The 41,650-nt window shown below is 40.0% G+C and carries 31 protein-coding genes and 4 pseudogenes; 8 read left to right on the forward strand and 27 right to left on the reverse strand.

Features of this window, described 5'->3' with window-relative positions; all coding sequences use genetic code 11:
* Positions 1-216 precede the first annotated feature (216 nt).
* The 4 genes and pseudogenes from RM368_RS29745 to RM368_RS29760 form a co-directional block, all read right to left on the reverse strand.
* Entirely contained in the window at positions 217-786 is a 570-nt protein-coding gene (locus tag RM368_RS29745) for a hypothetical protein (RefSeq protein ID WP_322697393.1), read from the reverse strand.
* A 146-nt stretch (positions 787-932) separates the two neighbouring features.
* Positions 933-1,139, reverse strand: coding sequence for a high light inducible protein (locus RM368_RS29750; RefSeq protein ID WP_322673011.1), 207 nt, complete (start codon positions 1,137-1,139; stop codon positions 933-935).
* A 263-nt stretch (positions 1,140-1,402) separates the two neighbouring features.
* Positions 1,403-3,103, reverse strand: a complete 1,701-nt coding sequence (crtO, locus tag RM368_RS29755) for a beta-carotene ketolase CrtO (protein ID WP_322697394.1) — start codon at positions 3,101-3,103, stop codon at positions 1,403-1,405.
* A gap of 259 nt (positions 3,104-3,362) precedes the next feature.
* Positions 3,363-3,764: pseudogene (locus tag RM368_RS29760) on the reverse strand (transposase); the annotation flags it as partial.
* Positions 3,765-4,619: 855 nt separating this feature from the next.
* Here RM368_RS29760 and RM368_RS29765 point away from each other — a divergent pair.
* Positions 4,620-6,083, forward strand: a complete 1,464-nt coding sequence (locus tag RM368_RS29765; RefSeq protein WP_322697395.1) for an MFS transporter — start codon at positions 4,620-4,622, stop codon at positions 6,081-6,083.
* Between the two features lie 114 nt (positions 6,084-6,197).
* Here RM368_RS29765 and RM368_RS29770 read toward each other — a convergent pair whose 3' ends face one another.
* The 7 genes and pseudogenes from RM368_RS29770 to glf form a co-directional block, all read right to left on the reverse strand.
* A complete protein-coding gene (locus RM368_RS29770) occupies positions 6,198-7,469 on the reverse strand; it encodes a carbamoylphosphate synthase large subunit (protein ID WP_322697396.1) in 1,272 nt (423 codons plus the stop codon).
* A gap of 93 nt (positions 7,470-7,562) precedes the next feature.
* Positions 7,563-8,459 (reverse strand): isoaspartyl peptidase/L-asparaginase family protein, encoded by an 897-nt coding sequence (locus RM368_RS29775; protein WP_322697397.1) that lies wholly within the window; start codon positions 8,457-8,459, stop codon positions 7,563-7,565.
* A gap of 14 nt (positions 8,460-8,473) precedes the next feature.
* Positions 8,474-8,836 (reverse strand): annotated as a pseudogene (locus RM368_RS29780) (GTPase HflX); the annotation flags it as partial.
* 348 nt (positions 8,837-9,184) lie between these two features.
* Complete coding sequence (gene uvsE, locus RM368_RS29785; protein WP_322697398.1) at positions 9,185-10,141, reverse strand: UV DNA damage repair endonuclease UvsE; 957 nt, start codon at positions 10,139-10,141, stop codon at positions 9,185-9,187.
* A 319-nt stretch (positions 10,142-10,460) separates the two neighbouring features.
* Positions 10,461-10,544, reverse strand: a pseudogene (locus RM368_RS29790) (NAD-dependent epimerase/dehydratase family protein); the annotation flags it as partial.
* 157 nt (positions 10,545-10,701) lie between these two features.
* Positions 10,702-12,966 carry a family 1 glycosylhydrolase gene (locus RM368_RS29795; protein WP_322697399.1) on the reverse strand — a complete coding sequence of 755 codons (2,265 nt, stop codon included), beginning with the start codon at positions 12,964-12,966 and terminating at the stop codon, positions 10,702-10,704.
* Between the two features lie 370 nt (positions 12,967-13,336).
* A complete protein-coding gene (glf, locus tag RM368_RS29800) occupies positions 13,337-15,772 on the reverse strand; it encodes a UDP-galactopyranose mutase (RefSeq protein WP_322697400.1) in 2,436 nt (811 codons plus the stop codon).
* 1,030 nt (positions 15,773-16,802) lie between these two features.
* Here glf and RM368_RS29805 point away from each other — a divergent pair.
* Positions 16,803-17,015: pseudogene (locus RM368_RS29805) on the forward strand (DUF4383 domain-containing protein); the annotation flags it as partial.
* On the opposite strand, the gene RM368_RS29810 reads toward RM368_RS29805, so the two are convergent.
* The 9 genes from RM368_RS29810 to RM368_RS29850 all read right to left on the reverse strand — a co-directional run bounded on the left by RM368_RS29810 (position 17,012) and on the right by RM368_RS29850 (position 24,885).
* Positions 17,012-18,028 carry a glycoside hydrolase family 43 protein gene (locus RM368_RS29810; RefSeq protein WP_322697401.1) on the reverse strand — a complete coding sequence of 339 codons (1,017 nt, stop codon included), beginning with the start codon at positions 18,026-18,028 and terminating at the stop codon, positions 17,012-17,014. The pseudogene RM368_RS29805 and the gene RM368_RS29810 overlap by 4 nt on opposite strands.
* Before the next feature lie 158 nt (positions 18,029-18,186).
* The gene (locus RM368_RS29815) at positions 18,187-18,996 is read right to left on the reverse strand and encodes a phytanoyl-CoA dioxygenase family protein (RefSeq protein WP_322697402.1); all 810 of its coding nucleotides are present in this window, start codon (positions 18,994-18,996) and stop codon (positions 18,187-18,189) included.
* 299 nt (positions 18,997-19,295) lie between these two features.
* Complete coding sequence (locus RM368_RS29820) at positions 19,296-19,424, reverse strand: hypothetical protein (protein ID WP_322697403.1); 129 nt, start codon at positions 19,422-19,424, stop codon at positions 19,296-19,298.
* Positions 19,425-19,430: 6 nt separating this feature from the next.
* The gene (locus tag RM368_RS29825; RefSeq protein ID WP_322697404.1) at positions 19,431-19,709 is read right to left on the reverse strand and encodes a hypothetical protein; all 279 of its coding nucleotides are present in this window, start codon (positions 19,707-19,709) and stop codon (positions 19,431-19,433) included.
* A 1,378-nt stretch (positions 19,710-21,087) separates the two neighbouring features.
* Positions 21,088-21,474 carry a signal peptidase I gene (locus tag RM368_RS29830; protein ID WP_322697405.1) on the reverse strand — a complete coding sequence of 129 codons (387 nt, stop codon included), beginning with the start codon at positions 21,472-21,474 and terminating at the stop codon, positions 21,088-21,090.
* Positions 21,464-22,567: a galactokinase gene (gene galK / locus RM368_RS29835; protein ID WP_322697406.1), complete on the reverse strand. Its 1,104-nt coding sequence runs from the start codon at positions 22,565-22,567 to the stop codon at positions 21,464-21,466. Before galK ends, RM368_RS29830 begins: the two co-directional genes overlap by 11 nt.
* A gap of 133 nt (positions 22,568-22,700) precedes the next feature.
* Positions 22,701-23,789: a M24 family metallopeptidase gene (locus RM368_RS29840; RefSeq protein ID WP_322697407.1), complete on the reverse strand. Its 1,089-nt coding sequence runs from the start codon at positions 23,787-23,789 to the stop codon at positions 22,701-22,703.
* A 341-nt stretch (positions 23,790-24,130) separates the two neighbouring features.
* Entirely contained in the window at positions 24,131-24,508 is a 378-nt protein-coding gene (locus RM368_RS29845) for a hypothetical protein (protein ID WP_322697408.1), read from the reverse strand.
* Positions 24,509-24,672: 164 nt separating this feature from the next.
* A complete protein-coding gene (locus RM368_RS29850; RefSeq protein WP_322697409.1) occupies positions 24,673-24,885 on the reverse strand; it encodes a hypothetical protein in 213 nt (70 codons plus the stop codon).
* Positions 24,886-25,322: 437 nt separating this feature from the next.
* Between RM368_RS29850 and RM368_RS29855 the strand changes: the two genes are divergently transcribed.
* Positions 25,323-26,153, forward strand: coding sequence for a peptidoglycan-binding domain-containing protein (locus RM368_RS29855; RefSeq protein ID WP_322697410.1), 831 nt, complete (start codon positions 25,323-25,325; stop codon positions 26,151-26,153).
* A gap of 373 nt (positions 26,154-26,526) precedes the next feature.
* Here the strand turns inward: RM368_RS29855 and cobO are convergent, their stop codons facing one another.
* The 4 genes from cobO to RM368_RS29875 form a co-directional block, all read right to left on the reverse strand.
* Complete coding sequence (gene cobO / locus RM368_RS29860; RefSeq protein ID WP_322697411.1) at positions 26,527-27,204, reverse strand: cob(I)yrinic acid a,c-diamide adenosyltransferase; 678 nt, start codon at positions 27,202-27,204, stop codon at positions 26,527-26,529.
* Positions 27,205-27,545: 341 nt separating this feature from the next.
* On the reverse strand, positions 27,546-28,001 hold the full coding sequence (locus RM368_RS29865) for a GFA family protein (RefSeq protein WP_322697412.1): 456 nt from the start codon (positions 27,999-28,001) through the stop codon (positions 27,546-27,548).
* A 142-nt stretch (positions 28,002-28,143) separates the two neighbouring features.
* Positions 28,144-28,776, reverse strand: a complete 633-nt coding sequence (locus RM368_RS29870) for a plasmid pRiA4b ORF-3 family protein (protein WP_322697413.1) — start codon at positions 28,774-28,776, stop codon at positions 28,144-28,146.
* Positions 28,777-29,397: a hypothetical protein gene (locus tag RM368_RS29875; RefSeq protein WP_322697414.1), complete on the reverse strand. Its 621-nt coding sequence runs from the start codon at positions 29,395-29,397 to the stop codon at positions 28,777-28,779.
* A 194-nt stretch (positions 29,398-29,591) separates the two neighbouring features.
* Here RM368_RS29875 and RM368_RS29880 point away from each other — a divergent pair, with 194 nt between their 5' ends.
* From RM368_RS29880 to RM368_RS29890, 3 genes are all read left to right on the forward strand, one after another.
* Positions 29,592-30,128: a nucleotidyltransferase family protein gene (locus RM368_RS29880; protein WP_322697415.1), complete on the forward strand. Its 537-nt coding sequence runs from the start codon at positions 29,592-29,594 to the stop codon at positions 30,126-30,128.
* Positions 30,129-30,313: 185 nt separating this feature from the next.
* A complete protein-coding gene (locus RM368_RS29885; protein ID WP_322697416.1) occupies positions 30,314-35,740 on the forward strand; it encodes an AAA family ATPase in 5,427 nt (1,808 codons plus the stop codon).
* Positions 35,741-36,182: 442 nt separating this feature from the next.
* Positions 36,183-36,842, forward strand: a complete 660-nt coding sequence (locus tag RM368_RS29890; protein ID WP_322697417.1) for a nuclear transport factor 2 family protein — start codon at positions 36,183-36,185, stop codon at positions 36,840-36,842.
* Between the two features lie 184 nt (positions 36,843-37,026).
* On the opposite strand, the gene RM368_RS29895 is transcribed toward RM368_RS29890, so the two are convergent.
* Positions 37,027-37,443, reverse strand: coding sequence for a (2Fe-2S) ferredoxin domain-containing protein (locus RM368_RS29895; RefSeq protein ID WP_322697418.1), 417 nt, complete (start codon positions 37,441-37,443; stop codon positions 37,027-37,029).
* A 222-nt stretch (positions 37,444-37,665) separates the two neighbouring features.
* On the opposite strand from RM368_RS29895, the gene RM368_RS29900 reads away from it, so the two are divergent.
* Positions 37,666-38,058: a carboxymuconolactone decarboxylase family protein gene (locus RM368_RS29900; protein ID WP_322697419.1), complete on the forward strand. Its 393-nt coding sequence runs from the start codon at positions 37,666-37,668 to the stop codon at positions 38,056-38,058.
* 54 nt (positions 38,059-38,112) lie between these two features.
* The gene (locus RM368_RS29905; RefSeq protein WP_322697420.1) at positions 38,113-38,928 is read left to right on the forward strand and encodes an alpha/beta hydrolase; all 816 of its coding nucleotides are present in this window, start codon (positions 38,113-38,115) and stop codon (positions 38,926-38,928) included.
* A 3-nt stretch (positions 38,929-38,931) separates the two neighbouring features.
* Here RM368_RS29905 and RM368_RS29910 read toward each other — a convergent pair whose 3' ends face one another.
* Together RM368_RS29910 and RM368_RS29915 are read right to left on the reverse strand one after the other, a co-directional pair.
* Positions 38,932-40,542: a hydantoinase B/oxoprolinase family protein gene (locus RM368_RS29910; protein WP_322697421.1), complete on the reverse strand. Its 1,611-nt coding sequence runs from the start codon at positions 40,540-40,542 to the stop codon at positions 38,932-38,934.
* A 116-nt stretch (positions 40,543-40,658) separates the two neighbouring features.
* Complete coding sequence (locus RM368_RS29915; RefSeq protein WP_322697422.1) at positions 40,659-41,474, reverse strand: RNA methyltransferase; 816 nt, start codon at positions 41,472-41,474, stop codon at positions 40,659-40,661.
* Positions 41,475-41,650: the final 176 nt, after the last annotated feature.

The raw sequence follows: 41,650 nt of genomic DNA on the forward strand, positions 1-41,650 counted from the left end.
TCTTGTTTCTTTTGTCAAGTTCATACTATACCAATTTAGATGAGCTTACCCTGCCTTTATAAGGGAGAATTAAGGGGAGTAATCATTCTATTAAAATCACAGCCAACCACTTTTAAAACATCCTCTCAAGCATCTTGCAAATTCCTTCTCACATCTGTTTTTCTTCGAGCCAATAGCTCGTACCTAAGAGGATGTTTGAAATATTTGAAAAAAGCGCTAATTTGCCCCACCATTTGAAGCCTGCGGGGAATCATAAACGCCCCAATATTCAATACCCCGATCGCGTAATATGGGTTCAACACGATGAATTTCTTCTTCTGAGCCTTCTAATATGAGCAAATAAGAACTCTGCTGGAGGCGATCGCTATAAACTCTGGCTCTCTCTTCAGGGATGCCTAAATCACCTAATGCTTTCAGTAAATTCTGATTTGCTGCGGCTCCCACAGCAACACCTGCGACGCTACTAACCAATGCTACACCTACGGAACCTGCTGCTAGCACAGCTCCTAAACCGGGAAGTGCCAAACTACTCAAACCAAGTAACGCGCTACCCCAAGTAGTTGCTGTCAGCGTGTCTCCTACAGCTCCAGTTGTATCGACATCTCGATCGCCAATGCGATCGCTTATCTGCGCCTCACCTAAGTTTTCACCTTGCTCTACATCTTTAGCAATAACAGAAACTTTTTCCAGAGAAAAATTTGCAGTTTTCAATTCATTAATTGCCTGCTCTATTCCTTGAGAATTCGCAAATACTCCTAATGCATGTATTGTGTTTTTAGTTATCATATTTTTCTCCTTTAGATTATTGTATTCGTGCGTCCATATATAACCTCGGCATTAGACTCTAATTCACGAGTAAGTTTATAACAACGCTCCTAAATTGTTATTTATTGAATTATTTACCCAAGGGGAGATAATTCATTAGTGAAGAATTAGCGAACCAAGTGGAGTACGTCACGCACTAAACTATAGCCAGCTAAATCCCAAAGTACGTAAGAAATAAAGCCAATCATCGCTAAACGCCCATTCCACAACTCTTGTTGCGGATTCCATCCAAAAATCCAAGCATTGCGATCGACACCGTTATAGGCTTTAGCTTCAGTAGATAATTCAACCACTTTGTTAGTTTCAGTTGCCATTGCAAATATTCCTGAATAACTCTACTACACCCACATCTTAGTTACTATTACGGTTACAGTTCTCTGTCTATTGGGGAATCTGAAAGCGTCACGGGAAGTATCTCAGGGCATTGTCTAGACTTTTGATAGTTTCGACTAAAAAGCATTAGCAACTTGCTCCAAAAAGCTTACCAAACCTCATTTTTAGCCGTTTAGCTACTTCAAACTCAACTTTCAAATGACGCAATCTCCTAATGCTATTTACTTTTTTTATAAACAGTCTCTTAGTCTGATTCATTCCTCAAGACAGATGCAAAAGCAGATTTGATTGAACCTCCGGCTTCCTTGATTTTCTGGGCGATGGGTTGCTCATTATGCAAAAATACACGCGCACAATTGCGTCCCGGCAAACCGGAAATTGAACCACCCGGATGAGTTCCAGCACCAGTAAGATACAAGTTATCAATTGGTGTTTTGTAGTTAGCTAATTCCGGCAACGGACGGAAGCAAAGCATTTGTTCTAAGGTCATATCGATGTGGTAATAATTACCTTTATAAGTCCCTAACCGTTCTCCCAACTCAGCCGGACTTTCTACATGACGGGCAATGATTGAATGTTGCAAATTGGGCGAATATTGCGCCAGTTTATTAATCACCTTGTCTGCAACTTTGTTTTTCAGTTTATCCGTCCAACCCGTACCTTTTAAACCTGTACCGTCTGCACCAGCAATTTGATAAGGTGCAAAAAACTCTATCCATAATGTATGCTTGCCTTCTGGTGCCATTGATGGGTCGAGTTCGGTAGGCATTACCACATACATTGATGGGTCTTCATCAGGAATTTTACCCAGAGTAATTAGACTATGAGCTTGTTCTACATGATTGACAGAATCAGCAATCAGAATAGAACCCATCAGATAATTATCTTGATGATTGTGGTGGACAAAGCGCAACGGTTCAGATAAAGCACAATCAATTTTGAGGATGGTTTCATTGTTGTTGACGATGCGGCGGTCTAACCTTTCGCGTAAGTTGTTATCGGCATTATCGACATCGCTACTATCCATTAGTTGCAAGAATAAGCGCTTGGCATCAATACTTGAAATTACACCTTTATTCGCACGATATTCTTTGCCACCAGCAACCCGCACACCAACTGCTTTACCATTATCTACCAATACTTTTTCTACCTTTTGGTCGGTGAGAATCGTACCACCTTCACTTTTTACCATTTTCACCAAAGCTTCCACAAGTCCGCCACTACCACCACGCGGTCTTGCCATACCGGGATTATGACGTAACATCATCATCATCGCCCCAAAGGACATAGCTTTTTGTGAGGGAGGGGAACTCAGTTCGGCTGAGAGTCTAGCCAGAGGTGCTTTGACAAACTCAGAATCGAAGTACTCGTTAATATTATCTGTGGCACTGCTGAGTAAGGTACGGAGTAAATCAAGGGTTGTGTTAGAGCCACCTAGAAGGGAAAATAAGTCTTGCAAACTATTGAGATTGTAATTGCCAGCAATATCAACAATTGATTTGGGTGGTGCATTGAAGAAAGGAGCAATCCCTGTGATAAAGCGCTGCCAAAAATCGGCATATTCAGCGTATTTTTGGGCATCACACTGACTGTAACGAGCAATTTCGGCACAAGTCTTTTCCACCGATTTGTGAGCTAAGAAATACTTCCCATCTGGATGGGGGCAAAAGGCAACTGGATCGCAGCTAAGATATTCCAAGCCGTACTTATGCAGTTCCAACTCTTGGATGACTGGCCCTAAGAAAATAAACAGATGGTTAATGGCGCAAGGACTAAATTTAAAACCAGGTGCTTCATCAGGCATAAGTTCTTCAGTTGTGCAACCACCACCAGGGAGCGATCGCCCTTCCAATAACAGAACGCTGTAACCAGCTTTTAGTAGGTAGCCAGCACAAACTAAGCCATTATGACCAGCGCCAATAATTACAACGTCATACGATTCCATGAGTACAATGGGGGGATTAAAGTATATTCCCTGATATTAGAAAGTGCTGAAGATATCTAAATCTTTCGTGGGTTATAGAATATTTATATATCTAGTAGTAGTGTTTTTATCCCCAAGAAGTAAATTTATTTTTAACCCACTTTATAGTACACAACCAAGAAATACTATAAATAAATCTAGATTTTATATTATTTATAGTTAGTAGCAGTTTTTACTTATATTTATGTAGTCATTTCTTCTAGCGGGACTTAAACAAAAATCAAGCCCAAATATAGCCCAAACTAGCTTTATAAGAAGCAAACAGGTGACGATTGAGAGTCAACCAATCAAAAAATCGGAAAGACATAGCTGTTCTAAAAGCATCCATTGCTTCAGTAAAAGTGTTTAAAGGAATGCTCGCCCACCTTCGCCTTAAACCACCAGTTATTTGATGCCAAAGAATAAAAGTATAGGCACAAAAAACTAAGATAAAGTGTCGAGTTAGGCTTCTTTTATCTCGGACTTGATATTCTTTTAGTCCTAACCATCCTTTAGCTTCCCTATAAAAAACTTCTACCCAATTTCTTTGTGAGTAGGTGTCAACTATCCATTGTGGTGTGACAATTGACGAAGAAATATTAGTAATGAAATAGTCAATATCAGTGGCTTGTGAGAAAGTAAGTATTAATAAGATGAGTAATATCGCGGGAGCTATCTACCGATATATCATTAATTTCTGTCTGTGTCATAAAAGAGTTTTTGATTCATGTTGCGATCGCCTCTATCGGGGCGTAGTCCATCCTGACACATTCAGTAGCATGAGCAATGATACCTTAAGATAGAAATTTTCAGTGAAATAATTTCCTCAAGACTTATGCAATTGGTTTTAGATTACTTATTTGGCATCGCTGAAATTAAAAGGTTAAATAGATAAACAGCGTATATAGTAAATTTTATCTCCACATTATCTCAAAAGACTACTTAAATAATTTGAATTTAACTTCAATCATAACTATTGGCTAGATAAATCAGCATTCTTTATGTCTATGTGTACTCGTAGAAGCTAAATTTTTATATTTTTCTGTAAAGGTATTAATCCTCAAGAATGATTTTGAAACAATCATATTATTTTCTCCTCATAAAATATTAATTAACTGCTAAATTTATTACACTAAAGCTTATAGGAAAATCGTATTAACTTTAGGCCAAAGAATTTACTTGTGAGATAGAAGCCTAACCACAGTTATATAGCAAAGTGCTGTTAGCGCAAGCGGGGCGTTTAGCCCGTGGTGAGTAAAAACCCAGTCAATTTAAGGCTTTGAGCAATTAACACTATCCTAACCTATATGACTACCGCTATATGTTAGTTATTTCTGTTCAAGCAGTTTATAGTCAACACTTACTATAGACTAGTTCTTCAGGATAAGTAAGCAATTGCAATGCTTTAGAACTTATTGATTAAATCTTATATAAATTTTACTAATTGTGGCTAATAGTAGCTATAACAAATTAATTCTTTAAATATTGACTAAATAATATGATTCAGCCCCAAGAAGATGACATTTCAGTAGAAGCTAGTTCTCTTCCCCCTGTCCCTATTCAAGAAATCTCAGAGGATAGGGCATTAACAGAGACGGTACTTTTCCCAACTCCAAAACTGTTTCTAAAAATTTCTAAGCCAGAAATTCGCCAAAGTCTCAAGGCGTTAACTTTTGAAAGTGTCTTTGCTGCGGTTCTTTATAGTATCATCGGCGGCGCGTTGCTCAGTAATTTCTTGTTAGAGTTAGGCGCTGGGGCAGCCGAAATTGGTCTACTCGCCGCTATCCCTCAGATGGTGAATCTGCTCCAACCACTAGGAGCGTATTTGGTAAATCGAAGTACCAGCTTCCGTTGGTATTTTATGTGTATTTTCATCCCGTCGCGGCTGCTATGGTTGATTCTTCTACCAGCGATTTGGTTGGTTACTTCATCTCGTATTACTGGATACCAAGTAGTACAGTTGACATTGGCAATTCTCTTAGTAGCTAATATCATCGAAGCTTTTGGTCGTGCGCCTTGGCTTGGGTGGTCAGCTGTGTTAGTACCTCAACGATTGCGGGGGCGATATTTCGGCTTTCGCAATAGTATTCTCGGTTTGACTAACCTTGTTGGTGTGCCTCTGCTAGGTTTAGCGGTATCAGCTTGGCCTGGTGGAACCCTTCAAGGTTATGGTGCAGTCTTGGTTATAGGAATCATCTTAGGGCTAATCAGTGTGGGCTGTCAGTTCTGGATGACTGATATAAACCCGCAGCTTTTAAAAGTTGGGGATTCAGACACATCACAGCCGCAGACCCAAGGAATAGATTTGAGCTTGTTTAAAGATGCTAATTTTTTGAAGTTTGTGCTTTACCTGAGCATCTGGTGCTTTGCTGTTAACATCAGCAATCCTTTCTTTAACCTCTATATGTTGGATAACCTGGATATAGATATTAGTGTAGTAACGATTTATCACGGCTTAGGAACTGGTGCGAATATGCTAATGCTGCTTTTGTGGGGTAAACTGGCCGACCGAATTGGGAATCGTCCACTACTACTATTAGTGGGAGTCTTAGTAGCGGTGACACCTCTGCTGTGGCTTTTGGTTGGAAGCGATCGCATTTCTTTTTGGATCTGGCTACCCTTATTGCACATACTAGCTGGCGCAACGTGGGCAGCAATTGATTTGTGTACCAACAATTTGATGATGGGAATAGCACCGTTGGGTCATCAGTCGAGTTATTTTGCGATCGCAGCTGCAATTGCTGGTATCACTGGAGCAATGGGTATTACTGTCGGTAGCTTTCTAGCAACTCTGTCCGGTGTTGCGGGTTTGCTGGGGTTGTTTGTTCTCTCAGGCTTACTACGCATGGCTGCACTTGTACCGTTAGTTTTTGTTCAGGAGCAACGCTCTATACCACTAGGCCAGCTAATGCGATTCTTATTCCCAATCAAGCAATCAACCGATCTGATAGAAGTGGAATAATAAGTTTTCAATTATGTATTTCAACAACATCCCAGCAAACTATAGTTTAAAGCTACTCCCAAATTTCTACGATCGATGAAACTTGATAATACCAGATATCAACAGTGGCGGTGTTTAAGGGAGCCATTGTAATCCCTTTTCCTGTAATTTCTGCTCGATATGCTGCATTTCCTGGATACTTTCTCCAGTCACGATCGCATAAATTTCGGTGTAGATTTTTCCGTATTTGACCTTCTCTAAAGCCGACAGGATAATTAAGTCTTTGCGGTCTAGTTCTGGTTTTAAAGTTACTAAAATTGAATCCAACGTACCTTCCATGCGGTAGCTACTAGAATATTTAGCAACTTCCTTTCCCAGTCCCAGTAGGGTGTGACGCTGCAAACACAACGGAGTGGAGCCATTGACTCGGAAATTGGCATCGATCGCATAAAATTGTCCGTCTCGATCTTCTAGCACATCAAAGCCAATCACGCCGAAATAACCATGTTTGTAAGCATACTGACCAATGGCGGCAATCATCTCAAAGAACTTGCTCGTGTCAGTGTTGCGGTAGTCAATTAGTCCGCCTAAATAATTACCTTCTGGAGTGACGAGTTGTCTGGTAGTGCCGATGAGGGTTATCTCTCCCGTTTTGTTGACATAAAACTGTACGCAATAATTCTGCACCTCATTCTTGACGAACTCCGAGACAATAATCCGATCGAGCGATTTAATATTGAGATATTTTCTGATTTCCTCAAAGCAGTAGTTTAGATCGCTGAGGCTTTTGATAATATAAGTGCCTTCTCCTGAGAGTCCGTGCGATGTTTTGATTAAATAGGGAAATTGTGGTAATTGAATATCTTCGAGATTGACTTCATGTAAATTGTAGCTTTCGTATTTTGGACATTGCACCCCCAATTCGGCTAAAGTTACTTTGCTGAGTAAACGGTAATGGGTGTCTGAATTAACAGCGTGTTTTTCAGGTTTTAAACAATCGAAAGGAAATAAAGTGATGAGTTTGTCAAAATGTTCGCCCTGGCTGAGGTCATCCAAATAAGTTGAGCAATCCATCATCGATGGATTGAAGTTGCTGAAGCCGAAATGCTCTTGCCAGTATGCAAGCAGCGACTTTGGCGGCGGATTAATCACAATTCCAGGAATGCGATCGCCTAATACAGCTAGATTTTTCCACGGTTCCTTCTGACAAATCTTGTCGAAGGAGGTTTTGGTGGCTTCACTACTGCCATCTTGAATAAAATATTTTTTTCGGTTAGGATAAGCAGCCCAACTGGCAGTTGCAGGGTAATTTAAAATAAACCCATAAGATGCATCTGTGATATCAAGAGCAAACAAGTCAGAAAGAGAATTTCCTTGAAAGTATTGAAAATTATATTTTGAGTTCATTTAGCCCTCCGATAAACTGCATCCCTCGATGAATGCGGTTGTTGATAGCAAACAAGTCTCCTTATTTTATGAGTAACATCAATTTCAAAAAAATTACGAATTACGAATTGGTATGAGTTCCTTCTTAGTAAAGGCAGCCACCTTGTCTTGTCCTGCGGTCATATAAGCACAAGCCATGTGTGATGAGTTATACGCCCAGCCAACGCGTCCTTGACGGTCTATGAGGATGCACCCAGCTTCACCTTTAACCTTAGAAACCAAAGCGTCAATTGCCATCTGTGCGGCTTCATCTGGATGGCGATCGCCACTCAAAAAATCGATCGCAGTTTTAGCCAAAACCACCGGGATAATCGACTCGCCATCACCTGTTGTTGAGCAACCGCCGATTTTATTATCAGCGTACAAGCCACAGCCAACAAGCGCAGTGTCACCGACGCGACCTTGTTGCTGCTTAGTAGTACCGCCAGTTGAAGTGCCAGCAGCTAAAACACCGCTAGCATCCAATGCAACACAACCTATGGTGTTGGGGCGATCGATTACTTCCCGATCTTCCTTCCACTGTTGCCATTGCTCTTCGGCTATTAAGTCTTCTTTTTTACACATTTCGGCACCACAATCTATAGCGAAGCGTTCTCCACCCCGCGCTACTAGCAGCCTGGGTTTGTCATCCATAATTTTTCGTGCAACCGAGATGGGATGACGGATGCCTTGAACTGCTGCAACTGCTCCCCAACTTAAAGAGCCTTCCATAATCGCCGCGTCTAACTCCACTTCTCCGTCGCTGTTGAGAGTTGCGCCAAGACCGGCGTTAAATGTCGGATCAGCTTCCAAAACACGAGTAGCTGCTTCCACAGCCTCGGCGGCTGTACCCCCACTGATTAGCACAGCCCAACCAGCTTCTACTGCTGCTGTACAGCCTGCATTATTGGCTGCAACTTTGTCGTCTGTGATGGTTTTTGCTCCACCGTGGACAACGATCGTCGGTGTCATATAATTTCTTCTTGTTAGTATGAATTTTGTGGGACTGCAATCGCTTTAACAGGTTCGTCAATTAGTTGTAGCGATCGCATTTTTAAAGTCTCTAAACCCAAGTGCTGGGTTGCTGATATAAACACAGCTTGGGGATAATCTTGTTGAACCCTATCCCAGGTTTCGCTATCTACTTTGTCAACCTTGTTAAAAGCAATCAAACTTTTTTCTGGAATCTCTGGCATTTCTTCGAGTATTTCCAGCACACTTGCAATATGACTTTCCCAAGCTGGATGGGACAAATCCACAACATGAATCATCGCATCAGCCTCAACGACTTCCTCCAATGTGGCGCGAAACGCATCCATCAGTGGTGGTGGAAGTTCGTGAATAAATCCTGAGTTGTTGAGCTAAAAGAGTCATAAAGCTCTTGCAGTCGTTTAATCTGACTAGCTTTTATTCCCTGAGTATTGCCATAAATTTTTTACATAAAACTAATAATTTACAGGTGATTTTTATCTCTGTATATTATTTTTGTCTGTTTAAATTTTGATTGAATCTACCATGAGAAATAAGCAATTTAGCTATAGATACTTACCTCAAAATGAAGCTTACTATCAAATGGCTTATAGACCAATTAAGTAAGGTATTAACCAATGAATGAGACTGTAAACGTGTAAGTTTCATTGTGGTTAACCCAGACACAACAGCAGAGGTGCAGAGAACATAGACTAGAAGTCCTTAATTTACATACAATTATTGTTCGTTAGCCACCAAGAACGCAAAAGTGCGATCGCTTCTTCTTTTTGTTTGGCTTCGACTTCAATCCACGGTGCTTGGTAGTAGACGTTAGGCATATCGGTAATCAAGTCACTGTGTTTTCGGTCATTGAAAGCTTGCTCACCATTGGAAATATGGACTAATTGCCAATCTGGATTTTTCCAAGTTTCTCGTGCTGCGTAAAACATGGATGCTACACTCGGATCATCGTAGCTATCCAAATTTTCGTGGCAAATATGGTGATGGGCATCAAATACCATCGGCACACCAGCTTGCTGACATACTGCTAAAATTTCATCGGCACTATAGGCGTATTCATCGTTTTCTAGAGTCAAGCGGCTTTTGATGTTTTCTGGTAATTCGGAAATTACTTTTACTAGTTGTTCGGGACGTTGAGATTTGCCACCATGAATATTCATCAATGACCAAGGCGATCGCGGTAATCCCAGTAAGTCAAGTATACGTGCATGTCCTGCTAGATTTTTGATACTTGCCTGTACTACTTCAGGGGAATCAGAACTTAGCACTACAAATTGATCTGGATGCAACACCATTCTAATGTTCAATGCATTTGCTCGTTCACCGATTGTTGCTAAATCAGCGCTCATTGCTTCTAATATATTTGCGCCGATTTTGTCTTCTAAGTCACTTAGGGGAAATAAATTAGAAGACATCCGATAAAGTTGAATTTTATTCTGCTGACAAAAGGAGAGGGCATCATGTAAGCGCTGTAAATTATGCCGATACAGTTCACTCAGGGCACTTTCGCGATCGCCAAGGGAAAGTTTTAAGTATCGGGTGCGTGTAATTGTCCGAAAGCGCACTTGTTTGTCTGAGGTGATGCAAACTAGCCCTAAAGAGGGTTGTGTACTTTTTTGGCACTGCTGTGCATTAGGTAAATTTTGAAACTCGATTGCGCTCATTAACTAATACTAACTGATACTTGTTTGAAGCCATTCTTTAATTTAAACAAGTTCTCCCATTGGCTTACGAGTACCGAAAGAATGAATTTCTAAGCCTTACAGGATGTTTTAAATTATAGGACTCATATTTGATTGCGTGAAAAAAACTCAGTACACCTTTATTCCTTCTTCCCAGTCCCCAGTCTTCAGTCCCCAGTCCCTAGTCTCTACGAGTAATTCTCCGAATCAAATCGGATTGCTATAGTCTTTATTTATGTCGTTTTTGATGCCATTGCCAAGCATGAGCGATAATTTCGTTCAAATTAGGATACTCTGGATTTACTTTATAACCTGCGTTTTTCAGAGCTAATACAGCATGGGAGCCAATATATCCGGCTCCTCCTGTGACTAAAATAGTTGACATAATTTTGCGATGGAGAATTGGGAATGGGGCATTGGGCATGGAGAAGGACAAGGTAGACAAGGAAGAGGGGGGAGACTTGGGAGAGACTTTGTTCAATAATTCCCCTTGTCTCCCCTGCCCCTCTGCTTCCCTTAAAATTAAATTGTCAGCTAGACTACTAATTTCTTTCTTCCAAGTAGCGAGAAATTGCACTGTCAAGGTTTGGCATTAATTCACCTCGATTGCTACCGAGAACGCTGTAAGCTGGGCGGGGAGCAATCCAACCAAGTTCTTGCGTCGGACGAGCAATTAGATTGCTGACACTCACACCTGCTTTTTTCGCTGCTAATCGGGCTAAGTCAGACCAAGCTATAGCACTTTTATTAGCCAAATGCCACAAACCGTTCTCGCCATCAATCAGCAAATCAAGGCTGGTATGGACAAGATCGGGTACATAAGTAGGCGAGACGATCGCATCTTCGGCTGCGACAAAAGTATTTCCAGCAGCTAATTGCCGCAGGGCGATCGTCACAAAGTTGTAATCATCCCACGGGCCGAAAAATGCGCTGGTGCGAATCATTAGCGATGCCGGATGAGCCTGTAATACTAGCTTTTCTGCCAAAACTTTGCTGCATCCATATACATTCAGGGGCGCAACGGTATCAGTTTCGACATAAGGATTAGACTCAGCACCATCAAATACCAAATCTGAAGAAAAAGTTAGCAGCGCCACATTATGTTGAGCGCAAGCAGCAGCTAAAATCGCTGCCCCTTCAGCGTTTACCTTTATACAAACATCGGGTTCGCGTTCGGCATCGTCTACTCGCACGTATCCCGCAGCGTTCACAACTGCCCACGGTTGCAATTCGGTAAGTACTTTATTGACGGAAGCAGGATTGGCAATATCCATATCTTGGCGTCTTAGCAGACAATATGAAATTCCTCGGACTTGACACAACCGAGCAAAAGCCTTGCCTAGAGTTCCTGTGGCTCCGACGATCGCCAGGGGACGTACCAATTTTGGATTTTGGATACTTCGACTTCGCTCAGTACAAGTTTTGGATTTTAGATTATTGCTTGACTCATCAGTTTCCGATATTTTGTAATTATTGCTACGACAACTGACTGCTGGATAGACCAAACGCTCTTGTCGATGCCACCATCCTGGTGTATCAAGTAGTGGATGGTTGGGTTTATGCCCAGTAGCTAAATCTCGCACCATTTTAGCGATCGCTGTCTGTCTAGGCTGTGGAGAACGCAAATCGAACACACCTGGCTCGTAGTATCCTGCGGAGCGAGTCACTAAACTATTCCAATCGTAGCTGCCCAAAAGTGCCCAAACAGTCACAGCGCGAACATCCGCGCCTTGGTCTCGTAATTCTTGGGCTGCATTCCACACTTCATTGAGCCAGCGTAGCTGTTCCTCACGGGTACAACTCAGGTGAACTTCAGTGACAGCAAAGGGTAGTTGATAACGTTCCCATGTCTCTTTGAGCAATGTCTGCGGCCCTGCCAAACCCTCAGCGCAAACTCGCACTGCCTCTACATCTGCATACTTGTCTCGACCATTACCACCATGCGTCCAAGCTGGATAGTTTTCTAGATTTTCATCTAAAAAGCGTTCGCTTGTCAGGTAATGGTTAATGCCGATAATGTCGGGTGGACAGATATATTGCAAAAATTCTTCAAGTTCAGTCTCGCTGATGCCACAGTCGCGCAAGTAATCCCACATGGGATGAGTTGGGTTGATTCGGCCACATAATAAATCCAAACTCAACCAGCGACGTTCATTCTCAAATTCTGCTTGATAAGCCAGCTTTGGCGTACTATGAGTTTTACCCAAATCCTCAGTTTGTAGGAGTTGGGCGTTGGGATTGATTTCTCTGATTGCCTGCATCGAAAGAGCGATCGCTTTACACTCTCCCAATAAAGCACGAGCGAAAGTTAAATCGTCTTGTCCGTGAGGATACCAGTGACCGTACATTCCACTAAATCGTGCTGTTGTCAGTGGCTCGTTGATGGGTGTGTAATGTGTTACCCAAGGATAGCGTTCTGCAACCGCACGAGCAAACACTGCTAATTTCTCAGGAAATTCTGGATCTACCAAGCTGGTATCACGCGGCCCACTGCCATGATGCACTAGCCCCACAATCGGACGGATGCCGAGTTCGCGCAAGCGTCCCAGCCGTTCATCCGCCCACGACCAATCAGCATTCTCCAAACCATTGGGCGCTATCCTCTCCCAAAGTATTGGATAGCGGATAGCGTGTATGCCGAGTTGGGCGAATAAATCTAGATCGTCTAAGCGGGTTGCATGACCATTGCGTTCTAATTGATCGAAATACTCTTCACCCACACGATTGACCGTACACTCGACACCAGCCCACACTTCTAGAGGAAGTTTTGATTTAGGAGTGTTAAGTGTGTTGAAAGCAAAAGCCATAATTTACAACTCAAGCTGATATTTTATTTGATGCGTTCTTTTCAACTTTTGTAGTGGTGTGGGAAGAATAAAGTAGTGCATTAGCTTTACTCTTGTGGGGTAGGCATCTTGCCCGCCCGGACAGGTGAGAACACCCATCCCACAGGAAAATTTATTGCAACATTTTAGCCTAGACAGTCCAGTAGGGTGTGTTATGCCGCTCTCTTACGCACCCTGCTTACGCATGGCACTTACTTAAGCAAAAGTTACTCTTCAGATCCCCGACTTCTTGAAGAAGTCGAGGATCTAAATCCGCTTTAGGTAAGTGACATTTCACCCTACTTACTGTATTTGTCCCCCTGCACCCCTCTCCCTGCTCCCCTGCTTCTTTTCAAGCCTTAACTGCAATTTGTTTGTACACAGCTAGAGCTTGAGCAACACATTGATCCATGTTGTAGTACTTGTAAGTCCCTAGCCGCCCCACAAAATAGATCCCTGGAGTTTCATCTGCCAGCACCTTGTATTTCTTGTAAATTTCCTGATTCTCAGAACGCGGTACAGGATAATAAGGGTCTCCTTCAGCTTTGGGAAATTCATAAACAATACTTGTTTTAGAGTGTTCCTGACCAGTTAAGTATTTAAACTCTGTCACACGAGTATAAAGCTGTTCATTGGGATAGTTGATGACTGGTGCTGATTGAAACACAGAGGTGTTATGCGTCTCATGCTTGAAATCAAGCGAACGATATGGTAGTTTGCCGTAGCGATAATCAAAGAATTCGTCAACTGGCCCGGAGTAAACCATCTCACGGCAAGGTATAGCTTTTTGGATTTCTTGATAATCAGTGTTAAGCATTACCTTGATGTTCGGATGATTTAGCATATTGTCGAACATCCGGGTAAAGCCGTGTAGCGGCATCGCTTGGTAGCTATCGGTAAAATAGCGATCGTCACGATTGGTACGGGTGGGAATTCTAGCAATTACTGATTTGTCAAGTTCCGATGGGTCGAGTCCCCATTGTTTGCGTGTATAATTTCGGAAAAACTTTTCATACAGTTCTCGCCCAACTTTGCTTACCACCACATCCTCACTAGTGCGAATGTATTCCATTGGTTCGGCAAGGGATTTGTAAAACTCTTCCACCTCAAATGAATTGAGATTCATGCCATACAGCTTGTTTATGGTGTCGAGGTTGATCGGAATCGGAACAAGTTGCCCGTCTACACTGGCAAGGACGCGATGCTCGTAAGACCGCCACTGAGTAAACCGCGAGAGGTATTCAAAAACTTCGCGGGAGTTGGTGTGAAAGATGTGGGGGCCGTATTTGTGTACGAGAACGCCATGATCGTCATAATGATCGTAGGCATTGCCGCCTATGTGGTTGCGCTTGTCTACAACCAGCACTTTTTTACCTTGAGTTGCCAAACGTTCAGCAATGACGCTACCAGAAAAACCAGCACCGACAACCAAGTAATCGAAAACAAAATCTCTGGTAATGACATTTGATGCTTGTTTACCAGCCGCACCTGTGGAGTTAGCTTTGTCTTCACCATTACGCGCTGCGATCGCAGAGTCAATCAGCTTCATCATTGATGCCCAAGTGCGATCCCAAGAAATCTTTTCTAAAAAGGCATCTACTCGACTCAGCCATTCTGAGGCTGGGGTATCCTCTTGCATTGCAAGTTCTGCGGCGGTAACGAACTCAGAAACTGTGTCTGCAATTCGCACCAGTTTTGACTCTCCATAAGGACGCACCACATCCCGAATCGAAGTAGATACTACAGGCCTACCTGCGGCAAGATACTCTGGAGTTTTGGTAGGGCTAATAAAGCGTGTTGACTCGTTACGCGCAAATGGCAACATTGCTAAGTCCCACCCTGCTAAATAGGCAGGTAGCTGTTTATAGTCTCTGCCACCGAGATAATGAATATTTTCATGCTGTGGTAGAGTTGCAGGATCGATTTTGACAACTGGCCCAATAATTACTAAATGCCAGTCGGGACGGGCTTCGGCAATACCAGCAAGCAGTTCAATATCCATCCGTTCGTCAATTACGCCAAAGAAACCAAGGCGAGGATGGGGAATATGAGCTTGATCTTCTGGTTCAGTAAGATTTCTCGCCTGAGCAAAGTGGGGGACATCTACACTACTGGGAAAGGCATAAACGTTGGGATGCTGGTTCACCTTACTTTCATAAAGGCTTTGTCCCCCTGTAAATACTAAGTCTGCACGCTTGAATAGTTCGGCTTCGTAATTCTTTAAAGTAGGCGATGCGCCGTGGAATGCAGACAATTCATCCATGCAATCGTACACCACGGCTTGGGGTTGCAAGTGGCGCGTGAAAGCGATCGCCATTGGTGTGTAATACCAACAAATGTATTTGTTGATATTATGCTCTGCAAATAAATTATTAATTAGTGCTTGTAAATCTGCGTTGATTGCTTCTTCGCTTAAACCTTGTTGCAGGTGTGGTACAACCACAACTACTCCATTAGAATCTTGGTTTACATCTAATCTTGCCAACGGTTCTTCAGAGAAAATTGCCTCTTCAATAAAGAAGACTCGCTTTCCTTGGGCGCAGCGACTAAGAAGATGTTGTGGTCTTTGATAGACGAAATTCCAACGTAAATGAGATAAGCAAACTATATCAGGTGTGTCTTTAAAAGTTTCTGTTGATTGAACTTTTTTATTAGACGAAGTTAAATTCAGCAGTGATGTACTCGATGATTGCGTTTGGGCTAGCTGCGATCGCTTTGTTTTACGCTGCTTCGATGAAATAACATTGCTGACACCGTTGTTATTGACTTGAGATTTTTCACTTGTCATAGTTTGCCCCGTTATTTAAATTATTAATTCTGACTAGCTAAACGCTAATACCTTTTCTTTGTCAGACAGCATCAAGCTTACTCTCAGGCAAAAGCTGGCAACATATTTTGCTGCTTTTCAATATCGAATCGCTATAATCAATACTTCGTTGCATCAAGAATAAAATACTGTTTTATATCTAATGGTTTCATCTATCCAAATAAATATAAAATTACTTTCTTGATTAAGTCCTAAGCACTATATCTTTATCAATATCTGGAGTTAATTGATTATTGATTTATGTAACGATTTTTTATTTATAAACCTATCTAGGCAAGTATAGTTGTGTTTGTCTGTTCGGTTTCGTACACAAGCTCATTAAAATAATTATTTTTAGTATTAAAATTAATAATCTCTGGTTATTTATTAATTTGCGTTGTTATTCATATTAATTTTAACAATATGACAGTATATACGAACTATTTATTTTTTAAGCATTAAAAAAATATTTGTTTACAATACATACGTTATTTTGTTATTTAGGATACATATTGTTGTAACAATTATTTTATAACCTATAGTAAATTAAGTAATTTCTTTTATTGTTGGTTTTTGAGAAACAAGTATTATAAATTTCCCTCTGATGATATATATGTTCTCTCAGCCTGGGGTAGGTTAAAAGCTTTTTGGATATGTATACAATTGCTCGTAATTCAATTCATAAACCTTACGCGATCGCTTCTAATGATACCAATCCGTGAAGCGATCGCTTTTCTCTCAATATTTCTCTAATAAAATAGATAATGCAGCAACTGTAAGCATTGATATTCAAAAGCCATAATCTTGCTTTTTAGTAGCAGTCAAAATTAATAAATTAACTAGCAAAATTTTTGGATTTAGAATATCAATTCTTTTTTAATGATGTAATTATATTTATTTAATTAAAATTATTACTTGAGATGTAAAACCTCAAACTCAATCTTAAAACTACTGACAGAGAATACATTGAAACCTGTGACAGATAATTCCAAGTTTTATATTAGCTATAACTACCACTGCGCGTCTATTCAATCGTGGTTTTGCAGTTTCTTATGCCTTGCTGGCGATCGTCGGATTGTTGCCTTTGGGTAAGACATTTTTTGGCTTAATGCCATTGTTCGGTGCTAATGTTTTGCTTAATGCATTAGCAGCGATCGCAGCTGGCTACTATAGCATTGTTATACCAGCCAAAGTTAGCGGTGTTAATGTATCGCAAAATCTTTAATAGTTGCTGATAGTCTGCGGTGTCCAGGTAGGGCCGTTGCAAGATGGCCCTTCTGGTTTCCAGATCAGCATATCTAAGCAGATTTGCCGCATATCCATGTTTTTCGTCCAAGCATGGTAGACAATATACTCAGTCTTACCATTTAGTCCAAGAACAATAGAATTATGTCCCGGGCCGATAACAAAATTAGGAACAGACTTTAGCACCCGTGGCCCGGTTTCGTTACCTGCATCAGAATAAGGGCCCATTACGTTGTCAGCAATGCCATAATCTACACCGTAGTTCTCAGTTTCCCAGCGTCCACCACTATAAAAGCAGTAGTATTTACCTTCATGCTTACGAACGCAGGGGCCTTCTAAAGTATGCCAATCATAGATTTCACCATACATCAAACGGTTGGCTAAAAACCGTTGCCAATCTGATCGCGCACGTAAAACCACTTTCCTTTCACCAGCAAGTTTAGTCATGGTTTGGAGTTTGTCTACAACTAATGCTGTGCCAGCACGCACTCCAGCCGATGTATCTAGAAAGTCACGGGCGTAAAACAAATACCACTGTCCATCGTCATCTTGGAATGGATGCGGATCGATCGCAAAAGGACAAGATTTTGGATCTACAACTGGCTCACCAACATCTTGATATGGCCCTAACGGAGTATCGCTTGTAGCTACACGTAACTGATGATTCTTATCTTCATGCCCTACAGAATAGTAGAGATAAAATTGGCGATCGCAGTAAGCAACTTCCGGGGCCCAAAAATTATCGCCAAGGGCGGGATCTGGCCGTTGTAGGGCGTTACCAACATAATCCCAGTTTACAAAGTCGAAAGAGCGTAACAGAGGAAAGACACACGATTTGTTATTGGAATTAACATTTGCTGCGTCCGCTATTTCATCTACCGTTCCTTCTGCTTCTGCTGCACCAGTGCCGATCGCATAATATACCCCTTCGTGTTGCCAAACAAAAGGATCGGCAAAATAACCTTTGTAGACTGGATTAGTATAGGTTGGCATCTTAAATTATCTATGGAATAATGACAAAAATCTTTCTTCCACTAGTGGTTAGTCAAGTTAAGAATGCTTGCTTTGTAGTGAGGGCTTTAGCGCTCAAAGCAAAGACTAAAGTCCTGACTACAAACTTATTTACCAAGCATTGTTGCCTTGAAAAACTACTAGTATTTGAAATTCACGTAAGTTTCGACTTTGTTCTTAGGTAAGCTTTCTACTAGCTGACACCGTAGCATCTGCTTTAGTTTTTCTGGAAGGCTTTGATAATAGTCTTGTGGGAGAGTCAAATCTACCTTTGGTGTGTGCAACCAATGCATAGCATAGCCCATAACTACCATCGGTCTTGGGTGGTTTGTCCGATTTGGGGAACCCCGATGTAGTGCTAAAGGCGATCGCACGATCGCATCACCTGGTTGCATATAAAAAGATTCCATCGGAATTTCACCACTGGCAACTTTTTCTAATCCCTCTTCTCGCGGTAATACATGAGTACCGCGTGCCATTTGAAACGGCCCATTTTCTGCGGTTACTTCCACCAGGGGAAAGTTAACTGCGAGGGCGTACAGTGGTGTAACTATGCGATCGCTAAACAACGGACGAAAATCCCGATGGGTTTCCTGATAATCTGAACCTTGGAATGGAACATCAACTCCCATTTGAACCATCACGTATTCTTGGTAAAATACGCGATCTAAAATACCCATAATCACTGGATTGGCAAAAACTAATTCATTAGCAAATGGGTAAATCCAAGGCAAGGTTAGATAGTAGCGGGAAACTTCACGAGGAGCCAACCCACCTGGTTGATTTTGACGCTCGTGAAATAATTTTTCAAAAGCTTGTGCCCACTCGTCAATTAATTTTTGCTCAAAAACACCAGGAATCACACAAATTCCGTCTTGATTCAGTTGTTGAGCAAATCGGTCTAGGTCGGTAGCTGAATATTTCGCTATACCGCCTATACTTTGAACCATCTTTTTTATCCTCTTCAACTTATAAATAGAGGCGTATTAATATCAGACCTCTAGGAGATTTTTTATTGCTTGTCGATAGTAGCGCACTATTTTTAAAATTGGTGGCTTATGCCAATCCTCTGTAACAATTAATTAATATTAATGATAACGTATTACTTCACATAACTAAACTCTTTGACACTTCAGACAATGCAACGCCATCGCCTGGTGTTTGAAGGGCATCTCACAGTCAAAAGAGTGCAGTTAGATTCAGCAAATCACTAATGTACGCGCTTGCATACATCAGCACATCGGCAGCTTCACGGGCGCAAGTTAAGTTCGACTGTCCGTCTAATTCCAGAGTTACCACTCGTTTGTATGGCGGCTTTGCCTTGCAGTTTACCAGAACCGCGATCGGAATTTTTGCTATAGCTGTTAGTCGTTGTCAAAAATTCTCATAAATTTTCTCGATCTGTACTTGAGTGAATAGCTTTGTTCAAATCCCGCAGCAATTCTTCTTCTGCATCCCGCTCTTGCTTGAGTTCTCGAATCATTTCTTGACTAGAACCAATTAGCAAGCCTGCAACTGCACCAACGATCGCATATTTTTGCTCTAAATCTTTATACATTTGACTTGTGTAAGGGCAAGGAAGTAAATTAGCAATAATAAAGCCAATTCCTGCACCTAGAAATGCTGTCACAAAGGCAGAAAAAGCGATTAATTTAGCGTTCATTTGCTTCGCTCCAATGCTTATAGCTTTGCTAAATTATCAGGAGATACTCTACATTGTGTCAGTGGTTCCCAAAGTTACAGCTTAATCTTTACCTCTTGTAATAATACCGATTCTGGGTTGAGTTGGTACTGAACCGCACTAACCCCCTCCCTGGCAGCGAGGAGGCAGGGCGGTTTATAGAAACGTGAGTTCGACAAGCCCTTTTTTGACCTCTCCCCCAACCCCTCTCCGACACGGAGAGAAGAGCCAAAACCCTAATTTATCGTTGCTCCTCTCTTTCTCTGTGGGAGAGGGAGGTTGGGAGGGAGAGGTTTATCGAACTCACGTCATACAAACAGAGAAAAAATGAAACTAGCTTTCTAAGTACAGCTTTGTGTAAAAGCGTAGTGTTTTTAATGTAAGCCGATGCATTAACATTGCAAGCCGATGCAATAAAATGCTGTGAGCATTAGTACGATAACTAATACTGGATTTGCGAGTAATAGGCTTAAGTATTTAAGTAGATAATCAGGTTTTAGCATGAAACAAAATGCTGATTAGTTAAATCTATACACTGTATAATTTTTACGTCTCAATCCCAGAAATCTAGAAAGCCTAATGACTCCAGCTTTGCCGCAATCCAGCAGAATTCAGGAGTCAGAATTGAGAATTCAGAAGTAATACTATGTCCGCTTGATTACTTATTAAAATCGAATCACCCCACCCCTCCCCGCCTGGGGGCAGGGGAGACAAAGCACAGCTTTGGCGGGGTGGGGTTTTTTGATTATGGATAATTTGGCGGACATGATATAAAACAAGTTTTATACCTGGCTTTGAGACGCGAGCTTGTGTACTTCACTAACTTGAAATTCGTAATAAACTTTCTATATGTCTAGATATTTTGTCGCTCGCATTAGATGCATCTTTCACGAGAATCACGGCTTTACGTCAAACAAACTCATCTCCAAAAAATCTTTAGATTAATACTACGTGAGTTCGACAGATTAAAAAAAATACCAAAGATAGAGATAATTAAGTTTGTAGGGTAGATATCAAAGATTTTTGAAAATGATAAGTAAGTCGACACAATAAAAGCAAACTATGTAAAGAAAAGTAAAGAAGGCTTAAACTCTTTTTCCTCCTGCTTCTGCCCGATCGCAACGATAATTATTTAAGCCAACCTACTTAAGTATCTGACTTTGTATCTTAAATTTGATATTGATACCATTTTGCAATTATATGTAGTATTTCTTCCCCTGCCTCCCCTGCTTCCCCTGCTCCCCCTGCCTGTCAAAACTAATATTTTTGAACGCAACTTGGTATGAGAAGCAAAGTATTCCCGATCAATGAGGGAGCATCGAACCTCATTAAAATTAATTATGCTCAATTACTTAGCAAACTAACTCTTTGACGCTCCAGCCAATGCAACACTGTCACCTGGCTTTGAAGGCCACCTAACAGTCAAAATAGTGCAGTCGGACTCAGCAACCCACCAATGGGACACACCCGCACACCAAAGAACATAATCACCTTCACGAGATAATAAAATTTCTCTATCTTCAAATTCCAGGCGAAATTCTCCGTGAATGAGAATTGAAAGCGTCGCAGCTTGGTTATTTACTGCCCATTCAGTTCTACTGTCACCTGCTTTGTGAACAGCCCATTTTACTTCTAGCATTTCCGTGGAACGCGGATCGTCTTCAGGGGTGATAAAGTGACCCATGAACCATCCCCAACGATTTACACCTTCAACGCCCGCATTTCCATAAACAACTTTAGGCTGCATTACTTAACTCCAAAGAAGGAACCAAAATTTGCCCGTTGTAATCGGCTTGCTTGTATTGTTCAAGGATATGGGTTGCAATACTTCTGGCTTCACCAGCCACAACTAAAGCGACACAAGCGCCGCCAAAACCAGCACCTGTAAGCCTTGCACCAAACACTCCCGGAGTTTTTTGCAACAATTCGACTAAAGTATCTAGTGCTGGTACAGACACTTCGTAATCGTCTCTCAAACTAGCGTGGGATGCGTTCATCAATTCGCCAAATCGCTCAGATGAGACTCCCTGCAATACTTCCAAGACGCGGTTATCTTCTGTAACCACATGACGGGCACGCCGTCGTAGCGGTTCGGGGAGTTTTTTTGTTACTTCAGCGTCAGCAATATCTCGTAGTGCTTTAACTCCTAGCGATCGCGCCGCTTCTTCACACTCAGCCCGACGCTGGTTATAACCGCTAGTTGCCAGGGTGCGAGGTACGCCGCTATCAATCACCAAAATCTCTGCATTCTCAGGCAAAGGCATCACCCGACGTTCTAAAGTCCGAGTATCTAAAAACAAGATATGCTCAGTATCAGCCAAGCTAGAAGCCATCTGATCCATGATGCCGCACTGCACGCCAGCATAGTGAATTTCTGCTTGCTGGGCAAATTGGGCGATTTCAACGTCATCAATGGTCAGGTTGAGAAGTTGGCGTAATGCCCGCAGCGTTGCTACTTCCAAAGCCGCGCTACTAGACAAACCCGAACCCATCGGAACCGATGATTTGACGTACACAGAAAGCGATGGTATTGTGTGTCCTGCTTTTTGCAAAACTTCAATACAGCCAAAAATATAACTGGCGAATCCAGACGGGGAATGGTTTATATCTAAAATGCTCACTTGCTCGTTGAGATTTTCCGAGTAAAAGTGATGATGGCGTAGGCTTTGCCCGCCGCAGGCATCGCTACTCAAACTTAGCTGTACCGTCGTGGATTGAGGAATCGCAGTTGGCAGAACGAAGCCATCGTTATAGTCAGTATGTTCGCCTAGTAAATTTACCCTTCCTGGCGCACTGGCTTCAGTTTCAGGTGGTTTACCGAATACTTGTTGAAAATCCATAATTTTTACAAAAAAAGGAAGCTATAAAGCCGAGTGGAATTGTGGGAAAAAGAATCCTTATATTGCAAGGTAAATTAAAACTTCACCCCTTGTGCGTCAACTAGTTTTTCCTGTTCCCTGTTCCCTGTTCCCTTTATCTGTACAAAGGTACAGGGCGTGACCTTCCTTCTACCTCAACATTAGGAAAATTTGGATCGAAAGTAAGATTTTCCAACTTTCCATCCTTGAGAATTACAAAAGTATCTTCAACCTTTGCCCCCGGTAAACTGGGATTCCAAGCAATAGCAATGCCTTCTGTCAAAGTATCAGTAGTAGTTGGATTGGCGACGATTTCTCGCGCTAAATATCCAGTGGTTCCTCCTTGGTGATGTTCGCGGATGGCATTGGGAAATCCATGCTGCTCATAAGCCTGAACTAGGGCGTGATAAACTGCATCGAGAGTGGTTCCGGGTTGGCACAAATTCAAAACTACTGCTTCTATTTCGCGCACATGGGAATGCAATTCGGCCCGTTCGTCTGAAAGCTTACCAAAACAAACAAATCGAGTTAGATTTGCATACAAACCGTAACCTCTAGCGCAAAACACCAGCATCGCTTGCTGTCCAATCTGTTCTTTAGTGGCTGTGGCATGACGGTATAGCGGTAAACGCTTCTCACCCGCTACTAGTGTCAGCGCGGGATGTAACCCTTGTGCCCATAAAGCCTCTGCACCCGCACCCGCTAATTGATATTCTGTCCAAGTTGGCTTGGCGGCTTTAAGTACCTCTGTCATTGCTTGACTAGCTTTTTGCCCGACTTGACGATATCGCTCTAATTCACTTGACATCATTACCCGTTTATGGATTTGCAGAGTTGGGGGTAACGGCTGTTCTAAATTGGAGATGGGGCGATCGCTAACTACTTTTCCGCCGCCAGTTACATCACGAACAAAAGACTCACGGGCAGCATAATCAGCCCAAGGATTGGCATATACCTTAAAATTAGCAGGCAGTTCTTCATTCTGAAGACGCTGCGCTTCAATTTCATCCGTCAATACCCAGGCATCTTCAGTAGTTACTAATACTTCTGCTACACCAGTTTCAGCAGTCAGCAGCACGGTATTAGAAGCGCCAGCCGTCGCCCAGGCAAACCAGTCTGTACCACGCAAACGCACGCCTTGCACTTCAGATTCACGCAAGGTTTGCCTGATTAATTCCAGCTTTTTGGAGACTTCCTCATTCATACAAAATTAGTAACTACATGATGAATACAGACAATTATGAGATTCATCTGTGTTTACATGCGTATGTCTATGGTTTGAAAAAAATGTAAGTACGGTATTATATCGAGTTTGACATTCCAATATTTACAACTAGTACTTATAATCCCTTCACTTTCTTCTCTGTAAAGCATCACTAGTAAATATACCCACTTCGCCCCAATATCCTTACTATTATCGATATCTAGATGTAGGGTGCATTGCGCTGACGACAATGCACCTCATGCTTTAACCTACGGTATAATGCATCCTACATCTACTCTTCTAATAGAACCTACAAATCAAATCACAACTTCATATCGTGATTAACCTGTTGTAACATTACCTATCAGATTGTCTAGTTTACCTAAAACTTTCTCCTGCCATGCTTTTTCAATCTGACTGTTTAACAAGTCGTGTAAATGCCGTTGTTCAGCAGCATTAAACCATACTTGAAACGCAAATATTACATCATTACGAAATCCTGAACCTTTAAAAGACATACACTTATCCCAAATAGGAGACTTGATGAGTGTAGGTCTGAAAACTTGTTCACTAATTTGCTCTGAATAAGTAAGAAATTCCTGATGCCATTCATCCCAGTTTGCTAATATTTGAGTTATAAAACCTTCTGCATATTCTTTGACTAGAGAATCACCACTCAAATTTTTAAGTATTCCTTTCAATTCGTAGAAAATCGCCATAGTAGCGTTCCATGCTTAAAATGTTGGGTTAAAAAAACTCACAAAAACTAAAATCTAATCATTAACAGAATTATTCAACCCAACTTACAATTTTTTTGTAACATTTTAGCCTTGCCATGCCACCACGCGTATTTCAAAAATCAAATATGAGTACTATAGTTACTTCAGGTACTAGTATTTGATTTTTCATTTGGACGTTCGGTAGCAGGAGGAAACTTAACACTTTCTTCGACTCTATGGACTTCTGTGTTAGTTTGCTCTTCCGACAGGAGATCGTCAGGGTTTAATGATTTATCAGCAGCATCATCAATTACTCCATTGGCATTAACATTGGGTTTATCAGAAGTTCCTTTATGGTTAGCATGTCCACTAGACATAACTATTACCTCTCATTTTTATAACTAAACATCCCCAGACTAAACTTTTTTGTTTAGAGAAATACACTATCAGAAGGCTTATAGCAAAACTATCTTAAATCCAGTCTGGAGTTATATAGATTTCTCGTCAGGGTAGACAATACTCATTGGTGTCAACATTTCTACAGAAATGGTGTTTCGCGGTTTATACCATTTTCTCAAGCCGTCCTACGTAGTAATATCACTGACGTTGTGAGCTATTTTGTGGAAGATCAAAAGCTCTTTTGACACCAATGAGCAATACTGTGCCCTGAACACGTAGTATCATTAATAGTTGAGAATGAGCGATCGCATCTCTTTCTTTTTCACTATCTGTAGTCGCATACGTCTAACGTCTCAAAGAGTTGCAGCTTGTCGTCACACATCGCTTAACCTTCAGAACGCCTTGCAAACAAGAAATGTTAGATTTATTTATTTCTACTTACCTAATTTTTGTAAAACAAGATACATTAAATGGTAGTTTAATCGCAAAGGAACCAAAAAGCATGGCCGTTAGTAGCCCTGAAGTCATCCGTCACATATTGATCGGATTGGGATATTTAGCTCCTGAGATCGATCCTAAGCCGGATCTGACTAAATTTGCTCCCTGGAAGCGGAATAACAACTCTTTGACAGACGATCCTACTGAAGAAGCTATTAAAAAGTTTCAGAAACAGTACTCACAAAAACTTGTGGTTAATGGTAATGCTGATGCAGAGACTCGAACTGTCATGGAAGAAACAGTCATCGGGCTTCAAAACAGATTGAAGTTTCATGGTTTTGCAACCAATGCTGAAATTCCTCCAAACAAGCCTTTTTATGGCCCGGCTACTTATACAGCAGTCAAAAAATTTCAGAAATCTCAGGGTTTAACTGAAAATGGTATTGCTACTATTGAACAGCGTCAAATTCTACAGCAATCTAGTCTGACAGATAAGCCCCAGACTCCGCCTCAGTCACAACTAAAGCTGAGAGATTTATGCTTTCAATTCCAAAAGAATCCTCAAAATCCTTCTTACATCGCAGCGTTAAATAACTTACAACAAAATCTACCCAAGGACGTTTTACACAAAGTTACTAACAAATGGAGGGGGACAAACGATCAAAATCCTGAGATTGTCAAGCTGACGAATCTGTTTATTTATTATGATGACAATAATGCAAATCATCGTGATGCACTAAATCACTTACAAAGTCAGATTACCCCAGCTATCTCTCAAGCATTTTTAAGTCTTTGGAATAAGAAATAACAAATGAGACTGATTGCAGAATTCAGAATTCAGAATTCAGAAGAAAAACGCTCTTTCGACCTGGATAACAGACTTAGCTTGTGTACCATATCAACTTGAAATCTACTGTATATAGGCATAATCTGCTTTTTCACATCTGATACCAATTCAAAAAATGTTTACGACAGATAAGCCCACCTGCACTGACACGCAACCCTTGGTAAGGGCAGGGTTAGGGAGATGTACGATCTATGTGTTGCATTCTTTTTTCAAATTGGTATGAGATCCGAGAATTAAAAACCAGGTTTCTAATCTCTGCTGAGTAGGAAACCTGTTTTTTAACAATTCTGAATTCTAAGTTCTGAATTCAGAATTCTGAATTCTGAATTCTGATTTAATACTCAATTCCCGGTTGTGCTTTCACACCTTGATCGCGGAAAGGGTGCTTAACTAGAGTCATTTCAGTTACTAAGTCAGCACGCTCAATTAAAGCAGGTGGTGCGCCTCTACCTGTGAGAATAACGTGTTTGTTAGCGGGTTTTTGCGCCAAACCTGCTAAAACCTCTTCTACTGGTAAGTAAGCCATTTTGAGGGCGATATTGATTTCGTCTAACAACACTAGATGAAAGTCTGGGTTGCGAATGTATTCTAACGATTTTTCCCAGGCGGCGCTAGCTTTGTCAAGATCGCGATCGCGGTCTTGAGTTTCCCAGGTAAAGCCTTCGCCCATTGCGTGAAATTCTATTTGGTCTTCCCAATAGCTGAAAACCCTTTTTTCGGAAGGTTCCCAGCTACCTTTGATGAATTGAACGATCGCTACTTTATACCCATGACCGAGCGATCGCAACACCATCCCCAAAGCCGCAGTGGTTTTACCCTTACCGTTACCAGTATTTACAATAATTAATCCTTTTTCTGGTACAGCTTCTGCTATGCGCTTGTCTTGCACTTCTTTGCGTCGCTGCATTTTTTTCCGGTACTGTTCATCAGTCAGAGATGAAGACATTACCTCATCAATTAAGCGCCCAATTTCTTGGTCTGGGTTCAATTCTGGTGGTGTATCGTTTTTCATCAAGCTTGTCTAGAAATAACTGTTAAAAGTGTTGAAAATGAACCGAAATCGCCTTAATTGTCCAATTTTACCTACATTACTTGATTGGAAATGTCCAGTAAGCTTTCATATGAAATATTAATAGTGTGTTAGCTTTATTAATAATTTGCAGACAGGTACGAACTATATATGATACACAAGCTGAACTTATAATTTGAGTTTACTATTACTGTTTTAAATAATCTAATATGTTCATTAAAGTATTTTACCAGTAAAATTTTATTATTATGTTCTTTAGTACAATGATAAGTGAGATACTCTAAGTATCATAAGTATGATATCTAATATCGGAACTTATGCATTTATGGATGTTCTTGTTTCCATTTTTCCCATAAAGGCTGCGTATCCTCTGGTTGCCCGTCATAGTTGAGCAATTGGTCTGAAATTATCACCCATGACTGGGCACTGCGTGTCCAAATATTACCCACTGGGCGTAACCAACTTGTATCATCTAAAGTTCCAGCTTTGACATTGATAGTATTTGAATTGTAAGTCCGTTCATGGAACAATCGCGTTCCGCAGTCGCCACAAAATAGGTTATTTACTTCACGTCCGGTATCATTTTTACGAGTCCAAGCTTTCGGTTTTCCCTGAACAATTACAACAGCATCTCGTAATACTGTAAGAGACATTCCAAAAGCACTAGACGATTGTTTTTGACACTCCTTACAGTGACATAGATAAAGCGTTAATGGTTGGGCATGAATTTCATAACGAATCTGTCCACATTGACAACCTCCAGTATATGGAAGACTCACAGGTTTTCTCTCCTAACAATTTGTATTACTTGATTGTAACTAAAACTACTTCCGTATGAAAGCGGATTTTATGAAACAAAAATATAAGACATCTGGACATTGAATATATTTTCATTCTCTGCACTTTCCGAAATCCTTTTCATCACTCATCCTCATCCTCACTCCAATACTGTTGAGGTGCATTTCCGCGAACTTCTAAAATCTTCGGTTTTTTGATTTTATTATCGGATGGATTAATTGCTTCTAACTGCACATCAAATTTCCAGTTGTCACCAAAATCATAAAGATAGGTCATTTTACCACCCGGTTCTAGAGATAAATCACCAACCTGCACTTGGTCGGCAAATGGAGGTGTTTCCATGTAGGCATGACCGATTTTTATGATGCGACCGAAATGGTCTTTATAATTAAACTCGTACAGATGATCGTAATCAAAATCAAAAGCATCGAGAATTATCTCTGCTAGCCAGGTTAATGGTTTTTTTGCTGGTATAGCAATGCGTCGCCAAGCCTTAAAAAGGGATACTTTGAAAATATAAATACCATCAGTAAAGCTTTGGTTGGGAACGATTAAATTATCCTTCCATTCTGGAAAGAAAGGTTGGAAATGTGACTGCAATTTTCCAAAGCTTACATTCACATCATCCTGTAATTCTCCTCGTATACCCAGTGGAAAAAGTAATTGCAACAGAGCATCACCAAAGGGTAAACGTTGTAAACTAGTAATGCGCCACCCCTTACCTTCTTGTGGTTTTCCATGTTGAATAGATAACAATCAAAATAACTCTAACAGAGCAACATTATGCAGAGCGGGGTAGTAACTAATATTGTTTTGGTCTTCATATTTAGGGAATTTTAAACCTTTATCTGGGATGCGAGACCAAAGTTGAATACATCTAAATAAATTCCCTAATGAATCTTGATGTTCGCCCAAAATTTCATTATTTCCCCAAATCAACCAAGCTTCTAATAAGTTGAAATAGCGTTCTGTTAGATTGAGGCTTGACCATGATTGCAAAGTTGGGGCATCTAAAACTAAAACCTGCTTCTTCCCTTGAGATTTAATTTGGGCTATTCCAGAACTGCGTAATAACAGATATAGTCCATTAATGTAGGGGTATGATTTTTGTACGGGGCGTTTGAGTTTAGTTTCAATTGGGTGACTTAACTGAGAATTAACTTCTGATAAGACTTTTAGCGGTAGAAGGTTATTAATACTACTAACTTCCACTCCGTTTGGTTGCAAAAAATCTATCAGAGTTTGAAAGTCATGCAGAATCGTACCGGGTTGATTTTCATCAATACTGAGTTCCTGTAAGAGTTGTTGTTGTGACTCTGTTAAGGAAGGCAGTTCAGGATTGAGTGTGCGTTCTAGTCGCGCAAATAAATCTTCCATAAATAAAAATTATAAATTCTAAATTCACAATTTAACCTTCTATCCAACCTGTTTTATTTATACTATGACTACAGAAGTTCTCCTGATAAACATTGACCTGCCAAGTGTCACAACAGGACTATCAATACCGTAAGTTTAATGAAATGCGAATGATAATATTTTCATCTTCTACTTGACAATCCCAGGAATTTGATATGAATAGTAACACTCGCCTACAGATGATTTTAGCTGATACACGTATTTATACAGTATTAAGAGCGATCGCTCAACTAAATCTACCTAATTGGTGGTTAGCCGGAGGTGCAGTCCGAAACACCGTTTGGTCTTCAATTTTTGGTGATGACTGTGGGTTAGGTATCAAAGATTTTGATATTGCATTCTTTGATATAGAGGGGAACCGTTCTCAAGAACTAGCAGCAAAGGTGACTCTTACAGAACAATTTCCTGATGACGAGTTTGATGTCAAAAATCAAGCCAGTTTTGCTCGTTGGCGTCTTGGTAGCAGACCTTATACTAGTACAGAGGATGGCATCACAGATTGGCTGCACACCGCTACTGCTGTGGGAGTTCGACTAGATACCCAGGGAGAATGGCAATTTTTCACACCCTACGGGTTGGATGACCTATTTGCTGGCATTATTCGACCTACGCCAACGCATACTCATAATTTGGATGCCCATAATAAGGCATCTGGATTTTTACAGAAGTGTCCTTATCTGCGGTTGGCGTAAAAGTTACAGTCAAATTTTAGCCGCTAGTTTTCGTTACCAGGAAATTATCGCTTTTTAATTTACAACCCTTGGATACTGAAGCGCAATGTTAATAATTTTCTACGTACTGGGAATAATTAAACTAGAATCTCTTTCACGATAGAACAGGGATGATGCTAATTTTATAACTTTATAGTCAAAAATCAATGCTAAATCGTACTGGATATCAAATCAACTCGATTCTCCACGAAGGAATCCAAACAATTATTTATCAAGCACAAACGCCAAAGACACAACAGCGAGTTATCCTCAAGCTGCTTAAAAATGAATATCCGACCCTTGAAGCGTTTACTCGCCTTAAAAATGAGTATCAAATTCAACAAGGTTTAGACCATCCCAATATAGTTAAATCTATCAGTTTAGAAACCTTTGAAAACCGTGTGGGATTATTGTTAGAAGACTTTGGTGGTCAGTCTTTATCTCAACTACTTCAAACAAAAAAACTTGACTTAATTAGTCATTTAAAGATTGCTATTCAACTAACTAAAGCTTTAGATTATTTGCATAATAATCAGATTATTCATAAAGACATCAAACCTCATAACATCATAATTAATTCCCAGACAGGTATTGTTAAACTGGCTGACTTTGGTATAGCCTCCCGTCTCAATAAGGAAAATCCCCAATTTAATAACCCTAACTGTGTTGAAGGCACACTTGCTTATATGTCTCCCGAACAAACTGGGAGAATGAATCGCATTCTTGATTATCGTACTGACTTTTATTCCCTTGGTGTGACTTTATATGAAATGCTTACTGAAAAAACACCATTTGTTAGCCAAGACCCCTTAGAAGTAGTTTATAGTCACATTGCAGTTCAAGCGAGAAACCCGCAATCATTAAATCCACAAATTCCTACCGCCATCTCTAAAATTGTAATGAAGTTGATGGCAAAAAATGCAGAAGACAGATATCAATGTGCTACAGGATTATTGGCAGATTTAGAATCATGTCTCAAGCAGTTAGAAACTAAGGGAATCATCACTGATTTTGTGCCAGGTCATTTGGATATATTGAGCCAGTTATTAATTCCTCAAAAATTATATGGTCGTGAAGAACAAGTTAATGAACTTTTAGCTGCATTTGAGCGAGTGACATCTGGAACTAGTGAAATGATGCTAGTTTCTGGTTATTCTGGAATAGGCAAATCAGTTCTAATCAACGAAGTTAATAAACCCATTACTCGCAGACAAGGGTACTTTATCTCTGGTAAATTTGATCAGTTAAAACGCAATATACCTTATGCTTCTTTAATTCAAGCCTTTGCGTATTTAATGCGATATTTACTGACCGAGAATAATGAAAAAATAGAAATATGGCGTAGTAAAATATTATCAGCTTTAGGAACAAATGGAAAAGTTATTACTGACGTAATTCCAGAAGTAGAATTAATCATTGGGGCACAGCCGGAAGTTGTCCAAATTGGGGCGACAGAATCACAAAATCGTTTCAATCATGTTTTTAAAGAATTTATCCAAGTTTTTACTCAAAAAGAACACCCATTAGTCATTTTTTTAGATGATTTACAATGGGCAGATTCAGCTACTTTAAATCTAATTCAACTGCTCATAACTGATATAGACAGCAAATATTTTTTATTTATTGGGGCATACAGGGATAATGAAATTAGTTCAGCACATCCTTTAATCCAAAAAATAGAAGAAATTCAAAATAATGGCACTGTTGTTAATAATATTGTATTGCAACCTTTAAATTTAGATAATGTAACTCAACTAGTTGCCGAAACCCTTCAAGAAATAGAGGTTAGGCAGGATGAAGAAACAGAAGTCTTTAAAAAAGAAATTATTAAGCTAGCTGAGTTAATTTATAACAAAACAGGTGGAAACCCATTTTTCATAACACAACTAATTCAAGCACTTTATCAAGAAAAATTGTTAACCTTTGACTTTGCTAATGCTAAATGGCAATGGAGTATAAAAGATATTCAAGCAATTGGAATTGCCGAGAAAAATGTAGTTGAATTAGTTGCCAGCCGAGTTGAAAAACTACCACGGTTCACCCAAGATGTTTTAAAATTAGCAGCTTGTGTGGGTGACAGATTTAGTTTGGATGTTTTATCGATAGTCAATGAAAAATCACCTTCTTTGACAGCAAATGATTTACACTCGGCTTTGCAAGCGGGATTAATTCTGCCTTTAAGCGAAGCTTACCGTATCCCTTTAGTTTTTAATCAAGAAGAAGCGGTTAATTTAAATTTTGATACTTCACGGGTGGGTTACAAGTTCTTGCATGACAGAGTACAACAAGCAGCATATTCGTTGATTCCAGAAGAACTGAAAAAATCTACTCACCTGAGAATTGGGCAATTGCTTCTTCAAAATATACCTAAAGAGGAAATAGAAGCTAATATTTTTGATATCGTCAATCAGTTAAATGTAGGTATTATTAACCTGATAGAGCAATCTGAAAAAACTGAATTGGCACGATTAAATTTAATTGCAGGACGAAAAGCTAAAGCTTCTACAGCTTACGAAGCTGCTCTTAAATACTTCACAAATGGAATAGAACTTTTAAATATAGACGCTTGGCAAACGGAATATACCTTAACCATCGGTTTATATGAAGGAGCCGCAGAAGCAGCCTATCTGAGTGGTGATTTTGAGCAGATGCAAACTTGGGCTGAGGTGGTGCAGCAGAAAGCCAAAATTCTTTTAGATAAAGTGAAAGTCTATGAAGTACAGATTATCGCTTTTATCATTCAAAGCAAGCAATTGGAAGCTATTCAAACCGCAGTATCAATTCTGCAATTGTTAGAAATAAATTTTCCAGACGAACCGACATCAACTGATATTCAACAGGGAATGGATGAAATTGCTGTTTTTTTGAAAGGGAAAGCCATTGCAGATTTAATTAATTTACCATTAATGAACGATCCTAACAAGATTGCAGCTATGAGAATCTTAATGGGAGTTCTACCTGCGGCTTTTCAAACTGCTCCGGCAATGATGCCAATTATTGTCTGTAAAATGGTCAATTTGTCCTTAAGGTATGGAAATACAGCTGTATCTGCTTATGGTTATAGTCTTTATGGATTACTTCTTTGTGGAATTCAAGGAGAAATTGATTCTGGCTATGAATTTGGGAAATTAGCTTCACATCTGGTGTCACAATTTAATGCTGAAGAACTCAAGGCAAAAATTTTGACGGTTGTTAGCGCCCATGTTATGCATTGGAAAGAGCATATTAGAGAGACATTAACATCATCAATGTCAGGATATTCTAGTGGTCTGGAGACTGGGGATTTAGAATATGCTGGTTATTGTGGTTACATTTATCCCTATCATTCATTTTGGCTGGGTAAAGAACTTTGGGTTCTAGAAAAAGAACTGATAGCTTATTGTGATTCGCTGAAAAAAATTAAGCAGCAAGTAGCTTTCACTTGGAATTCAGTATATTTGCAAACAGTGTTGAACTTGAAAGGAAGTTTTGAAAATGCGGACTGTTTAATTGGAGAAGCCTACAACGAGCAAAGTATGCTACCAATTCATCAGCAAGTAAATGACCTTTACACAATTAACCATTTATTTGTTAATAAGCTAATGCTCTCTTATATATTTGGAGAGTATTTTCAAGCTGTAGAAAATGCTGCGATCGCAGAAAACTCTTTAGGTGGTGTTACAGGGTTATTTGTTGTTCCAGTATTTTATTTTTACGATTCTTTAGCCCACTTAGCAATTTATCATACTGCTAAAGAGTCTGAGAAGCAAGCTATTCTAGAAAAAGTCCAAGCTAATCAGCAAAAGATGGAACTCTGGGCTACTCATGCTCCCACCAATCACTTACACAGATTTTATCTCGTGGAGGCAGAACGGTATCAGGTTTTGGGTCAAAAGCTAGAAGCAATGGACTATTATGAAAACTCGATTGCCAAATCTCAAGCAAACGGTTTTCTCCAAGAAGAAGCTTTAGCCTATGAGTTAGCTGGAAAATTCTATCAGTCTTTAGGTAAAGAATTAATTCATCAAACTTATATAACTAAAGCCTATTATGCCTATATTCGTTGGGGTGCGATCGCTAAAGTTAAACACCTAGAATCAAAGTATGTTTTTCTAGTAGGACAAACTACTACTATAGAAAACACTAGTTCAAAACTTGATACAACTCATATTACCACTAATACTACTACCAATAGTAGCTTGAGCGATTTTCTAGATTTTAATGCATTCATCAAATTTTCACAAGCGATTACTAATGAAATTGTTTTAGAAAATTTATTGGGTAAGCTGATCCAAATTTTACTAGAAAATGCTGCCGCACAAAAAGCAGCACTACTCCTACTTAAAGATAATCACCTGTATATTGAAGCTTCTGGAAATGCTACTGACGATGTAGTGACAGTTTTACGTTCTATTCCTGTTGAAACTTATCAAGATTTACCTCTATCTGTAATTAATTATGTTCTCCGAACTCAGCAATATATTGTACTAAATGATGCAATAATTACGGAACCTTTTAATTTTGATATCTATATTCAAAAATCTCAAACAAAATCAATCTTTTGTTTGCCGATTATGTACCAATCACAGCTTACTGGTATTATTTATTTAGAAAACCAGTTATCATCAGGGGCTTTTGTTCCAGAAAGGGTAGAGGTATTAAAAGTCTTAGTTTCTCAAATGGCTATTGCAATAGAAAATGCCAGCTTGTACACAAAGGCGCAAGATAAATCTAAAGAGTTAGAACAATCGATAAAAGATTTACAAGAGGCGCAACTACAGCTTATCCAAAGTGAAAAAATGTCTTCTCTGGGTAATTTAGTTGCAGGTGTAGCACATGAAATAAATAATCCTGTTGGTTTTATTACAGGTAGTATTACCCAAGCCAAAGATATTGTTAAAGATTTAATAGACTATCTGCAAATGTACCGAGAAAAATTCCCTAATCCTGGTGCTGAAATTGAAGAAAAAGCCGAAGAAATAGATATAGATTTCCTACTAACAGATTTACCAAAAATGATTGATGGGATGACAGTAGGGACACAGCGCATTCGTAATATTAGTACCTCTCTTCGTACTTTTTCTCGTGCTGATACTACTTCTAAAGTATTAGCTAATATCCATGAAGGTATTGATAGTACTTTGATGATTTTACAACATCGTCTGAAAGCCGATCGTAATCGTCCAGCAATTAAGATTATTAAGCACTATGCAGATATCCCATTAGTAAAATGCTATTTGGGACAATTGAATCAGGTATTTATGAATATTATTGCAAATGCAATCGATGCTTTAGAAGAAGCAAATATCGATCGTGATTTTTTAGAAATTCAAGAAAAGTATCCTAATATTATTACTATTGAGACTTATCTACAAGTAAATAATGACAAGGTAGTAATTAAGATTCAAGATAATGCCAAAGGAATGCCTGAAGCTGTTAAAGAACAAATTTTTGAAAATTTATTTACTACCAAATGTGTAGGAAAAGGTACGGGCTTAGGATTATCCATTAGTCGGCAAATTATAGTGGAAAATCATGGTGGAAATTTAATTTGTGAATCAGTCTTGGGACAAGGAACACAATTTATAATTTCTATTCCGATTTTGGGGGAATAAGAAATTTTTGATAGTTTTCCTCAACTTTTGGTATGGGCGCGGACGGTTTGCAGTATTGTTGATTAAATTGGTTTATATCTGCATTGCCAATTTTGAGCAAGTGAATTTTCGATAAATTTACTGTTCCTCAAGGGTGATAGTTGCGTAAGTCCTGTATGTAAGTAGTTACTTTATTACTTAATCAAATCAACATATAGTAAGTCACAATTAACACTTGTAACTTACTAATTAACTGTTATAACTAATTGTATACATCATCTCTTGTATGTACTAGCTTTATCATTTACTAGAAAAAAGATTTTCTAGCAGATATAAAAGTCAATTACTAGTGAAGTCTACAAGCATATTAGACAATTTTGATGGGCTAAATTTGTAAGCCCAAACTTTAGTTTGTAGTAAAGTACAAGATGCAAAAATCGTAAATAATTAAGGAAATCATCTTGTGGAAAAAAGAAGAGAAAATGGGGGAATAGTTTCAAAAGCTATTTCGTTTTTGTTAAATCGTATAACTTTGATTGTGCTTGCAGTTACTCTTGTGCTGTTTGTTGGAGGTAAGTTTGAGGTAGCAAGTGCAACTCAACCTAATGCAGAATTAGAAATTCAAAAATTAACATCCTGTTACGCCCTGGGAACTGACGCTATTGGTAGAGGAAATCTCCAAGAAGGAAAGAATATTTATCGAGATTGTTTTACTCAAGATTCAGTCCTCACCGCTATTTTTCCTGATGGGGCAACTCAAACAAATTATGGGACAGATTCTTGGGCAGATTTTGTCTATTCAGTATTTCAAGGAAATGGTTATACAGCTACTCAACACTTGATGGGTACAATAAACATTTCAATTCAAAATAATCAAGCAACGATGACTTCTTATCTCCATGCGACTCACAAACGCTCGGAAACCAGCATTGATGTCGCTAATGGCACTTATGAAGATCAAGTCGTTAACAGAAATGGACGCTGGAAAATTCGTAATCGTACACTTAAACTCATCGATTTCTTGAATCTCAGTTCGCCAAATACTTCTTCAAGCACTAATGCTCGAAGTACTAATTCTTCAGCTACTTTTGTCAGACCAAATATACCTCGTATAAAAGAATAATTCTTTAGATTGGAATAACACTAATACGGGTTAAAAAAGTATTATTTATCTCATTGAGTACTGAAAAAAGGGGTGAATTAAAATATTCACTCCCTTTTTTTTATTTGCCAGTTGAGCCAAATATATTTCAAAATAAAATACAGTGATAAGTTAAATAATTTTCAGATTTAGTAAACCTTTGCAGTCAGCTTTTATTCTGTTTGATATATGAATAAAGAAGTTCGCGATCGCTTGGAGAGTTTACAATTAAACATGGACTATTTCCGTAACTTCCATTACTTACAATAACTACAGTAATGCCCATCCGAGGACAAACTCCTAAACAACTGGTGCTAACTACCCGAAAATCACCCCATAATCCCTCAAACTTTAAACGAGATTTCAACCAATTCTCTAAATCTTCGGAAGCGGTTGAGCCTAACCGCTCGTTTGCACATTGCGAACACACAAGCACCAAACCAGATTCCCATCGGGGAGAAACAGTTGAAATAGAAGTTTCTAATCGAGTATTTATTAGAGGCGGTAGTTGCTGAGAATTGGATGCAGACCTCTTGAGGATACGTTTGAGTAATGCTTTAATACGCTGTAGGAATTTTTTCATGGACTACCCCACCTATTTATCTGACAAGATAGTGTAAATTTTCTGTTTAGTCTGTTCTATTAGAACGCCCAAGAAATGCTAGTCTATGCCAAGTCGTTTGTAGACGATGTAGAATTTTCACCTATGGACGCTAAGAGGACATGATATTACTATCTTTAATTGCAACTCAGTATTACAATCTAGGGGTTCCCACTCGCTGGGGAAACTATATGGAATTAAAACATGACTAAGCTGATTGAATACGAAGAAGCCAGCGACGAAGTACGTGCAGTGTATGATGACATCCGCATTACACGTCAAAATGACTACATCAATAACTTTTGGAAAGCCATAGCCAATCATCCCCCCACCCTGCAACGAACGTGGCAAGCTGTAAAGGAAGTGATGGTTAGCCCTGGTGAGATCGATCCACTGATGCGCGAACTGATTTATATTGCCGTGAGTGCAACGAATGGCTGTGAGTATTGCATCGCTTCGCACACAGCGGCAGCGCGTGCCAAGGGTATGAATGATACTATGTTCGGGGAACTAATGGCGATCGCAGCTACTGCTAATATGACCAATCGCCTTGCCAATGGCTATCAAATTCCGGTGGACGAGAAATTCAAGACGTAGGAATTTAGCCTTGTCTATCCCTACTTAAAATAAGGTTTAGCAGAATCATTTACTATGCCCAAGGTTCAGATTAACGGGATTGATTTGTTCTACGACATTAAGGGAACGGGTGAGCCTTTGCTATTAATAGCTGGCTTTCTTTGCGATCATGCTTATTGGTCGCTGATTATGCCATCGCTGGTTTCGCAGTATCAAGTCATTCGCTTGGATAACCGAGGTATGGGGAGAAGTTCTGCTCCCGAAAACCCCTATAGTCTCAAACAGATGGCTAGTGACGTTGCAGCATTGCTCGATCGCATCGGCATCGATCGGGTGCATTTAGCAGGTCATTCAATGGGTAGTCAGATAGCTCAAGAGCTAGTGTTAGCATACCCTGAAAAAGTAAAAAGTCTAATGCTACTCTCATCTTTGGCAAAAGGTGATGCATTATTCAACAGCATCATCGAGACTTGGGGCGAACTTCCTAGTCATGTAGACTTAAAACTTTATGAAAAAGTCATATTGCCCTGGATATTTACAGATACGTTCTACTCAATTCCTGGCACGATCGAAGGTCTGATTGAATTTGCGATCAGATATCCTTTCCCGCCTGCAACTGATTCACTTTATCATCACAGCCAAGCCATCCTTAACAGTGACACCATAAACCGCCTCCAAGAAATTCGTTGTCCTACCTTAGTTATGGTTGGTAAACAAGATATTCTCACTCCGCTAAAGTTTTCTCAACAACTTGCTCAAAGTATTCCCAATGCTGAACTTGTAGTCATCGAACGTGGTGGTCACGGCTTCTTGATTGAGTCGCCGGATGCTGTAGTTTCAGCCATGCTCAATTTTCTGCGAAAGTTGAAGCCAACTTATAGCAATTTTTGATTCTTAAGATAATTTACTAAAACCACCGCCGCCAGGAGTTTCGATCGCAAAAACATCCCCAGTTTTCATTTCTACTGTTGCTGTACTGTCTAAATTCTCTTCAATTCCATTCTGACGTTGTATCCAGTTGCGTCCTACTTTTCCTGCCTCCCCACCATTTAATCCAAAGGGAGGAACAAGCCGATGACCAGAGAGAATATTAGCTGTCATCGGTTCCAGAAATCGAATGCGGCGGACAACTCCATTACCACCCGAATATTTTCCTTTGCCACCGCTATCAAGACGAAGACTAAAGCTTTCTAAAAGTACAGGATAACGAGTTTCTAAAACTTCTGGATCGGTCAAACGAGAGTTAGTCATGTGAGAATGAACACCATCAGTGCCATCAAAATTAATCCCCGCGCCAGAGCCGCCGCAGATAGTTTCATAATATTGATATTGCTCATTACCAAAAGTAAAATTATTCATCGTTCCTTGAGAAGCAGCCATAACACCCAAAGCACCATATAAAGCATCCACAATAGTTTGAGAAGTTTCGACATTACCCGCGACTACTGCGGCTGGATAGGTTGGGTTGAGCATACAGCCAACCGGGATAATAATTTCTAAAGGATTAAGACATCCAGCATTGAGAGGAATATTATCATCAACTAAAGTACGGAAGACATATAAAACTGCTGCTTGAGTTACAGCTTTAGGAGCATTAAAATTACTATTTAGCTGCCAAGAAGTTCCCGTAAAATCAATGGTAGCACTGCGGTTTTCTGGGTAGATGGTTACTTTAACTTTAATTTGCGCCCCATCATCCATTTTATAAGTAAATAAGCCATCCTTGAGAACTGCGATCGCACGCCTAACAGACTCTTCAGCATTAGCTTGCACAAATGTCATATAAGCCTGAACAGTATCAATGCCGTATTGTAAAACCATTTTAGAAAGTTCTTGAACTCCCCGTTCATTTGCAGCAATTTGAGCTTTAAAATCAGCGATATTTTGATCGGGGTTACGAGCAGGATAAGTATGATTTGCAAGGTGCTGTCTGACTGCGGTTTCTCGAAAATTTCCCTCTTCAACTAAAAGAAAATTATCAAAAAGAATTCCTTCTTCTTCTACTGTGGTACTGTGTGGAGGCATAGAACCGGGAGTAATTCCACCAATATCTGCTTGATGTCCGCGAGAAGCAACGAAAAAGATGGGCATTGGGCATTGGGCACTTGTACTGAGCGTAGTCGAAGTATTGGGCATTGGGGATGGATTTTTTTCACTACTTTCTAAAAAAACAGGGGTAATTGTAGTGACATCAGGAAGGTGTGTGCCGCCGTTATAAGGGTTATTAGATAGATAAACATTTCCCGGTTTTAAAGTGTCGCCTTTATCGTTAATTAAACTGCGAACACTTTCACTCATTGAGCCTAAATGTACGGGAATATGTGGGGCATTTGCTACTAATAATCCCGATGATTCAAAAATAGCGCAGGAGAAATCCAGCCTTTCTTTGATATTCACTGATGTGGCGGTGTTTTGCAACACAATTCCCATTTGTTCGGCGATAAATTGATAGAGATTTTTAAAGATTTCTAAACGAACAGGATCGGGTTGAGATGTTGTGTGCATTTTAATTCCTATTTGTTGAAATTCAATGAATTACTTAACATTTGCTGATGTAAGTTGAGTTAAGCAAAGTGCAACCCAACACAAAGCTTAATTGATGTTGGGTGTCACTTCACACATTATGTTCTCGACCTATAAACCTCATACATTAAGAGGCTACCTGCTACAGCAAGATTGAGAGAGTCAACCGCACCTACCATCGGAATCCGAACAAGATGCTGGCATAAGTCTCGCTGTTCTGGGGTTAGACCTTGGCGCTCCTCACCGAGGAAAAGAAGAGTAGAATTGGGGTAATTAAACTGATGAAATTCAGACATCCCATCTGGTGAAGCACCAATAACAGGACAGTGGTGGTTCTGTACCCAGTTACGGAGCGCAGAAAAGCTTGTGCGTACAAACTTTTGGTTAAAGAGCGAACCCATAGATGCCCGAATAACATCGGGAGCAAAGGGATCTACGCTATCTTTGATAAAAATAAACCCAGCACCGCCAACAGCTTCTGATGTGCGAATCAAGGTTCCGAGGTTTCCTGGTGAGCGAACAGTTTCAACAGCCACCCAGCACAAATTAGGTTGTAGCGAGATATCACATAGCTTGAACCAGCGCTGACGAACAATTGCACCAACTCCAGAAGCACGTTCACTTTGGGAAATACGTCGAAACTGTTCGGGTGTTAGGCTGATGCAAGGAACACCAGAACGCCGAGATTGCCGAACTAGTTTCCGTGCTAGAGGTGCTGTGAGCAGTTTCTCACTAAATGCGATCGCTGAAATATCAAAACCGTTGTCAATTACTTTTACAAAGTTACGCACACCTTCGATATAGAATAATCCAGAGGCGTCACGATGTGCGCGGTCAACTTGGAGCCTTTTAACTTCGGTTAGCGTAGCCTCAACATCTAACCGTTCATGGCTGGAACTATTAACACCAGCCATCCTCCTTGAGCAGAGCTACTTGGCTCTCTACATACAAAACTTGAATTAGCATGAGATATTGCGGAAACTATACCGCAGACATCAACTTCACTGCGATCGATATTAGCACATCTTTATTCTAATACCAATTTAATATGAAGCTGCATAGAAAAGAGCTTCTAAAATAAAGTTATAAG

It is taken from the genome of Nostoc sp. DedSLP03, assembly GCF_034530815.1.
Classification (GTDB): domain Bacteria; phylum Cyanobacteriota; class Cyanobacteriia; order Cyanobacteriales; family Nostocaceae; genus Nostoc.

Bases quoted from the DNA above. Each gene is read 5' to 3' on its own strand.
- RM368_RS29745 (WP_322697393.1), bottom strand. From the start codon at position 786: ATGATAACTAAAAACACAATACATGCATTAGGAGTATTTGCGAATTCT.
- RM368_RS29750 (WP_322673011.1), bottom strand. From the start codon at position 1,139: ATGGCAACTGAAACTAACAAAGTGGTTGAATTATCTACTGAAGCTAAA.
- crtO (WP_322697394.1), bottom strand. From the start codon at position 3,103: ATGGAATCGTATGACGTTGTAATTATTGGCGCTGGTCATAATGGCTTA.
- RM368_RS29765 (WP_322697395.1), top strand. From the start codon at position 4,620: ATGATTCAGCCCCAAGAAGATGACATTTCAGTAGAAGCTAGTTCTCTT.
- RM368_RS29770 (WP_322697396.1), bottom strand. From the start codon at position 7,469: ATGAACTCAAAATATAATTTTCAATACTTTCAAGGAAATTCTCTTTCT.
- RM368_RS29775 (WP_322697397.1), bottom strand. From the start codon at position 8,459: ATGACACCGACGATCGTTGTCCACGGTGGAGCAAAAACCATCACAGAC.
- uvsE (WP_322697398.1), bottom strand. From the start codon at position 10,141: ATGAGCGCAATCGAGTTTCAAAATTTACCTAATGCACAGCAGTGCCAA.
- RM368_RS29795 (WP_322697399.1), bottom strand. From the start codon at position 12,966: ATGGCTTTTGCTTTCAACACACTTAACACTCCTAAATCAAAACTTCCT.
- glf (WP_322697400.1), bottom strand. From the start codon at position 15,772: ATGACAAGTGAAAAATCTCAAGTCAATAACAACGGTGTCAGCAATGTT.
- RM368_RS29810 (WP_322697401.1), bottom strand. From the start codon at position 18,028: ATGCCAACCTATACTAATCCAGTCTACAAAGGTTATTTTGCCGATCCT.
- RM368_RS29815 (WP_322697402.1), bottom strand. From the start codon at position 18,996: ATGGTTCAAAGTATAGGCGGTATAGCGAAATATTCAGCTACCGACCTA.
- RM368_RS29825 (WP_322697404.1), bottom strand. From the start codon at position 19,709: ATGAACGCTAAATTAATCGCTTTTTCTGCCTTTGTGACAGCATTTCTA.
- RM368_RS29830 (WP_322697405.1), bottom strand. From the start codon at position 21,474: ATGCAGCCTAAAGTTGTTTATGGAAATGCGGGCGTTGAAGGTGTAAAT.
- galK (WP_322697406.1), bottom strand. From the start codon at position 22,567: ATGGATTTTCAACAAGTATTCGGTAAACCACCTGAAACTGAAGCCAGT.
- RM368_RS29840 (WP_322697407.1), bottom strand. From the start codon at position 23,789: ATGAATGAGGAAGTCTCCAAAAAGCTGGAATTAATCAGGCAAACCTTG.
- RM368_RS29845 (WP_322697408.1), bottom strand. From the start codon at position 24,508: ATGGCGATTTTCTACGAATTGAAAGGAATACTTAAAAATTTGAGTGGT.
- RM368_RS29850 (WP_322697409.1), bottom strand. From the start codon at position 24,885: ATGTCTAGTGGACATGCTAACCATAAAGGAACTTCTGATAAACCCAAT.
- RM368_RS29855 (WP_322697410.1), top strand. From the start codon at position 25,323: ATGTTAGATTTATTTATTTCTACTTACCTAATTTTTGTAAAACAAGAT.
- cobO (WP_322697411.1), bottom strand. From the start codon at position 27,204: ATGAAAAACGATACACCACCAGAATTGAACCCAGACCAAGAAATTGGG.
- RM368_RS29875 (WP_322697414.1), bottom strand. From the start codon at position 29,397: ATGGAAGATTTATTTGCGCGACTAGAACGCACACTCAATCCTGAACTG.
- RM368_RS29880 (WP_322697415.1), top strand. From the start codon at position 29,592: ATGAATAGTAACACTCGCCTACAGATGATTTTAGCTGATACACGTATT.
- RM368_RS29885 (WP_322697416.1), top strand. From the start codon at position 30,314: ATGCTAAATCGTACTGGATATCAAATCAACTCGATTCTCCACGAAGGA.
- RM368_RS29895 (WP_322697418.1), bottom strand. From the start codon at position 37,443: ATGAAAAAATTCCTACAGCGTATTAAAGCATTACTCAAACGTATCCTC.
- RM368_RS29900 (WP_322697419.1), top strand. From the start codon at position 37,666: ATGACTAAGCTGATTGAATACGAAGAAGCCAGCGACGAAGTACGTGCA.
- RM368_RS29905 (WP_322697420.1), top strand. From the start codon at position 38,113: ATGCCCAAGGTTCAGATTAACGGGATTGATTTGTTCTACGACATTAAG.
- RM368_RS29910 (WP_322697421.1), bottom strand. From the start codon at position 40,542: ATGCACACAACATCTCAACCCGATCCTGTTCGTTTAGAAATCTTTAAA.
- RM368_RS29915 (WP_322697422.1), bottom strand. From the start codon at position 41,474: ATGGCTGGTGTTAATAGTTCCAGCCATGAACGGTTAGATGTTGAGGCT.